This window comes from Streptomyces sp. NPDC043867, from assembly GCF_056435845.1.
In genome coordinates this window covers 200,471-248,407 of sequence record NZ_JBWKDS010000008.1, presented here as the reverse complement: position 1 = coordinate 248,407, position 47,937 = coordinate 200,471, and the positions used below count along the sequence as shown (strand labels likewise).

Sequence of the window (47,937 nt, the reverse complement as noted above, 5' to 3'; positions counted from 1 at the left end):
GTGGATCGGCGGGAGGTAGACGACGTCGAAGCCCATCTCCGCGATCGCGGGCAGCCGTTCGGCCGCGGTGCGGAAGGTCCCGCTCACCGGCGGCCTGCCTTCACGGACCACGGCGCCCTCGGAGCGCGGGAAGAACTCGTACCAGGCGCCGTACAGCGCCCGTTCGCGCTCCACGAGCAGCGGCAGCGGAGCCGTACGGGAGAGGCGGTCGCGCAGGGGGTGTGCGGCCAGAACGGCGTCGACGTCGGGGTCCAGCGCCGCCGCGAGCCGGACGTGCGGCGGGCGGGAGTCGTCGCGCAGCGTCCTGGCGGCGGCCTTGACCGTCCTGCGTCCGGCACCTCGCGGCACGGCGGCGGCGGCCCGCTCGTACAGCTCGGCGCCTTCCTCCAGAACCAGCGGGACGTCGACACCGGCGGGGATCTTCATCCCGGCGGCACGGCGCCACGCGCCCACCGGATCGCTCCACGCCTCCACGAAGTACGTCCACGACCCGGCCGTCCCGGGCGTGATCTCGGCGCCCCAGCGGTCGGAGCCGGGGGCCAGTTCGCGCATCGGGGTCCACGGGCCCGGGCGGCCGTCCGGGTCGCACAGCACGACGTTGGCCCCCACCGTGTCGTGTCCCTCGCCGAAGAGGGTGGCGGTGACCTGGAAGGTCTCGCCCACGACGGCCTTCGCCGGCCGGGTGCCGCGGTCGACGACCGGCCGCACATCCACGATCGGGATGCGGCCGGTGGCCGGGTTGCCGTCCAGGTCCATGGGTGTCGCCTCCGCCGTCCTCGAGCACAGCCTGCGGTTGAGAGCTGCATCGGAAAGGCCCGGCCGTGCAGCGGGGTTCGTTGTCGTTATCTGCCGAGTGCCGGGCTCGCGCCGCGGCTCGGTGTGCTCGCGCCGCCGTGGGGCCGGCCGCTCATGTGCTGGAGGGCCTTGGCCGCCGTGCGGGGGCGCAGATAGCGTTCGGCGGCGTCGGCGGCCTCACGGGCGCAGCGCTCGCCCATCAGCACGCACAGGGTGTACGCCGTGTTCTCGAACTTCCCCCGCACCGTGTGGTCGGCGGGGGCGGCGAGCAGCAGGCGTTCCCACGCCCGGTATCGCTCCAGATGCCGGGCGACTTCAGCCTTCGCGGGTAGCAACATCTCGCTGGTCACCTTCCCACTCTGTGGAGTGTGCGCGGCTCGCCCGGGGTTTGCCCGGAGGCCGCGCACGGAGAGGTACCGGTCGGTTACGGCACCGGACCCTCCCCCATGGTGCACGGGAGGTCCGCTAGCGTCTTGTTGGCCGTTCAACGAAAAGCCCGGGGGTGTCTTTCGAGTTGCACGAACGGACTAGTGCTCCCACCCTGGGAGTGACTCAGGAGCGATCACTGCTCACGCTTCGTGTTCGGGGCTCGGCCCGTCAGGGCGGTGGGAGAAGCGAGAGCTTCGCCGGTGAGGAGCCAACGACGATGAACGCTGTAGTGCCCTGCTACTACCACCTCGACGTGGAGGTCAGCCCGGAAAAGGTCGGGCAGGTCAGGCGTATCCTGGCCGCCCATCTCCGGTACTGGAACCTGGAGATTCTCGCCGAGTCCGTCTGTCAGTGCGCGGAAGCGCTGCTGCACACGATCGACCGCCACGCGACGGACAAGAACACCTCCATCGAGATGTGGTGGAACGGTCAGCACCTGATCACCGCCATCTCGGACAACAACCAGGACATCCGGCCGCACTACGCGCCGCAGGGATGCCTGGCCCGGATCGCCGCACTCAGTGACGGCTGGGGCTGCTGCGCCACCGGCGTCGGCGGCAAGATCATCTGGTTCGCCCGCCGCGTCCAGTCGTCCGAACGCGCCCCGCTGGTGCCGGCGGTACCCTCGCCCGCACTGCTGGAGGCGCTCCAGGCGCCGCGCGAAGTCCCGGTGCCGGCCCTGGCCGGACCCGCGGCCGACGCCCCGGTCGAGGCCGAGACCGAGCGCGCCCGAGCCCGGACGCCGGACGAGACCACGCCCCGGCCGACGACCCGTCCGCGGGTTCCCGTGTGACGCGCCGCCGTGTGACGCACGGCCTCCCCGCCCTACGGGGCGCTCCACCGGGCCGCGGCCTGCTTCGGCAGCCGCGGCCGGGTGACGTTCCGCCGGTCTCCCGGTCCCCGGACATGCCGCCCGCGCGGCGGCCGGGTCAACTTCCCTACGCAGCAACCGACATCGCCGGACACACGCGGATCGCCTCCGTCAAGTCGGCTGTGCACAGGGGGACTTGACTTCAAGTGCACTTCAAGATCCAGACTCCCCACCGGGCCCGCGACCGCCGGGCCCGCAGGGGAGGCGCACACCATGAAGTACCGCACGATCGGCACCGATCCGGCGACCCGCCGCGAGGTGAGCGTGCTGGCGCTCGGCGCGATGCTGTTCGGTTCGGTGACCGACGAGAAGACCTCCTTCGCCGTCCTGGACCGCTATGTCGAAGCCGGCGGAAACTTCATCGACACCTCCGACAACTACGCCTTCTGGACCGACGGCGGCCAGGGCGGGCAGAGCGAGAACCTGCTCGGGCGGTGGCGGCGCAGCCGCGGCGTCGGCGACGAGATCGTCGTCGCGACCAAGCTCGGCGCACGACCGCTGGCCCCCGGAACCAGCTATCTGGACAACCCGGAGGGACTGTCGGCGAAGGTGATCCGGGAGGCGGCCGAACAGAGCAGGGAACGGCTGGGCATGGACCGGCTCGACCTGCTGTACGCGCACATCGAGGACCGGACGGTCCCGCTGCGCGAGACCGTCGAGGGGTTCGCCGAACTGGTGGCCGAGGGGACCGTCGGACTGCTCGGGGTGAGCAACCACGCCTCCTGGCGCGTCGAGCGGGCCCGCGCGCTGGCCGCCGCCGCGGGACTGCCCGGCTATGAGGTGCTGCAGTACCAGCACAGCCACCTGCGGCCGCGCACCGACGTGCCCGACGCGCTCTTCGAGGACGGCAGCCTCGGCGGAGCCACCCCGGACCTCCTCGGCTACCTTAGGGTCGAGCCCGGGCTGACGCTCGTCGCCTACTCCCCGCTGCTGGGCGGCGCCTACGTACGGGACGACAAACCCCTGCCGCCCGACTACGACCACCCCGGCACACCCGCCCGCCTCACGGTGCTGCGGGACGTGGCCAGGGAGACGGGGGCGACGCTCAACCAGGTGGTGCTCGCCTGGCAGATCGGCGGCGCGCTGCCCGTGATCCCGCTCGCCGGGGCGTCCTCGGTGGCCCAGCTGGAGGAGAACCTGGCCGCCGTCGACCTGGAACTGACGGCGCAGCAGCGCGCCCGGCTGGACGCGGCGCACTGACCGTCCGGTCCCGGCGCCGGAGTGGCCACGACGCATCACGGGAGAGAGCGAGCGCGGCACGGCGTCCGTCAGTGCCGCCGCACTCTCCGCTCGGACCGGCACGTGGTGAGGAGAAGCGCGATGTCGTCGGGACGCTCGGCGGCGCGCCGGGCCTCCTCGGTGAGCCGGTTGGCCGTCCCCGCCAGCGAGGGGCCCCCGGGCCGGGTGTGCGGGGCACCGGCCTGGGACAGGGCCGTGCGCAGGTTCGCGATGCCCTCGTCGATGTCCCGGCCCGGCCTCTCGACCAGCCCGTCGGTGTACAGGGCCAGTACGGCGTCGGGTTCCAGGAGCAGGTCCGTCACCGGATAGACGGCGCCCGGGTCCACTCCCAGCACCACCCCGCCCGGCAGGTCCAGCACCTCCGTACGGCCGTCGGGGTGACGCAGCAGGGGCTGCGGGTGGCCGGCGCGGGCGGCCCTGGCCCGTCCTGTGCCCGGATCGAGCCGGATGTAGCAGCAGCTGGCGAACTGTCCCGGATCGAGGTCGATGAGCAGCCGGTTCGTGCCGCTCATCACCTCGTCCGGGGGCCGGTCGCCGAGCGCGAACGCCCGTACCGCGCTGCGCAGCTGGCCCATGGTGGCCGCCGCCTGGACACCGTGCCCCTGCACGTCGCCGATGACCAGCGCGAGTCCGTCGCCCGCCTCCACGACGTCGTACCAGTCGCCCCCCACATCCATCCCCTGGGTGCCCGGCAGATACCGGCCCGCCGTCTCCACCAGCGGATGCGCGGGCAGGCGGTGCGGCAGCAGCGCCTCCTGGAGCCCCCGGGCGAGGGCGGCCTCGGTGTCGTAGCGCCGAGCGCGCTCCAGGGCCTGGGCGATCAGTCCGGCCAGGGCGGTCAGCACCGTGCGTTCCTCGGCGCTGAAGGCGCGCGGCCGGTCGAAGCCCAGGATGCAGGAGCCGACCGGCCGGCCGGAGGCGATCAGCGGCAGGAACGCCCGGGCGCCCTCCATGGCGTCCAGCGGGATGCCCGGGTACGCGGCCGCCAGCTGCGACATCGACTCGAAGAAGAGGGGACGGCCGCTGGTGAGCGTATCGACCCCCGGCAGACGGGTGTCGAGGCCGACACCGTCGAACGGCGCGAGGAACCCCGTCGGGAAGCCCGTCTCCCACGCCAGGTACAGATGCCGCTCCTGCAACAGGTAGATGGCCAGCCGACGGCCGCCGAAGGCGGGCAGCAGCTCGCGCATCACCACCTCGGACACCTGGCGTGCCGTCACCGCCTCGGTCAGCGCGATGGCGAGGACGATGGGACGGTACTGCGCCGGGGCCGAGGTGATCCCGTCCGCGGATCCGTCTCCCGCGACCTCGTCGGCGGTGAGCTGCTTCGCGTCCATCGGGGCGGACTGCGCCGCGGAGGCCGCTCTGCCCACCGGCACCACCTTGCAGGCCAGACTGTCCGGGCCCGGATGGACGGACAGCGCGAGCCACTCGTCCTCGTCCGGCGCCGACCGCCCGCGGCCGGGGTCGCCGGACGGACGTCTGACCTGGAAGTGCACCGACCCCGGCGACAGCAGGGCACCGCGCAGATGATCCTCGTACCGGGGACGGTCCAGCCACGGCACGGCCTCCCACAGCGACCGCCCGAGCAGCTCCGGCAGGGGCCGGCCCAGCAGTTCGGCGGCGCGCGGGTTGGCGTAGGTGACCGTCCCCAGCCGGTCGAGCGCGAAGACGCCCTCCGTGAGCAGGTCGGCCGCCTCGGCGGCGGCCGATCCCGGGCCGGGATCGATCACGAGACCGTTCACCCGGCGGGAGCGCGGCGCCAGACCCGCGGCGCCGGCGGCGGTCCAGAGCTCCAGCAGCCGCCGCCCGCCCGCCACCCCACGCACCGACAGCGGCACGGACGGGGGACGGCCGGTGGCCGTCTCGCGCAGGGCGGCAAGCAGCCGCCCCGAGTCGTCGGGGGTCACCGCCGCGGCCAGCGCCTCCGGCGTTCCCGCGAAGTCCTCGGGGCCGGTGCCCAGCAGGTCCCACAGCGCGTCGTCCCCGGTCACCATGGCGTTCGCCGGATCCCAGGTGAAGCGTCCGAAGCGGGCCGGGCAGGTGCCGAGCGCCGGCGGCCGCACGCACAGCGGCTCATGGTCCCAGGTCACCCCGGAGTCGTCCTCCAGCGACAGCAGGGCGGTCCCCAGCCCCTCCGCGACCGCCGTCATGCGGTCCCGGTCCAGCACCGCCTCGGGCGGGTCCGGGACCGACGGATGCAGCACCGTCAGGACCCCGAAACAGGTCGACGCGCCCACCACGGGGACGTACGCGGAGCCGAACTGGAACGGCAGGCCCGCGGCGAGCTGCGGATAGCGCCGCATCGTCTCGGTGGCGTCGGCGAGCAGCACGTCCGTGCCGAGCCGGTGGGCGTCGGCGACCGGGAAGGGGCGGTCCACGTGAATACGCCACCAGGGGCGGAACAGCGGTCCCGGCAGTCCCGCGAGCACCGCCAGCTTGAGCAGCCCGGGCGTGCGCGAGCGCAGGTACACGCCGCCCGCGTAACCGCCGACCGCCCGGATCGAGTCGGCCACGGCGCCGTGGAGCAGCGCGGTCAGCCGTTCCTGCGCCTGCTCCGTACGGTCGGCGCTCCCAGTCATCGGTCTGTCCTCGTCCGCGCAGCACCTGGTCGGTAACACAGCAAGAATGCGCTTCTGTGCCCCGACCGCGCACCTCGGCGCCCTCGGCCGTGACCTTCCTAGGGTCGCCGGTAGAGGGTGATGGAGTGACCGACGTCGTCCACGGGCCTGCTGCCGGCGAGCAGCTCGGCGAGCCGGCCCTCCGCCTTGGCGGTGGCGGAGTCGGACACGACGAGCAGCCCGTGCACGGACGCCGGGGGCACCTTGCGCGGATCGGAGGCCCGGATCCCGTAGAAGGCGGGCACGCCGCTGCCCTTGTAGACCAGCCAGACCCGCTCGCCGGGATACCGCGTGTGGAGCCGGTCGGCGAGCCGCCCCAGATCCTGGCCCCAGTCGACGTTCGAGTCGTGCAGCCGCAGCCGGGTCCTGGCGGGCCCGCCGAACGCCTCGTTCGAGTACGGCAGGTAGTACGGGTACGTCAGCAGGGAGCTGACGGCGACGAACGCGACCAGTGCCGCCGTCACCGGCTGCGCCCACCGCCGGCGCCACACGGTCACCGAGGCCGCCGCGACGGCGAGGAAGACCGGCAGGAAGATCGCGTAGCGGACGCCCAGGTCACGGGAGCCGAGCATGGCCGCGCCCAGCAGGACGGCCGGACAGACCAGCACGTACGGGGCCGCGGCGCGCAGCCGCGGGACGGCCACGAGCGAGGCCGCACCGGCGAACCACAGTGCGAGCATGCCCAGCGGCGACTTGATCAGCAGCGCCACGGGCAGGTAGTACCAGAGGGATCCGCGGTAGTGCCGGCCGAGCAGGAACCCCTCCCACGTGGCGTACTCGAAGCCGAACTGGATCCGCATGCCGTCCCGGTACGGCCGCGGGAACGGCAGCCGGCCGGCGATCAGCCCGCGCGTCCCGTGGACGTCCGGCACACCGGCCGGCGCCGTCCACCGCAGGCGCGGATCGACAGCGAGGTAGGCCGCCCACACCACGGCCACCGCGACCAGCGCCACCCCGGCCGCCGACGCGACGGCCACCCCCAGGCGCCGGGCCCGCCCGCGGGCACCGGACGCGCGGTCACCCCGCGCCGACCACACCGACCCGACGACCAGGCACAACACCACCGGCATCGCCGCGAGCACGCTCATCCTGGTCGCCAGAGCCGCGCCCAGCGCCACCGCGGCCGGGGGCAGGCAGAGCCCGGGCCGGCGCCGCGCCCGCCACACCAGCCACACCGAGGTGAGCAGGAAGCCGGCCGCCGGAACGTCGAGCGTGGCCAGCGATCCGTGGGCGATGAGGTCGGGCGAGAACGCGTACAGCGCCAGCGCGACAAGACCGCCCCGGGGACCGGCCAGATCACGGGCGAAGGCGAAGACCACCAGCCCGCACAGCAGCGTCAGCACGATCACGGGCAGCCGCGCCCACAGCAGCAGCCGCCCGGGGTCGTTGCCGGACTCGTACAGCAGATGGCGTCCCAGCGCCGTCTGTCCGCCGGTGAAACCGGGGTCGAGGTGCGGGTGGGCGAGCGCCAGACCCGATCCGATGAGCAGTTTGCCCAGCGGGGGATGCTCCGGGTTGTAGCGCAGGCTGTGCTGCTGCACGTAGACCACCGCCGTGCCCGCGTACACCGGTTCGTCGATCGTCGGCGTCTGCCGCACGGCCGTCGAGACCATCGCGAACGCCATCTCCGCGAGCAGGGCGAGCACGGCCAGCGGCAGCAGCCACCGCCGGTGGCGCCGCGGCCGACTCACGGTCCCGGCCGCGGGGGAGTCCGGTACGGGGGCGGGTGTCGTCCGCGCGCCGTCGCCGGGACCGAGCACGGTGGGTCCCGGGTTCATCGCCCGCGCACCCCGGTGAGCGTTCCGGCCACGTCGCCCCTTCCTCCGCCCGCCAGGGGTGACGACCTCACGGCGTCATCTGCCCGCCCTTGGTACGCGGTTGCGCCCGGAACGGTTCAACCTGCCTGGCGGCACGAGGAGATGCGGCCGACGCATCCCCCGCGGGAGCGGTCGCGCCCGCACGCGGATCACCGGAACACGTTGTCCGACTCCTCCCAGATCGAGGGATCGCCCCGCATGTACTCCCGCGAAGTCCTCGAGGACGTCTGGTACATCGCGTCGATCTCGGCGGCGAAGCGGTGCACGATCGCGTCCCTGCGCAGCTTCATCGACGGCGTGAGCAGGCCGTTGGCCAGATCGAAGGGCTCGGGAAGGACGCGGAAGACGCGGATGGACTCCGAGCGGGACACCGTGCTGTTGGCCGCGGCGACGGCCCGTCTGACCTCCTCCCGCAGTTCGTTCTCCTCCCGCACCTCCCGGCCCGGCGTCTCCCCCTGGAGCGTGCGGGCCGTGCGCCAGTGCGCGAGGAAGGCGGGGTCCAGCGTGATCAGGGCACCCACGCAGGGCCGGTTGTCACCCACGACCACGGCCTGATGGATCAACGGGTGGATGCGCAGCCGTTCTTCGAGCAGTGCGGGCGCCACGCTCTTGCCGCCGCTCGTGATGACGATGTCCTTCTTGCGGCCCGTGATGGTCAGATACCCCTCGGCGTCGAGGCGGCCGATGTCCCCGGTCGCCAGCCAGTCGTCGAGGAACGAGGCGGCCGTGGCCCCGGGGTCGTTGACGTATCCCCGGAACACCGACGGTCCCCGGACGAAGATCTCCCCGTCGTCGGCGACATGGATGTCGGTGCCCGGCAGCGGGCGGCCCACGGTGCCGAGCTTCTCCCGGCCCACGGGCTGTGCCGTGACCCCGCCGCTGGTCTCCGTGAGGCCGTACCCGTCGTGGACGATGATCCCGATTCCCGCGTAGAACAGGGCGAGTTCACGGTTGAGGGGCGAGCCGCCCGAGACGGCGCCGCACACCCGGCCGCCGAGCGCGGCGCGCAGCTTGCGGTACACCGTCTTCTCGTAGAAGGCGTGCTGCAGCCGCAGATCGAAGCCCGGCGCGGGACCGGTGCCGAGCCGGTGCCGCTCGGTGACCGTCGCGAAGTCCGCCGCCGTACGGGCCGCCCGCTCGAACAGCGCGCCGTGGCCTGCCTGTTGCGCGGTCCGCAGGAAGTTCTTGTAGATCTTCTCGAAGACGAACGGGACGGCGTACAGGTACGTGGGCCGGAAGGAGCGCAGTGCTGCGGAGAGCGCGTCCTCGCTCAGGTCGGGTTCATGGCCCAGCAGCAGCCCGCCGCGGATGCAGAGACCCTGGATCATGAGGCCGTACACGTGGGAGAAGGGCAGGAAGGCGAGGACGGCCGGCTGTTCCCCGGCAGGCGCCGCGGTGTGGCCCCAGCCCGCCAGCAGGGTGTCGCAGGGGCTCGCAAGGCCCCGGTGGGACAGCGCGCATCCCTTCGGCTGCCCCGTGGTGCCGGAGGTGTAGGCGATGACCGCGGTGGAGTCGGGCGGCACGATCCGCCGCAGCGAGTCCACCGCCATCGGGGGAATGGCACGTCCCCGTTCGACCAGGTCCGCCACCGCCCCGCCGTCCAACTGCCATACGTGGCGCAGCCGGGGCAGTGCGGCGCAGGCCGAGCCGACCGTCATGACGCCGCTCTCGTCCTCGACGACCACGGCGACGCACTGTGCGTCCTTGAGGATCCACGCGACCTGGTCGTGCGAGGAGGTGGGGTAGATCGGCACGATCTCGGCGCCCAGACACCACAGGGCGTGGCTGAACACGGTCCACTCGTACCGCGTGCGCGCCATGATGGCCACGCGGTTGCCGGGGGAGATGCCGGAGGCGATGAGTCCCCTGGCCAGGTCGACGACCTCGTCCCGCAGCCGCGCCGCGGTCACCGGCGTCCAGGACGCGGCGGAACCGTCCGTGCGACGCGCGACCTGACGGAGACCGGGGGTACGGAGCGCCGTGTCGAAAAGACTGTCGGCCAGTCCTCCCTGCACGGGGGCCGTGACCACGGGAGGAAGATCGAACTGGTGCATGCGCCGCTCCGCAATTCTCCGCGACGTGACCTCACCGAGAGGCGCTGGGTCGAGGATCTCGAATGTAGCCCACAGCGACGACCACTGCGCAGGTAATCACCGACCGGTCCGCGATCCGGATCCGGCCACCTTCCGTCAGCCTGCCCCGCCGTTCAGGGCGTTGCGCAGGGAGGCCTTCAGATTCGCCACGAACGTGTCCCGGGTCCGGTCGTCGAGAAGGTCCAGGGAGAGGTACGGGTTGAGGTCCTCCAGCTCGACCAGGAGGAGTTCGCCCCCCGGGGCACGGCAGGCGTCGACGCGCTGGATGCCGTGGCCGACGGTGTTCCACGCGATGAAGAGGCGGGCGAACTCCAGGTCGGCGGGGGAGGGTTCGTACCGTTCCAGGGCCCAACGCCGGTCGGGGCGGGGCGCGTACAGGGCGTACTGGAAGTCGTCGTCGATGAAGTAGAAGGACACCTCGTACCGGAAGGGGATGCGCGGCTGGACGAGGACGCCGTCGGCGGCGAGGTCCGCCAGCCGGTCGCGGGGCACGAAGCGCAGGCCGATGGAGTCCGCGCCGGCTTTCGGCTTGACGACGTACTCGTCGGCCTCGGGAAGCCGGTCCAGGTCCTGGAGACGGTCGACGGTGGGGATGACGGGAAGGCCCTGTGCGCTCAGGTCCAGCAGGTACTGCTTGCCGGCCATGTCGGCCCGGCCCGTCAGCTGGCTGTACACGAGCGTGCCGCGCTCGACGGCCGCGGCGCGGAAGGCCTCGTACGCCGCCCGGTAGTGCAGCACCGGCCCGCTGTTGCGGACGACGACCACGTCGAAGTCGTCCATCAGCGCGGCCGCGTCGAGAGGGTGGCACAGGGCGACGGTGAAGTCCTCACGCAGCCGGGAGCCGAGGAAGATGTCCTCGTCGCAGTACCGCCGCCCGCTCGCCCGGTAGGCGAGGTCGGTGACGTACAGGACACGGGGCGGGTCGGTCGGCATGTCTCTCCTGACGAACAAGGGTGCCCCCGCACGCTATCCCGGTCCCCGCCCGCGGCGGGAGACGGGTCGCCGGTGCCGTGGAGGACCGTCTCCCGTTCGGCCGGTACTGGTCCCTCTGATTCCGCTTTTGGGGGGAACGGATCCCGATTCCGTGGCCCCCGGGTTTGGAGCAGCATTCCGTGGTCAGCCGTAGTGACAGATCGCATTGTCGAGCAACAAGGATGTGAGCTGAAGTGTCGGAGAACCAGAAGGCCGAAGCCAAGACCGAGCAGGCCAAGGGCAAGGCCAAGGAAGCCGTCGGACGCACGGTCGGCAACGAGCGTCTGGTCGCCGAGGGCAAGGCGGACCAGACCAAGGGCGACGCCCGCGAGGCCAAGGAAAAGGCCAAGGACGCCTTCCGGCACTGAGGATCGGTGAATCCGCCGGGCCCGCCGCACGTTTTTGTGGCGGGCCCGCCTTTTTCGGGGGACGGGCGGCCCGGAACCGCTGCCCGGCGAATTCCGCACGTGAGCGTTCGCACGCGGCCTGATCACGTGAATGAGTCACCCGGGCGAGATCGCATGAACAAGATCATAAACGGGATCGCATAAGCCAAGATCACGCCGCTAAGTCAGGCGAGACCACGCAGGCGAGAGCCCGCAGGCACGGTCATCAGAAGTTCAGCACGACGAGGCAAGAGATCCACACGACGAGGCTTGAGGAGCGAAGGATGTGCGGGGAACACAGGACGCACACCACCGACACGGCGATCGCGGCGGACCGGCCGCGCTCGGCCGGGCCGAACAGTCCGGCCGAGGCGCGCCAGGCGGTCAGAGACGCTCTCGAAGGACGATTCCGGGGCCGTGACCCACGCGGCGACGACGACGCGGTCGGCGACGCACTGCTCGTGGCCTCGGAACTCACCACCAACGCGATCCTGCACGGCGGAGGTGTCACCGACTTCGAGGTCACGCTGGTGGACCACGCGGTACGGCTCTCGGTGAGCGACCGCAGCGACGAGGTGCCCCGCGCCAGGCGCCGGGTCGACGACCGCGGGCGCATGCGGGTCGGCGGCCACGGATGGCCGATCATCTGCCGCCTCGCGCGCGACGTCGTGGTCTCGAATCTGCATCCCGTCGGCAAGCGCATCACCGCAGTGGTGCCGCTCGCGTTCGCCTGATGGGCATTTTCTCGCCCTGGCCCGAACCGGCCTGACATATCCGCCGCCGTGCGGCGGCCGCGCAACTCCGCCGGGCACGGCTGCGATTCGGCAGTCGTGCCCGCAGTGACGAGGAAATCCGAACCTGTTTCGGTCGGCACGCGATACCGATACGCGATACGCGTGACAGCGAGGCGAGCCCCGTCGGTCACGCCCGAGAGGGTGTGCACGGCGCGGCCGGGGTTGCGCGGCGCGGCAGCCCGTGAACCACGAACCGGCACCCGCCGGAAGTCGCCCCGCGCACGTTCCTTTCGCGTCGGTTCCCGGCTCGGGAGACCACTTCGCTGAAGGTGCGAACACGCTTGTTTGATCGCAGGATGGCAGGGCAACCGAATTTCGTGCTTCGGACCGGAGGCGCGCCAGCGGGAGTGGTCTGCCGCCTCGGCCGTCCCTCGGGGACCGGCGGCGCCGACTCCCGCGGTCATCACCAGACAGCACCGTGGAGGAGCGATACCGCATGCTCACCGATGTATCCACCTGCCGATCCGCCGGCGCCCCCGGCAAGTCTGCCGCCAAGCGGCCGCATGACGATGCCCCGGACACCGCGTCGGCATTCGCCCGGCTGGCCGAGTCGAGCGACGGACACGAGCGCGACACCATCCGCGACGAACTGGTCGAGGCGTGGCTGCCGATGGCACACCGCATCGCGGGACGCTTCCGCGACCGGGGCGAGTCCATCGAGGACCTGCGGCAGGTCGCGGCCCTGGGCCTGGTCAAGGCCGTCGACCGCTTCGACCCCTCCCGGGGCGCCTTCGAGAGCTACGCCGTCCCCACCATCACCGGTGAGATCAAGCGTCACTTCCGCGACCGCATGTGGGCCCTGCGGGTGCCGCGCCGGGTCCAGGAACTGCGGAACAAGGTGCGGGTCGCCCGCCGCGAACTCACCCAGACCCCCGGCTCCCCGGAGCCGTCGACAGCGGAGATCGCGGCGCACAGCGGCCTGACGGAGGAAGAGGCCGCCGACGGCATGGAAGCGCTGGAGAGCTTCAGCACGCTCTCCCTCGACGCCGAGCTGCCCTCCGGCGACGACGGTTACAGCCTGGTTGACACGCTCGGCGCCGCCGACTCCTCCTTCGACACGGTGGTGGACCGCGAGGCCGCGAAGAAGGGGCTGAGCCGCCTGCCCGAGCGGGAACGCGCCATCCTGTACATGCGCTTCTTCGAGGACATGACCCAGAACCGCATCGCCGACCGGCTCGGAATCTCGCAGATGCACGTCTCCCGGCTCATCAGCAGCAGTTGCGCCCGTGTACGCGCCGAGGCGCTCGCGGACGAGACGCACCGCCCCGGTACCGCGGCACCGGGCAGCACCGCCTGACCTGCACCGCCCCGCTATTGCGGCGCCGGTCGGCACCGCCTGACCCGCGCCGCCCCTCCGCACGTGCGCTCCCGCTCCCGCTCCCGCTCCAGCCACCCGGCCCGGCGCTGATGCCCCATCCCGAGACGCTGCGCAGGCTCGTGGAGGAGTACGAGGCGCTCGCCGTCCAGGCGCCGGACACCACGGGGAACCAGCGCGCCCAGGACCTGGCCTACACCTTCTGCGTGTCGACCGGCACCCGTGATGTGCGCCTGGCGCTCGCCGCGGCCCGTCGGCAGCCGGCCGCCGCGGCGCCGGTGCCGCCCCACCCGCAGGGCACCCTCGGCCCGGCGACGGTCGGTCGCCGGGTCATCACGAACGGCAGCCTCGGCATCGGTGCCCCGGACGTCGAAACCCCGGTCCTGAGCGACTGATCCGCAGCGGCGAGCGCACGGACGACAGGCCGGCCGCACCCTCGGGGTGCGGCCGGCCAGTCGTCTCTCGTCCGTGGCGTCCGTGCGCCCCGACGGCGAGGCCGCCGGGGCGCGCTGGTCAGCTCTTGACGATGCTGCGGACGTTCTCGACGGAGCCGCAGTCCGCCTTCAGGTGGCGCTCGCGCTCCTCCAGGAAGGCCGCGCCGAGTTCCTCCCGGCGTTCCATGGCGACGTTCTCACGCGCGCCGTTGAGGATGGTCCGCTCCTCCTCGTCGGCGTGGTGCGTGATGGCCTCGACGAGTTCCTCCAGCTTCTCGTCCCACTCGTCGGAGCCGACCTCGTCGACCTCCAGAAGGGCGAGCAGCGCCTCGTTGCCCTCCTCGTGCTCCGACTCGCCGTGTTCGACTTCGTCGTCGTCGATGTTCTTGTAGCGCTTGAGGGCGGGATAGACCTTGCTCTCCTCGGCCTGGGCGTGGGCGATCAGCAGGCCGGAGAATTCCCTGAGTGCGGCCGCCCGGTCGGCCTCGACGCTGCGCATGGCACGGAAGAGATCCTCCATCTTCCGGTGATCCTGGAGAATGAGTTCGACGACGTCCTGTGTAGCAGCCACGGCGTGACACGCCTTTCCTCGAAGAGATCGGTCCTTCCACGCGCATACCCAGGTCCGCCCCGACCATCACGGCGAATATGCGGCGTGTGGATGAAATGCCGATCCGCGGGGTGACCGGCTCGCAGCAGGAAAGGAACGTGGCGAGTGCGGATCCGGCCGAGTCGCGCGTTCAACGCCGTCGACGGGGCACTGGACCACGAGCGCCCGCTTTCGACGGGCGCGGCGACCGGCCCCATCCGGCCGGCCGACCGGAGTATCGAGAGGAGTACAGGGTGAACGACTCCCTGTGGAACTACGGGCCCAGCAGCGGCCACACGCCCGACGACGATCTGACGGGCTACGGGGTCGAGGCGGAGGACGGGTACATCGGCAAGGTCGACAAGCACTCGAACGACGTCGTCGAGCAGTACATCGTGGTCGACACCGGCGTGTGGATCTTCGGCAAGCAGGTGATGCTGCCCGCCGGCACCGTCAAGGACATCGACCACGAGGCCAGGAAGATCTTCGTGGCCCGGACCAAGGACGAGATCAAGGCGTCTCCCGAGTTCGACAAGGAGAAGCACCTGGGGGACCCGGCCTACCGGGACCAGCTGGGCGGCCACTACGGCTCAGGTCACTGAGAACGTCGCCGAGGGCCCGCCGTCCCGCGTCTCGCAACCGGCGGGCGGCCGGCCCCGTGCCCTCGGCGGTCAGGCGGTGAGGGCATGCTGCGGAGCACCCGTCACGGACGGCGTGCTCCGCCCCGCAACCCGCACCGGGTACGTGGCCCTCGGCTCCGGGACCCGCACCGGGTGGGCGGTCCTCGACTCGGCGACCCGCACCGGGTACGTGGTCTTCGACGGGTCCACCACGGGCTCCCCGAGCACCAGCCGGCCCGCCGCGTGCAGCGCGTCGCACTCGTCCGTGGGCAGCGCCACGTAACAGCCCCCGCGCCGGGCCGCCGAGGAGACGGGCTGCCAGTACCCGTACCGGCGGCGGCCGTTGGCGTGCACGGTGAGACAGACGGAGATGCGCTGTTCCGTGATCAGACGCAGCACCTCGGCACCGCCCGCACTGATGGGCGTGTGAGGGCGGGGAACGGCCCGGAGCATCCTCACCCGCCCCTGGTCACGGCCCGCGGACCCGGCAGCACGGTGGAGAGGGAGCGTCATGTGCAGGCAGCCTTTCGACGGACGTGGTTCGATCCCGTACCGCCGAAGCGGTGCGTTCTCGCTGCCCGGCATTGTTGCGGAGGCCACTGACAACGCGGGCAGGGCAGGGCTGCGGAAACTCTGCCTGTCAGCCGGATGCTCACTTTCGCGGCTTCCACACCTGGTCGTGCCGACCTGGACACGACATCCGTGCGGCCGGTTCCCTCACCAGGGCAGGAAGGCGTGCACGTCCTTGCCTTCGGCGCGCACCACCACGCTGACCTGGTCGGAGAGCGCGTGGACGAGGTGCCAGCCGATGCCTCCGCCACCGCGCTTGGGGTGGAAGGGCCGGGGCGCGGGCACCGTGGTGCTGCTGTCCCGCACGGTGACGTGCACCCCGTCGAACGTGCGCCGCAACTGGAGTTCGAAGGGACCGGGCGCGTACTGGATCGAATTGGCCGCCAGCTCCGTCACGACGAGGAGGATGTCGTCCCAGTGCTCCGGGGCGCGGGGCGGTGCCACTCGCGCGAGCACGCTCAGGAAGCCCTCCGCCGTCAGGCGCGCATCGGTCACATCGCGCAGCCGGCCGTCGAAGGAGCTGGTGAGCGTGTCGATCTGCTCGCGTGACAGGTTCTTGTCCCCACTCGGATTGCTTGCCATGTCGCCTTCCCGGACATCGCCCCCGGGATGCCTGCTTTCCCGCCGCGGCCTGCGGGCCGCCCTACCGGACCGGCGGCCGCGGGTCGCGCGCCGGGTGACCGGTGGGCCGTGAGGCGGGCGTCCCGCCCTGTGCCGGGTGCCGTCGGTACGGCGGCACCGTCGCGCGGCTACCGTGTCAGGCCGCTTCCTGCCGGGCCCGGCGGACTGCCCTCCGGCGCCTCAGCGCACGGCGTTCGTCCTCACTCGTGCCGCCCCAGACGCCCTGCGTCTGCCCGGCCTCCAGCGCCCACTCCAGGCAGTCCTCCCGCACGGGGCAGCCCTGGCAGACGGCCTTCGCCTCGTGGATCTGCAGCAGCGCAGGTCCTGTGTTGCCGATGGGGAAGAACAGATCGGGGTCGGCGGTACGGCATGCTGCGGACTCGCGCCAGTTGTCCATGAGGGCCTCCAGCCATCGCGGTCGTACGGGGCTCGGTCGGGGCGGTGAGCTTCGGTTGCCGTCCGGGTCACCCGTGATCGCCCATGTGAAACGGCCCGAGGGCTGCGGGTTCGGCATCCTCGGGCCTCACAGCGGCCCGGACACTGCTCGCCGACGACCCCCGGGACGCCGCCCCAGCGACGCCGCGCGGCGGCACGGACCGGTGCGGGAGGGCCGGCTACGGCACGGCGCGGGGCAGCCCCGATGGTGGCAAGATGGAACCGCCAGGTGAGCACCGGCCGGTTGCGGTTCAGCGAGTAGGCAGGTGGACATGTCGCAGGAGTCCGGCGAGGTCTGGGAGCGGTTCGCCGTCGGTCTGGCGGACATGGCGCGCGACCTGCTGGCCCAGGACTCGGTCCAGGACACGCTGGACCGGGTGGTCGAGCACGCCACCGTGCTGATCCGGGGCTGCGACGAGGCCGGTATCCTCACCGTGCGCCGCGGCGAGGTCCACGCGCTGGCCGCGACCGACGACGTGGTGCGCCTCGCCGACCGCATCCAGGAGGAGCTGCGGGAGGGCCCCTGCTTCGACGCCGTCGCCGACCGTCAGCAGGTGTACGCCATCGAGGACCTGCGCCAGCCGCACGAGCGCTGGTCGCGCTTCGCCCCCCAGCTCAGGAAGCTGGGCATGGGCAGCATGATGGGCTTCCTGCTCTTCACCGAGGACGACTCGCTCGGCGCGCTCAACGTGTACTCGCGGCAGCCGCACACCTTCGACGAGACGGCGCAGCGCGCCGGCTGGATCCTCGCCTCCCACGCGGCGGTGGCGTTCTCGGCGTCCCGTACGCACGCGCAGCTCAGCCACGCCCTGGAGACGCGGCACGAGATCGGGGAGGCCATGGGCATCCTCATGGGCCGCTACGGTCTGAGCGAGGACACGGCGTTCAAGGTCCTGAAAAAGGCCTCGCAGGATCGCAACATCAAACTCCGCGAGGTCGCCCGGCAGATCTGCGAGACCGGTGACCGGCCTGACAACCCGTTGGAATAGGGCGGCATTCGGCGGGCATCCGAACGGTCGGGAAACGAAGGAGCGCCCGAATTCGGAGGGCGTTCTCGCCAACTGCACCGACAGTGGGAGAATCTGATGACGAGTTATGGCAGTTCCTCTGCCGCGTCCTCCGGATCGCGCACCAACGGTCTGGCCATCGCGAGCCTTGTCTGCGGAATCGTGGGAATCTTCTTCCTCAACGTGGTTCTCGGTCCCCTCGCCATCGTTTTCGGTGTAATCGGAATGCGTCAGGCCGGGGTCAAGGGCGGCGGCGGAATGGCGAAGGCCGGCGTCGTGCTGGGAATCGTGGACCTGGTCATCTTCGCCGTTCTGCTGGCGCTCGCCGCGTCCAACGGCGGTTTCAGCTGGTACGTCGGCAGCTGAACCGGCGTACCGCGCAGTCGTCGAGGGGCCCCACCGGACCGACCCGGTGGGGCCCCTTTCGTCCGCGCGCTCCTGCTCTGTCACGTCAACGCCCGACGACCCGCACGGTCTCCTGCCGTGCGAGGACCGTGGACATGGCCGGGCCGATCGTGGCCGGCACGCGCCCGTCACCGAACGAGCCGGGGACCGCTCCCACGGGTGACGGGGTCCGCCTGCTCCCGGCCGTGCCAGTCCAGACACACCACGAGGGCGTCGTCCTGCGGCTTCGGTTCGCCCCGGTGGCCGGACAGCTCCCTGAGGACCGCGCGGGGCACCTCGGCGGCGGGCAGCAGCCTGGTGGACGTGATGGCCCTCTCCAGGGCCTTCTCGCCGTACCTCTCGCCCCCCGGTGCGGCGACGGCGTGCACCCCGTCGCTGACGAACAGCATCCGGTCGCCGGGTTCGCACTGGAACTCCTGCACGACGTAGTCGGTCTCCTCGAACATGCCCAGCGGAAGCTGCGCGTCGAACTCGACACGCTTCACGCTCCTGTCCCGCAGCCGCAGCATCTGGGGCGAGCCCGCGTCCACGACCCGCATGCGGCCGGTGGACAGCTCGATGTCCACCATGAGCACGGACAGGAACGAGGAGCCGCGGTACTGCGCGTAGATCGCCTGGTCGGCGAGGGCCGCCTGGTCCTCGATGGAGATGCCCGCCCGGCGCGCGTTGCGCAGGGCGTTGATGCCCAGATTGGTCAGCAGCGAGGCCTCGATGCCCTCGCCCATGCCGTTGGTGATGTACAGCACCAGCCGGTCGGCGCTGGCCGACCAGTCGAAGTTGTCGCCGAAGATCGCGTAGGCGGGTTCCAGCTGGGCGCCGAGCTCGTACTCGGGCCGGGAGCACGAGCGGCCGGGGAGCAGCTGCCACTGCATCTCCGCGGCCAGCGTCAGCCGGTCCTTGCGACGGGCCTGGAGGTACAGGTCGGTGTCGCGCTCGGCGACGAGCACCTCGTGGCCGAGCACCTGCGCGATGTCGGCGAGCTCGCCGAGGGTCTCCGCGGTGAGGCGGTCGGCCGGCAGGGTGACGATCAGTACGCCGAGCCGGTCGCCGCGCACGGTCACCGGCAGATGCGTACGCCGCAGCCCCCCGGCGCCCTCCTCCACGAAGGGCTCCTGGGAGCCGAAGGCCCGGCCCGCGGGAGTGCTGTGCACGGGCACGGGGTCCTCGGTGTGCGGGAGGGCGGAGACTGGCTGCAGGACGGTGAGCCCGTAGTCGGCCATGAAGAGCTCGACGGACTCTGCCGCGTAGCACTCGCGCAGGACGTCTCGGACGGCGTCCAGCAACTGATGGGGAGCCGCGGTGCGCAGGGCACGCTCGGCAGCCACGAAACTGTTCACCATGTCGGATACGCCGTTCTTCGACTAGTACGATTCCGGGTCCACGCTTCGGAGAGGTCGCCCGTCCGTCCGCGGCCACCGGTGTCTATTGTTCTGTGACTGACGTCGTCCTGGCGGGCTGACACCGCCCGAGAAGACTGGGAGAGTGAGACGGTGACTTCGTCCGGCCCGCGTCCGCAGCCAGGTGAGGTGGCTCGCGTGACCTCGGAGGCGGCTGAGCTGCTGGAAATCCTCTGGGGACGAGCCTCCACGGCTCCGGTCTCCGCCTCCCAGCTGCGTGTGCTCTTCATCCTGGAGTACAACGAGGGCATCAACCTGCGCACGCTCGCCGACGCGCTCGGCTCCACGCCGCCGTCCACGAGCAGGCTCTGCGACCGGCTCCAGGCCGTCGGATACGTCGAGCGGGCGCCCAGCGCCACCAGCCGCCGGGAGCTGCGCCTCTTCCTCAGCCGCCAGGGCAGGTCGTTCCTGCGGGAGCTGCGTGCGCGCCGGGAGCATGCCCTGGAGTCGGTGCTGGCCCAGATGCCGGCCACGAAGCGCACGGCGCTCCTGCAGGGGCTGGAGGCCTTCTGCGCCACCGCGGCCGCGCAGCTGCAGGACGACACGCAGATGGATGTACGGACGGCCTGACCGCCACCCGGGCCGCCGACCGGCGCCGGGACGACCGCGGTCCGGAACCGGAGGGGGCCGGCAGTCGGCTTCACATGGAGCACCATCCCTGATCCCTTCTCCGCGTCCGACACGTCGTCACTTTGCTGCCCCCGTCGGCATGGTTGCCAAAGGGCAACTACTGTTCGCGTCTCGCCACCCGCGTCCGCCGGAACTCGCCTGCCCGCAGGGGCGCTAACGCCGACCGGTGACTTCGCCCACCCGGGCAAGGGCGTCGTCCACGCTGTCCGAGGACGGCACGGCCATGTTGACCCCCGTGAGGTCCAGGATCCGCTGGACCGTCGGTGTGGGAGAGATGAGACGCACGCTTCCGCCGACGGCGCGGGCCTCCGCGCGCGCCTGCAGGATGGCGTTTATCCCGGACGAGTCCATGAACGAGACCGCGGCCAGATCCAGCAGCAGATGGCGGCTGCCGCGGCTCACCCGGCCGGACAGGTGGCGGCGCAGCTCGGGAACCGTGTCGACGTCCAGAAAGCCCTCGACGGTGAACAGGGCGACGTCGTCCCCGGGAAGGGTCACGTCGACGGACACGGGGGCTCGCTCGGCCGGCACACTTACCTCCTACAACACCGCAGTCAGGCTTCCCGATGCGGAACGGGGCTCGATGCGCCTGGTGCCGGCCTGTCAGGGTGACCAGGCCGTCGACGACGATCCGTCCGGTGCCGGACGCGGGGAGCAAGTCCACGACTACCCCTCGGATCGGCCCGCACACCCGAAGGTTCCGGGCCCCGCGGGACCGAAGGTTCCGGGCCCCGCACACCCGAAGGTTCCGGGCCCCGCGGGCCGGACAGCGAGCTCCCGGGGATCAGGCCACGCGGATCCCGACGATGCAGGTGTCGTCGTCGGTGTCGGACCTGCTGTAGGTCAGCAGCCGGTCCAGCTGGTGGTCCAGCGAGGGAGCGGTCGCGCGCGCCGAGGTCAGCAGCTGGGTCAGCGACTCCTCCACCGACCGGTCCCGCCGCTCGATCAGACCGTCCGTGTACATCAGCAGGGTGTCGTCCACGGCGAGCTGCACCTCGGCCTCCTCGAAGGTGGCCTCCGGCACGGCGCCGAGCAGAATCCCCTTCAGGAGGGGCAGCGGGTTGGCGTCCGTGTCGCGGATCAGCACCGGCGGCAGATGACCGGCCCTGGCCCACCGCAGCCTGCGGCTGGCCGGGTCGTAGAGCCCGCAGACCGCCGTCGCCGTGACCGCGCCCGTCAGATGGTGCGCCACGATGTTCAGCCACGACAGCAGCTGGCCGGGACCCGCGCCCGTCACGGCGAGGCCGCGCAGCGCGTTGCGCAGGACCACCATGCTGGTCGCCGCCTCTATGCCGTGCCCCGCCACGTCGCCGACACACAGGAGGACGAGCCCGGAGGGCAGCACCACGGCGTCGTACCAGTCGCCGCCCACCAGCTGCTCCGTCTCCGCCGGGCGGTAGCGGACCGCCGCCTGGATCCCCGGCACCGCCAGGGGAGCCTGGGTCGGGGGCATGATCGCGTGCTGCAACTGCAGGGTCAGCCGGGCGCGCTCGTGGGCCTGCTGCTCGCTGTGCGCCAGCTGGTCGCGCGTGGCCGCCAGGGCGACCTCCGTCCAGTGCTGCGCCGAGATGTCCTGGTAGGCACCGCGGAGGACGAGGGGACGGTCGTCGACGCCGAGCACCGGTTCCGCCACCACCCGGATGTGCCGGGTCACGCCGCCGGGACGCTGCAGCCGGAACGCCGCCGTGGCGGGCCTGCCGTGATGCAGCAGGGTCCGCAGGAAACGGCCGATGGCGACGGCGTCGTCCGGGTGGGCGTGCGCCGGCAGCTCCTCCAGCGGCACCGGAGTGCTGGTCGTCGGGCGGCCGTACAGGTCGAAGAGCGTGCCGTTCCAGGTGATCTCACCGGTGAGGAGGTTCTCCTCGAACCCGCCGATCCGGCCGAGCCGCTGAGCGTGCTGGAGCAGACTCGCGAGGCGGGCCGTCTCGTCCTCGATCCGCCAGATGAGCAGCACGCTGCCACCGTGCCGGCTGACGCTGATGTCGGCGACCGCCGCCAGCGGCAGCTGGTCGACCAGAGCCGTGAGATCCATCCGGCGGGCGCGGAACGGCTCACCCGTGGCGTAGACCCGCTCGATCTGCCGGAAGAGCTCGCTCTCCCCGGCGGACATCGGATACGCCTCCAGCAGCAGAGCACCGTTGATGACGCCGCGCGGACGGCCCGCGGGGTCCAGGAAGCGGCTGTTCACATGGCGGATGCGGAAGTCCGAGAGCTGTCCGTCGTCGCCGAGGTGGGGCACGAGGACGAGCGCCGGGTCGTGCAGCCCGTCGACCAGGTCCACCAGTTCCGAGACGTCCGGCGTGAGGCGCGGGACACGGGGCTCCCGCCCCTCCGCCAGGTCCGGGTGGGTCTCCAGGGTGTGGGCGCACAGCTCCGCAAGCGCCTCGACCTGGCGGACGACCTGGGGGGACTGCGGCTCCAGGGGGGAGGGCCAGGCGATCTCCAGGACTCCGTGGATGCGCCCGCCCGCCCCGGCGGGGGCGGCGACCCGCCCGCCGCCCGGGAAGTGGGCGTGCCCGATGGTCGGCAGGCCTTCCTCGGCCAGCGACCCGGTCCACTGCGTCGTACGGTGCGACAGGGCACGACGCGCCACCGTCGCCACGGCCGGCGGCACATAGCGCCAGCGGGCGGCCTCCGCCGTGGGGAAACCGGCGCTGCCCGCCAGCGTCAGCGATCCGTCGGCACCGGCCGCCCAGATGGCGACGGCCGCCGCTCCGAGCGGCGCGAGGGCGTGCTGGAACAGGGAGTCGGCGACCGCCTGGGTGTCGTCGGCGGCCAGCGCGCCGCTCTCGGCCGTCCTCAGCCGTACGGCCGAGGAGACGTCCTGCGCGCCGTCGGGGTCCGCCGCCGTGGCCAGGAACGTGTTGGTCACCTCGGACAGCCGGTCGCGTGCCGCCTGGTTGATGACGTCGACGGCCAGTTCGAGCATCGGGACCTTGGCCTGCTCGGTCAGCTCGGCGAGCTGGTGGGCGGCCTGCGCGGGCCCGCAGCCCAGGCGTTCCACCAGGATGCCCTTGGCGAGCTCGATCAGGGCACGCCCGTCGGCCTCGGCCTGGGCGGCCTGCACCTCGCGACGCAGCCGGTCCACGGTGGCCGCCAGTCGCCCCACCTGGGACGTGGGCGGCGAGCTCGGCACGGCCTGCGCGGGGGCGGTGTCCGATTCGGCGACGGCGTCCTCGGCGGGCGGAGCGGGAACGCCCGACGGTACGGCGGGAGCGTCGGATCCGACGGGCTGTTCGCCGGGGCCGGACTGGCCGGACTCCTCAGGAATGCTCACTGTGCGGTTGCTCCTCGGTGGGACGCCGGCAGGCGCGGGGGAGAGGGGGTGCGGAGCGGCGCCCGGCCGGCTCGTCGAACCGGCCGGGGCCCTCCTCGTGTCACACGCTCAGCCAGCGCCGGACGCAGGCGATGAGGTCATCGGTGTCGACCGGCTTGGTCACGTAGTCGCTGGCGCCCGACAGGAGACTCTTCTCCCGGTCGCCGGGCATCGCCTTGGCCGTGACCGCCACGATGGGCAGGTCGGCGTACTGGGGCATTTTACGGATCTCGGCAGTGGCCGTGTATCCGTCCATCTCCGGCATCATCACGTCCATCAGGATCAGTGCGATGTCGGGGTGGTTGACCAGCGTCTCGATGCCCTTTCTGCCATTCTCCGCGTGCAGCACCTGGAAACCGTGCAGTTCCAGGATCCCACTGAGCGCGAAGAGGTTGCGGGCGTCGTCGTCGACCACGAGCACCGTGGCGCCGTGGAACGCCTCGCCGGCCAGTTCCGGGGCCTCCTGCTGCGGTTCCTCGGCACCGCGGACGAGCGGCAGCACGTCCCCCGGTTCCTCCGCGGAGAGGTGCAGCGCGATCCGCTCGCGCAGCTCGTCCAGGCTGGAGAGGAATTCCAGCGGCCGGTCCCCGCACAGGGACCGCAGGGCCCGCTCCTGGGCCAGGTCCAGCCGGTTCCCGTTGTGGATGAGCACCGGCACGCTGGCCAGCGCCGAGTCGCCCTCGACCGCCTGCAGGAAGTGGGCCGCCTCGCCCTCCGGCATGCCGAGTTCGAGGACGACGCAGTGGCACGGCTCGGCGGCCAGCGCGCTCGCCGCCTCCTGCGCGCCCACGACGGTGATCACGTCGACCGACTCGCGCCCCTCCACCTCGTCACGGCTGCGGGTGACGTCGCCGACCGCGCTCTCGGCGACGAGGGTCAGCAGCCCGCGGGGGCGCTCCTCGACGACCAGCAGCCTGCGCCGGTTCTGCCGCGCCGCTCCTGACATGCCGGGCGCCGGACGCCGTGCGGGCACGACCTCGGCGGCCGGCTCGGCCGGCCCGGACTCCAGCTGCCGGGTGCCGCTCAGCAGGTCCTCGAAGTCCGGCCGTGCGACGGGCAGGAACAGCGTGAAGGTACTGCCCTGGCCGGGCGTACTGTCCACGGTGACCGCGCCGCCGAGCAGGTGGGCGATCTCCCGCGTGATCGACAGACCGAGACCCGTGCCGCCGTACTTGCGGCTCGTGGTGCCGTCCGCCTGCTGGAAGGCCCCGAAGATCGTCTCGAGCTGCTGCTCCGGGATGCCGATGCCCGTGTCCTTCACGCGGAAGGCGACCACCGTGCCTTCGCGCAGCACGCCCTTGGGGACCTCTTCGCCGGACGCCGGTTCGATCCGCAGCTCGACGCTGCCCTGCTCGGTGAACTTGACCGCGTTCGACAGCAGGTTCCGCAGCACCTGCCGCAGCCGGGAGTCGTCGGTGAGCAGGTCGGCGGGCGCGCCGGCCGCCGTGCTGATCGTGAAGTCCAGGCTCTTCTGCGAGGTCATCGGCCGGAAGGTGGCCTCGACGTACTCCAGGAGCTGACGCAGGGGGACCCGCTCGGGGGTGACGTCCATCTTGCCCGCCTCGACCTTCGACAGGTCGAGGATGTCGTTGATCAGCTGCAGCAGGTCGGAGCCTGCGGAGTGGATGATCCCCGCGTACTCGACCTGCTTCGGCGTGAGGTTGCGCGAGGGGTTCTGCGCCAGCAGCTGGGCGAGGATGAGCAGGCTGTTGAGCGGCGTGCGCAGCTCGTGGCTCATGTTCGCCAGGAACTCCGACTTGTACTTCGAAGCCAGCGAAAGCTGCTGCGCGCGGGCCTCGAGTTCCTGCCGTGCCTGCTCGATCTGGAGGTTCTTGGCCTCGATGTCGCGGTTCTGCGTGGCCAGCAGCGAGGCCTTGTCCTCCAGCTCCGCGTTCGAGCGCTGCAGCTCGTCCTGCTGGACCTGCAGCTCCTCCGAGCGGGCCTGCAGCTCCGCGGTCAGCCGCTGGGACTCACCCAGCAGCTCGTCGGTGCGCGCGTTGGCCACGATGGTGCTGACGTTGACGCCGATGGTCTCCATCAGCTGTTCGAGGAAGGTCTGGTGGACCGGCGTGAAGCGGGCCACCGAGGCCAGCTCGATGACGCCGAGCACCTGCTCCTCGACCACGATGGGGAGGACGACCAGCGCCGTCGGCACCGTCTGGCCGAGTCCCGACGAGATGGTCACGTACCCCGGCGGCAGCTGGTCCACCGTGATGGCGCGGCGGCTGCGGGCGGCCTGACCGACCAGCGAGCGCCCCATGGGGATGCGGGCGGGCCGTTCCTCGTCGTCCGGGTACCCGTACGAGCCGACGAGCCGCAGCTCCGTGCCGCGCGGGGTCTCCTCGGCGAGGTAGAAGGCGCCGTACTGCGCCGACACCAGGGGAGTGAGCTCGTCCATGATCAGCTCGGCGACCACGTCCAGGTCCCGGTAGCCCTGCATCAGGCCCGAGATACGGGCCAGGTTGGTCTTCAGCCAGTCCTGCTCCTGGTTCGCCCGCGTGGTCTCCCGCAGGGACTCGACCATGGAGTTGATGTTGTCCTTCAGCTCGGCGACCTCGCCCGACGCCTCGACGGTGATCGAGCGGGTCAGGTCCCCCTCGGCCACGGCGCTCGCCACCTCGGCGATGGCCCGCACCTGACGGGTCAGGTTGCCCGCGAGCTCGTTGACGTTCTCCGTCAGGCGCTTCCACGTGCCCGAGACGCCCTCGACCTCGGCCTGTCCACCCAGCCGGCCCTCACTGCCCACCTCGCGGGCCACGCGGGTGACCTCGGCGGCGAACGCGGACAGCTGGTCGACCATCGTGTTGATGGTCGTCTTCAGTTCCAGGATCTCGCCGCGGGCGTCGACGTCGATCTTCTTGGACAGGTCGCCCTTGGCCACGGCGGTGGTCACCAGCGCGATGTTGCGCACCTGGCCGGTGAGGTTGTTGGCCATCGAGTTGACGTTGTCGGTGAGGTCCTTCCACGTGCCCGCCACGTTCGGCACGTGCGCCTGTCCGCCCAGGCGGCCCTCGGTGCCCACCTCGCGGGCCACGCGGGTGACCTCGTCGGCGAACGCGGACAGCGTGTCGACCATCGTGTTGATCACGTCCGCCAGCGCCGCGACCTCGCCCTTGGCCTCCACCGTGATCTTCTGGGAGAGGTCGCCGCGGGCCACGGCGGTGGCGACCTGTGCGATGGAGCGCACCTGACCGGTCAGGTTCGACGCCATCACGTTGACGTTGTCGGTGAGGTCCTTCCAGGTGCCGGACACACCGCGCACGGTGGCCTGCCCGCCCAGATTGCCTGCGGTGCCGACCTCGCGGGCGACGCGGGTGACCTCGTCGGCGAAGGCGGAGAGCTGGTCGACCATCGTGTTGATGGTGTCCTTCAGCTCCAGGATCTCGCCGCGGGCGTCCACGGTGATCTTCTGGGAGAGGTCTCCCTTGGCCACGGCCGTCGCCACCTGGGCGATGGAACGGACCTGCGAGGTCAGGTTGCCCGCCATGAAGTTCACGGAGTCGGTGAGGTCGCGCCAGGTGCCCTTGACACCCTTGACATCGGCCTGGCCGCCGAGGCGCCCCTCGGTGCCGACCTCGCGGGCGACGCGGGTGACCTCGTCGGCGAAGGCGGAGAGCTGGTCGACCATGGTGTTGATGGTCGACTTCAGCTCCAGGATCTCGCCGCGGGCGTCCACGGTGATCTTCTGGGACAGGTCTCCCTTGGCCACGGCGGTGGTCACCTGGGCCACGTTGCGGACCTGCGCGGTCAGATTCCCGGCCATCAGGTTCACGGAGTCGGTGAGATCGCGCCAGACGCCGCCGACGCCCGGCACCTGCGCCTGGCCCCCGAGACGCCCTTCGCTGCCGACCTCGCGCGCGACGCGGGTGACCTCGTCGGCGAACGCGGACAGCTGGTCGACCATCGTGTTGACGGTCTCCTTCAGCTGGAGGATCTCGCCGCGGGCGGGAACGTCGATCTTCTGGGAGAGGTCTCCCTTTGCCACGGCGGTGGCGACCTGGGCGATGTCGCGGACCTGGGTCGTGAGGTTTCCGGCCATGGCGTTGACGGAGTCGGTCAGATCCGCCCAGGTGCCGGAGACTCCGGGGACTTCCGCCTGGCCGCCCAGGGTGCCCTCGGTGCCCACCTCGCGGGCCACGCGGGTCACCTCGGAGGTGAACACCGACAGCTGGTCCACCATGCCGTTGAAGACGGTGGCGATGTCGCCGAGAAGGCCTCCGGCCTCGTCCGGCAGACGCGTGCCGAAGTCGCCGTCGCGCACGGCGGTCAGTCCGGCCAGCAGCTGGCGCAGCTCCTGCTCGCCCGGCGTCCGGCTCGAAGGCCCGGTCGTTGTGACGGTCATGCGTACCCCTCGTTCCGCTCCCCAAGAGTCCCCGGGAGAAGGACTCGGAACCACGCCGCACCCGCGGACGGTCTCACACGCCGTACACGGTATTCCTGCAGATCACGGATCTGCCGATGAGAAAATACGCCGCAGGCTAACCCACAAGGCACGTGCTGAACAAAGCGGCGGAGCGTGACTTTCGGTACGCCGGAGAATGTGGCCGGGGGGAGGCATGACCTCGCGAAGCGTGGATACACGAATCCCTTTGGTCTGTCCCCCTCCCGGACGCCCCGAAACCCACCGTCCTCGAACAGGTCATCGCCGCCGATGGGCGCGGCGACGGGAGTCCGGGCCGGCACACGAAAAGATCCCGCCGTCCTGGCTCACCGGGTGGAGGGTGATGACCGGGGCGGCGGGATCTCATGTCCTCGCGGGGCCGGGTGTCAGGCGACGGCCGGGTCCAGCAGTCCCGTGCGGAGCCGCTTCAGGATGCGGGTGATCAGCCGGGAGACGTGCATCTGGGAGATGCCGAGTTCCTCACCGATCTGGGCCTGGGTGCGCTCCTCGACGAAACGCAGGTGGACGATCAGCCGCTCCCGGTCGTCGAGCCCGGCGATCAGCGGCGCCAGGGAGTTGAAGTCCTCCACCAGCTGAAGGGACGGGTCGTCCGCGCCGATGAAGTCGGCCAGGACGCTCTCGCCGTCCGCTCCGCCGCTGTTGACGAGCGCCGCGTCGAGGGACGTGGGGCTGTACGCGTTGGCGGCCTTGCGGGCCTCGATGACGTCTTCCTCGGGAAGGGACATCAGCTCGGACAGCTCGCGCGTGGTGGGAGTGCGGCCCAGCCGGGTCTGCAGCTCCTCGTTGGCCTTGGCGAGCTCGACGCGGGCCTCCTGGAGGCGGCGGGGCACGTGGACCGCCCAGCTGGTGTCCCGGAAGAAGCGCTTGATCTCACCGACGATGTAGGGGACGGCGAAGGAGGTGAACTCGACTTCGCGCGTGAGCTCGAACCGGTCGATGGCCTTGATCAGGCCGATCGTGCCGACCTGGACGATGTCCTCCATGGAGTCGCCGCGGCTGCGGAAGCGCGAAGCCGCGTAGCGGACCAGGGAGAGGTTCATCTCGATCAGCGTGTTGCGGACGTACTGATAGTCGCGGGTGCCCTCTTCCAGCACGGCGAGCCGGTCGAAGAACTGGCGCGAGAGGTCGCGGGCGTCCTTCGGCTTGACCTGCGAGGGGTCCTCGATGAAGGGAAGGTCCGCCTCGACCGCCTCGCCCGCCGTGCCCGTCGCCTGCACCGCCGTCACGGCTGCCATGCCGTCCACCCCAATCGTCGAAGTACTGATGACAGACCCCGCCTGCCCAGGTTCAGGCGAATCACTCCACCCGATTTGACGGAACATGCATATCAGAGGGACCGGTGCGGGCAACCGCCCCCCGGTGGCCCGTCGGCCGGTCCGGGAATCCCCCGACGGCCCGTGCGGACCCGGCGCCGGGCAGGGGGTCGTCCGGCTGTCGGAGCGGCCGAGTACGCTGGCCTCTCCAGGTGAGGCGGTGGACATGGCGTTCGGCGGTGACGACTCGGGTGCGGCACCCGACTCGCGGCAGCTCGGCGGGGCGATCCTCCATTCGTACGCACTCGCGGAGCGCCCGGGCATACGGATGGTCGGCGAGATCAGTCCGCCCACCCGTCCCGTCTGGCGAGAAGCGCTGGGACAGCTCGCGAGTCAGTCCGACCACGTCTGCTTCCTGGAGCTGTCGGCGATCACGTTCGTCGACGTCGCCGGTGCCGCCGAGCTGGCGCGCACGGCACAAAGCCTGCAGGGGAAGCGGCGTCTGGTGCTGGAACAACCACCGCCCGAGCTCGAGCGGATATTGCAGATGTTCTGGCCAGACCTTCTGAAGATCGAGGTGGCAGCGTGATGAGTACGGCCACCCGACCCGAGCCCTTCGTCCACCCGGCGCTCTTCTACCGCGGCGACCAGGAGTACGTGGAGGGGACAGTACCGTTCCTGCTGGACGGCCTGAAGGCCGAGGAGCCCGTCGCGGTGGCTGCCCCGGCCCGGCAGCTGGACCTGATCCGGACCGGGCTCGGATCGAGCGCCGCCGACGTGCACTTCGTCGACATGACGAAGGCCGGACGGAATCCCGGCCGCATCATCCCGTCCGTCCTGCGCGCGTTCGCCGACGCCCGCAGCGGCGGTCACGTCCGCATTATCGGAGAGCCGATCTGGGCCGGACGGACCGCGGTGGAGTACCCGGCCTGCGTCCAGCACGAAGCGCTGATCAACATGGCGTTCCGCGGCCGGGACGTGACGATCCTGTGTCCCTACGACGCCGAGGCCCTGCCCGCCGACGTGATCGACGACGCCCGCGCCACGCACCCCGTGGTCATCGACAAGGGCCAGGAGCAGATCAGCACCGACTACGCGGTCGAGAGCGTGCTCGCCCGCTTCAACGAAGCTCTCGACCACCCGCCGGGAGCGGCGACGGCCCGCTTCGACGCGGAGGCCCTGCCGGTCACCCGTGACTTCGCGCTCGCCGCGGCGCGGGAGCGCGGGATGAGCGAGTTGCGGCTGCAGGATCTGGCGCTCGTCGTGGCCGAACTGACGACCAACAGTGTCGTCCACGGGGGCGGTGCGGGCACGGTGCGGGTCTGGGCCGAGGGCGAGCAGATCGTGTGCGAGGTGCAGGACGAGGGGCAGCTCACCGACCTGCTGGCCGGCCGGCGCCCGGCCCCTCCGCAGCAGCTCGGCGGCCGGGGCCTGCTGCTCGTCCACTACCTGTCCGACCTCGTCCGCGTGCACACCGGCTCGGTCGGGACGACGGTCCGCAGCTACCTCTCCCGCGGCTGACCCCCGCCCCGCCCCGTCCACACCTCGGCGGGCCCGCTCGCGCCGGCTGACGACCCCAGCGGACCGCGCCGGGACCCACGACCACGAAAAAGGCCCGGACCCTCGCGGGTCCGGGCCTTTCCAGCTGCCGTGGCTGCTAACGCGAGCCGCTCTGCTCGGCGTCGTACGCCGCCTGGCGCTCCGTCTTCGAGTCGGCCGTGGAGAGCGTTCCGCCGGAGCTCTCGAGGTGGGCGCGTACGAACCACTGGAACTGTTCCAGTGCGCGCAGGTGCTCGATGAGAAGGTCCTCCGTGACCGGATCGGTCTTGGCGACCTCGGCCAGCGTGGAGCGGTGGCCCTCGATGATGCCGGTGTAGACGAGGTCGAGGGCGCCGAGGTGGGCGATGGCGTCGGCGCGGCCGACGTCGTAGTCGTCCCAGGTGCGCTCGGCGACCAGGGCGCCCGGGGTCCCGTGCGGCACTCCGCCGAGGGCCGAGATGCGCTCGGCCGTGTCGTCGGCCATTTCACGTACGCGGTCCACCTGCGGGTCGAGCATTTCGTGGACGGCGATGAAATGAGGGCCGACGACATTCCAGTGGACGTGCTTCAACGTGAGGGAAAGGTCGTTCAGGGCGTGCAGCCGCATACGCAGCTGGTCGATGACCTTTCCGCCGTCCTGTGTGCTGAGTCCGGGGACCGTGTACTTCGGGGTCGACGTCGACATCATTTCTCTCCCTTCGTGGACGGGTTGACGGTGCGGTGCGCCGCGTCTTCTACCAGCGGTACCAGCGGTACCAGCGTCCGCGCCGGCCGCCGGACGCCCCGAAAACGATCAGGGCGAGCAGCAGAACCAGAAAAAGCGGGACCATTGTTGTCAACCTCCAGACCTCACGTGCCCCGGTTCTTTCGGGCTACACGTAGATAAGGCAGGGGCGGAAGTGAAAGCGCCTCGCATTCACATTCCCGGCGCTGCCCGCACGAACGCGAAGGAGCGCGGGCTCAGGGGCGCACGTACTCCTTGCGGACGGCCGCCGCCAGTTCCGTCATCGCTTCCTCGACGCCCGCGCGGTCGGCCCGGTCGAGGAGGGCGAGCGCGTCGGCCGCCGCCTTCCTGACGGACTCCGGGACCTCGTCCACCGCGGCCATCCGGTAGGCGAGCGTGCGTCGCGCCGCACGCTCCTCCGGGGTGACGCCCCAGGGACCCGAGCGCGGGAACACCGCGGCTTCGTAGGCGGCGACCTGGACGAGGACACCGTGCGCGAGGCCCTCGGCGTAACCGCGGGCACCGGCCTGCCGCTGCGCCGCGCGGAAGCTCGCCATGACGCGCCGCCGGACGAGGAGGGAACCGGCCGCGCCGGCCGCGGCCGAGCCGAGTCCCGCGGCGAGGCCGGCACCCGGACCGCCGAGGAGGGCGCCGATGAGACCGCCCGCGGCCGTCAGGAGGCAGGTCAGTCCGCCGGTGAGAAGGACGAGCGCGCGGGCGGGCGTGAGCGGTGCCATGGCGAGCAGTGTGCCAGGGACCGGCGAGGGCCCGGCCGCCGGGTGGAGGCAGACGGCCCGCCGCCACGCGCGTGCGGGGCAGCCGAGGCGCCCGGGGGAGGGCGGGACCGGCGCACCGGCGTGATCAGCGGCGGGCCGGGCCCGGCCTCGACGCCGGTGGCTGCCACGCGCATGCAGGCTACCGAGGGGGGGAGGGACGGACCGGTGCACCGGCGTGATCAGCCGCGGACCGGGGCCGGCGTCGACGCCGGTGGTTTCGCCGATGGCCGGTCGGCGCGGGCGGACGAGGCTGCGTTCTCGACCCGTCCGACACGGTCCGTTGGAGGCAACGCATGCACAGTCCCGACCGGTTACACCGACGGTGGGCCACCGTCACGACGCTGGGAGCGGTGCTCGTCGCCACGCTCCTCGGCCCGTCGCCCGCCCAGGCGGCATCCACGCCCGCACCCGCGCGCGCCCAGGCCGCGAACCCCGTCGTCACCGTCCCGCCCGCCGGCAGCCACGGCTTCCCGTTCCTCGCCGCGGCGGAGGACCTCGGCTCGTACGGCTACACCGAGAGCGAGTACTTCACCGCGGGCACCGCCACGTCGTACACGAAGTCCGGGACATGGGGCTCGGACGGCCGGTGGAACGTACGCGAGGCCGGCCGTGCCGCGTACAAGAGCCGGCTCCTCGTGCGCCGGCCCGTCGACGCGGCGAAGTTCAACGGCACCGTGGTCGTGGAATGGCTCAACGTCAGCGGTCAGATCGAACTCTCACCGGACTACTGGTTCGCGCGGGAGGAACTGCTGCGCAAGGGCTACGCCTGGGTGGGCGTCTCGGCCCAGGCGGTCGGCGTCAACGGCGGTTCCGGCGCGATCCACGGACTCAGGGGCTGGGACCCCGACCGCTACGGCACTCTGGTCCACCCCGGAGACGCGTTCGCCTACGACATCTTCTCCCAGGCGGGGCAGGCGCTGCGCACCCCGGACGGCCCCGATCCGCTCGGCGGGCTCAAGATCAGGACGCTGCTCGCGGACGGCGAGTCGCAGTCGGCCGGTTTCATGACGACGTACGCCAACGCGGTCCAGCCGGTCGCGGGTGTGTACGACGGGCTCATGGTGCACAGCAACAGCGCCATCGCCGCGCCGATCAGCGGCGACCGGGGCGACGTGCTGCAGATGCCGTACCCGTCCCGCATCCGGACCGACCTGCCGGTCCCGACGTTCGTCGTACTCACGGAGACCGACGTGCCGGGTGCCTCGGCGGCACGGCAGCCGGACACGGACCGAGTCGTGCACTGGGAGGTGGCCGGCACCGCCCACGGCGACCAGTGGGCCTACGACCTCGGACAGCCGACGGTGATCAGGTCGGCGGGTTCCGCCGCGCCGTCGCCCGGCTGCGCCGCAGGATCGGCCCCGTTCAACGACGGCCCCGGCCACTACGCGATGAACGCGGCGCTGCGCGGGCTCGCCGACTGGGCGCGGGGTGGTCCCCGGCCGGCGAGTGCGGCACAGCTGAACACCGATCTGCGGGACCCGGCGACCGGACTCGCCGTCGGCGGCGTCAGGCTGCCCGACGTGGCGGTGCCGACCCGCACGCTCACCGGCATGCGGGACACCAGCGGCAGCGGTCTCTTCTGCGGTCTGTACGGTGCCAGGGACCCGTGGAACGGTGATGCAGACCCGTGGGACCGGCACGACGGGGGCGACCCGTCCGACCCGTCCTTCCCGCCCCGCGCGGAACCGGTGCTCAGCCGGCTCTATCCGACGCACGAGGGATACGTGAGCAAGGTGCGGGCGGCCGCGCAGACGTCCGTACGGGCCGGGCACCTGCTGCCGGAGGACGCGACCACGATCGTCTCCGCCGCGCAGGACTCTCCCGTCGGGGGCTGACCCCACCGGGGCAGGCGACCGAGGACGGCCCGGGAGCGGGCGGTCCTCGGGTCGCCTGCCGCGCCTGCCCACCGCCGGCTCCCGGAGACCGTGTTCGTGGGACCCGCCCGGTCCGAACCGGAGGCGCCGCTATCCCGTGTGTACGCGGTCGGGTAGCCCCGCGTGACCGGGCCGGGCGCCGGGCGGACAATGCAGGCATGAGCCGACCCGTGAGCGATGTCAGTGGTCCCGCCCGACTCGCCGGGCCGGAGGAGGGCATCAGCCACGAGGAACTGGCCCTCGCCGCCCGGAACCACGGGCTGCCGCTGGAGGCGCTGCGCTACGACGTCACTCCGCCGGGCCTGCACTACGTGCTGACCCACTACGACATCCCGTACGCGGAGGAAGGCACGTGGGAGCTGACGCTCGGCGGCCTGGTCCGCCGCCCGCTCCGGCTCACGACGGCGGACCTGCGGTCGTTTCCCGCGGTCACCGAGCGGGTCACCATGGAGTGCGCGGGCAACGGCCGGGCCCTGCTGACCCCGCGGCCCGTGAGCCAGCCGTGGCTGGTCGAGGCGGCGGGCACCGCGGAGTGGACCGGCGTGCCGCTGCGCCTCCTGCTCGCCGAGGCGGGCGTCGACCCCGCCGGGGTGGACGCGGTCTTCACCGGCGCCGACCACGGGATCGAGCGCGGAGTGGAGCAGGACTACCAGCGTGGTCTGCCCCTGGACGTGGCCACTGGACGTGACCCGGAGGTCCTCGTCGCGTACGAGATGAACGGCGCCGCGCTGCCGCCCCAGCACGGGTATCCGGTGCGGCTGGTGGTGCCGGGCTGGTACGGCATGGCGCATGTGAAGTGGCTGCGGGAGATCACGGTCGCCGACACCCCCTTCACGGGGTTCCAGCAGTCGGTGGCCTACCGGCTCAGGCAGGAGGCGCACGACGTGGGGGAGCCGGTCACCCGTATCGCCCCCCGCGCCCTGCTCGTGCCGCCGGGGTTCCCGGACTTCATGTCGCGGTCGCGGGTGGTCCGGCCCGGAGGCGTGCCGCTGGAGGGACGCGCCTGGTCAGGTCGCGCTCCGGTGACCTCCGTGGAGGTGAGCGCCGACGAGGGCCGCTCCTGGTACGCGGCCGAGCTGGACCCGGACACCGGTCACCGCTGGGCCTGGCGCCGTTGGCGCTTCGAGTGGACCGCCGTTCCGGGCAGGCACGTGCTGAGCGCCCGCGCCACCGACGCCGAGGGCCGCACCCAGCCCGTGCGACAGCCGTGGAACCGCGGCGGGTTCGCGAACAACATCGTCCAGCGGGTCACCGTCCTCTGCGTCGAGGGCATCGGCTGACGACGATCAACACGCTGCCCTCACCTGGCATCCGGCCGGGCTTGACTCGCTTGGCTATGGACATTAGCTTCTAGCTAGTCAGATTAGCTTATAGCTATTGCACTTAACGAGCAGGGGGATCCCATGGCTGAGTTCGTCTCCGTCCCGGGCGGCACCATCGCCTACGAGGACGCCGGAGAAGGCCCGCTGGTCGTCCTGGCCCACGGCATGGGGGACAGCCGCGCGGCGTACAGGTTCGTCCTGCCGCGTCTGGTGGCGGCGGGGTATCGAGTGGCCGCGGTCGACCTGCGGGGCTGTGGCGAGTCGAGCGCGCAATGGCCTTCCTACTCGCGCACCGACATCGCGGGCGATCTGCTCGCGGTGATCCGCCACATCGACAGCGGCCCGGCCGTCCTGGTCGGCCACTCGATCTCCGGCGGCGCCGCCACCATCGCGGCCGCCCAGGATTCCGGCCTGGTCAGGGGCATCATCGAACTGGGCCCCTTCACGCGCGCGCAGTCGATCAGACTCGGCGACTTCCGCTCGAAGAGCTACCGCAAGGGTGCCTTCCGGCTGCTCGGCTCCAGCCTGTTCGGCAGCGTGGGACTGTGGGCCCGCTATCTCGACCACGCCTACCCGGGCCGCAAACCGGCCGACTGGACCGACCGGCTGGCCCGCATCGAGGCGATGCTGGGAGAGCCCGGCCGGATGCGGGCGATGCAGAAGATGGGGCAGTCGGCGCCGACCGACGCCGGCGCCCAGTTGGGCAACGTACGGTGCCCTGCCCTGATCGTGCAGGGCTCGCTCGACCCCGACTGGGTCGATCCGCGCGCCGAGGGCGAGGCGATCGTGGCCGCGATGCCGGCCGGTGTCGGAGAGCTCGCGGTGATCGAGGGAGCCGGCCACTACCCGCACGACCAGTACCCGGAGGAGACGGTGTCCTTGATGCTGGCCTTCCTGGGTGCACACGCCCGTGCCTAGGGCGGGCCTCGATACGAGCGCCGTCGTCGCGGCGGGAGCGGCGCTCGCCGACGAGGTGGGTTTGGCGGGCCTGACCATGGGTCTGCTGGCCGACAGGCTCGGCGTACGGCCGCCGTCCCTGTACAAGCACGTCGGCTCCCTGAACGAACTGCGGCACGGCATCTCCGTCCAGGCCAAGCGTGAATTCGCCCATCAGCTGGCCCGGGAGTCGGTCGGCCGTTCCGGCCCGGACGCGGTCCGGGCGTTCGCCGACAGCTACCGCCGCTGGGCCCTTGAGCATCCCGGCCGTTACGCCGCCACCGTCCCCGCTCCGGCGGCCGGTGACGAGGAGGACCGCCGCGTCAGCGAAGCGGCGTTGCAGGTTCTGCTCGACGTCCTCGCCGGTTTCGGCCTGCCCGACGCGCGCGTGGTCGACTCCGCACGGGCCATGCGGTCAGCACTTCACGGGTTCGTCACCCTTGAGGGCGCCGGCGGCTTCGAGATGCCCCGCGAGGTCACGCGGAGTTTCCACTTCCTCATCGACACCCTGATCGCCGGCTTCCAGGCCGACCCTCCTGATCACGCCTCCGAAGGATGACATGGCCGCCAGCGATCCCTCCCTGTCCATCCCAGAGCAACCTGTGAACGGGAAGACTCCGGCCGAGCCGTTGTCCGAGGCGCCCTGTGCCGATCGAGGTCAGGAGGCCGCCGTAAGCACCGTGAGGACCAAGACGCAGGGGCCGGGGCACGACTACGTCCGAGGTGGCATGCGCTTCGCCGGCGAGGTGACCGCCTGGGTGTGCACCCCCTGGGCCCTGTGGCCGCACTCCGTCCTGCTGGCGATCGGCGCCGTCCTGCTGCTGATCGGGCTGCCTGCCGTCTTCGGCACCCCGGGCGACCGGCCCGGCGGAGACGCGCCCGTTGCGGTGCCGGGCATCGTCACCATCTTGCTGGTCGTGCTCCACCTGGTGGCGGCGGCAGCGTCTGCGTGGGCGCTGTGGGGGACGTGGGTCGCCGCAACGGTGACTGTCCTGTGCCTGGTCGTGCCGTTCACCGAGCTACCGCGCTGGCGAGCCCTGTTGAGTGCGACCCACAAGATCAGCACGCACCCGGACACCCCGCCCACGAACATCACCGGGCGCAGGACCTACAACTCAACTCATTTGGAATCGATCGGTTAACCATCTCGGCCGTACGCGGGCCTAGGAACCTTCGGGTCCTCTCGCTACCCTCCGCCGCATGATTCCCACGGTGGTATGGGGCACCGGCAATGTCGGCCGCGCGGCCATCCGCGCCGTCGAGGCGCACCCGGCGCTGGAACTCGCGGCAGTCCTCGTGCACGACCCCGCCAAGGCCGGGCGCGACGCGGGCGAGCTGGCCGGCACGGGCCGGCTTCTGGGGGTGGCGGCGACCGGCGACATCGCTGCCGTGCTGGCCGCCGGGCCGCGGGCGGTGGTGTACGCGGCCTCCGGCGACCTCCGGCCCGACGGCGCCCTCGCCGACGTCAGCCGGGCGATCAGAGCCGGGGCAGTGGTCGTCACCCCCTCGCTGTATCCGCTCTACGACCAGCGCGGTGCGCCGCCCGAATTCCGGGAACCGGTGCTGGCCGCCGTCGCCGAGGGCGGCGGATCACTGTTCGCCTCGGGCGTCGACCCCGGGTGGGGCAACGATGTCCTGCCCCTGCTGGTCAGCGGACTCGGTACCGTCGTCGACGCCGTCCGCTGCCAGGAGATCTTCGACTACTCCACGTACGAGCAGCAGGAGTCCGTCCGGTATCTGGTGGGGATGGGCCAGCCGATGGACTACGAGCCGCTGATGCTCGCGCCCTCCGTACCCACCATGGTGTGGGGCGGCCAGATCCGGCTGATGGCCAGAGCGCTCGGTGCCGAACTGGACGACATCCACGAGACGTTGGACCGCCGCGCCCTCGACAGCACGGTCGTCACCCGCACGATGGGTGTCTTCGAGGCCGGCACGCAGGGCGCGGTGCGGTTCGAGGTGCGGGGCATCGTCGGCGGCGAGCCGCGCATCGTCATCGAGCACGTCACCCGTATCCACGCGTCGTGTGCCCCCGACTGGCCGTCGCCGCCCGGCGGCGGCGACGGCGCACACCGCGTGATCATCGAGGGCCGCCCCCGGATCGAGGTCACCGTCGAGGCCACCGACGAGGACGAGAACCGCTCCGCCGGCGGGAACGCCACCGCGGTGGGTCGTCTCGTGGGCGCCATCGACTGGCTCGCGCACGCGGATCCGGGGCTCTACGACGCGCTCGACGTCCCGCTGCGTCCCGCAGTCGGCCGACTCGGAAGGACATGACCATGCGGATCGACATCCCCGAGGGCCAGGAACCGATCGGATACGTGTGGGGCGAGATGGTCCCCGGTATCGGCATGGCCGCCGCGGACTTCTCCCTGTCGGTGTACGAGCACACGACGCTGGGACTGCGGGAGTTCGAGGCGGCGCGGCTGCGCATCGCGCAGATCAACGGATGCCTGTTCTGCCAGGACTGGCGCACGGAACGCGAGGGCCGGAAGGTCGAGGAGGGGTTCGCCGACGCGGTCACCCGGTGGCGTACCACCGACGCCTTCGACGACCGCACCCGGCTGGCCGCGGAGTACGCCGAGCGGTACGCCCTGGATCACCACGGTCTCGACGACGAGTTCTGGACCAGGATGACCGCGCACTACAGCCAGCGCGAGATCGTGGAGCTGAGCATGAGCATCGGCTCCTGGCTGGCGTTCGGCCGGCTCAACCGTGTGCTGGGCCTCGACTCCGTGTGCGTGCTGCCCGCCCCCTGAGCCGGACCGGGCGCGGGCCCGCCGCTACAGATCGGTGGCGATGATCTTCTCGATGTTCCGTTCGGCGAGGGCCGTGATGGTGACGAACGGATTGACGCTGGTGTTGCCGGGGATCAGCGCGCCGTCGATGACGTAGAGGCCCGGATGCCCGTGCAGGCGGCCGTAGTTGTCGGTGGCCCGGTTGAGCACCGCGCCGCCGAGCGGGTGGTACGTGAGGTGGTCGCCCCAGATCTTGTAGGTGCCGAAGAGGTCGGTCCGGTAGATCGTGCCCTCCTTGGCATTGATCTTGTCGAAGATGGTCCTGGCCATGTCGATGGACGGCTGCTTCCAGGCGGTCTGCCAGTTCAGCTCGACCCTGCCCGCCGTGGCGTTCCACGAGAACCGGGCCCGGTTGGGGTTCTTGGTGATCGACAGATAGAACGAGGCGTAGGTCTCGATCCCGGTGGGCAGCGGCGCGACCTCGGCGAACGCCCCGCCGGCGGCCCAGTTGTCGATGCCGGCGCACGGGATGCTCGACTGGAGGCTGCCGGTGGGGTCCCACATGTGGTTGGCGCGGCCGCACATGACGTTGCCGTTGTCGCCCCACCCCTTGCCGATCTCGTCGTCGAGGCGGGGCAGCGCGCCGGTGGCCTTCAGCCTGACCAGCAGCTTGCTGGTGCCCACGCTGCCGGCCGCGAAGAACACCCGGTCCGCGGTCACCGTCTTGGTGGCCGTGGTGCCGCCGCCGGTGTCGAGCTGGTCGATGACGACCGTGTAGCCGCCGCCGGCCGCGGGGGAGACCGAAGTGACCTTGTGCAGAGCCGAGATGTGGACCTTCCCGGTCGCCCCGGCCCGCGCGAGGTACGTCTTCTGCAGTGACTTCTTGCCGTAGTTGTTGCCGTAGAGGATCTCGCCGGCCAGCGCCGACCTGGGGACGGTGCCGGCCGCCTCCTGCTCCATGTACGCCCAGTCGTACACGTCCGGCACGAAGACGAACGGGAAGCCGGAACGCTGGGCGTGCTTGCGGCCGACCCGTGCGTACTGGTAGCACTCGGCGGTCTCGAACCAGGCCGGGTCCACGGTCGCGACCCCGAGGCCCGCGTTGGCGCGGGGGTAGTAGGTGCCGTACATCTCGTCGGCGTCGACCGACGGGAGGACGGCGCCGAAGTTCTCACGCCGGGGTGTGACCGCCATGCCGCCGTTGACCAGCGAGCCACCGCCCACGCCGCGGCCCTGGTAGACGATGATGCCGCCCATCTCCTCGGCGTCCAGGATCCCGGTGTAGCGGGGGATGTCCTTGTCGATCGGGAAGCCCAGGAAGTTGCTGAGGGGCTGCTTGGTCCTGGTGCGCAGCCAGTAGGAGCGGTGGTCGGGACTGGTGGTGTTGGCGAAGATCCTGCCGTCCGGGCCGGGGGTGTCCCAGGCCATGCCCATCTCGATCATGTGGACGTCGACGCCTGCCTGGGCGAGCCGCAGGGCGGCGACGGAACCGCCGTACCCGGTGCCGATCACCAGCGCGGGGACATGGGCCCCCGGCGTGATGGGACGGGCCGCGACGGCGGTGGGTGCCGGGCCCGCAGCGGCGGGTCCCGCCAGCGCCACGGCACCAAAAACAGAACCTGTTCCAGCAATGAATCCCCGGCGCGAGATGCCCCTGAGATCGTTGCCCTGCAAGGGATTTTGGTTCATTTGAGGTTCCTCACTCTCTGATGAGTGAGAACAGGTTCTACTGTTAGTTGCGTATTAAGTCACTACATACCTTCAGGTAACTTGCGCCCGGTGCCGACGGTGCCGACGGTGCCGACGGTGCCACGCGTGGCCGGGATGCGACGCGCCGTCCGGACTTCGATGCTGGAAGGGCGGGGGTCCCGATCGGCGGAGGACGGCCATGGCAAAGGACAAGAAGCTTTCCGAGGGCGACGAGGTCTCGTGGCGCAGCCACGGGCAGACCGTGCCGGGAAAGGTCACCAAGAAGATCACCCGGCGTACCGGGGCGGCCGGACGCACCGTCGACGCCTCACCGGAGGACCCTCAGTACGAGGTGGAGAGCGACAAGTCCGGGCGGTCGGCCGTGCACAAGCCCGAGTCCCTGCGCAAGAGGGGCAAGCGCGCATGAGCGGACAGGGTGACGGCGACCGCGAGGAGACACTCGCCGCGTTCGACGAGGTCGTGAACATGACGCCCGGCGAGCTGGAGAAGTGGCTGGAGACCGACGAGTCCCGGAGTGTCGGGCAGAAGGACGGCGGCGAGAGCGTCGGGCACGCCTCGGGACGCCGCATCGTCCGGCTGCTCCGGGCGCGGAAGGGTGATCTCACCGCAGACGACCTCGCCCACATGCGCAAGGTGGTCGGCTATGTCCACCGGCACCGCGCGCAGCGGCCGCAGGGGGACGTAACGGACACGCCGTGGCGGCACTCCCTCATGAACTGGGGCCACGATCCCGAGAAGTGAGTGAGGGCCGGTCCGACGCCGGCCAGAGATACGGCAGGTCGTCGGGGACTCCGGGGAAACGGGCGGCGTAGAACTCCGGGGCCTTGCGCACCAGGGCCGACTGGTGGCTGCGGTGGAACGCGGGATCGCCCAGCCAGGGCGGCAGTTCCCCGGCGTCGGCGAGTGCGTCCTGAGAGCGCACGGGGAGGCCGGGACGGTGCGCGGACAGGTCGCCGACCAGCGAGGCGGCGCACGTGTCGCCGCGGCCGAGGGCCGTCCACACCCCGCAGACCTCCAGGCCGTAGCGCACCAGCGCCTCCTCGTAGCCGTGCCACATGCGCACCGCGGGATGGTGGCGCCAGCCGTAACCGGGCACGGTCAGTCCGCGCAGCACCTGGAGCGCCTCGACGCGCTGCTTGCCCAGACGGCGCAGGTCCAGGACCGCGGCGGACTCGGTGAAGTCGGGGTGGGGGAGAAAGGTCTGCACGTCTCATCCGTACCGTGCGCGTGCCGTGTCCAGACGGCCGATTCGGGTGGACGCGGGCCGCCCTGGCCAGGAGATGCCGTCAGGACGTCAGCTGGCTGCGGGCGGCCGCCAGGATCTCGTCGGAGAGCGGGTCGCCCTTGACGGCGCGCGCGAGCATCAGGGCGCCGACCAGGGTGCTGAGTCTCGCGAGGCCGTCGTCGTCCGCGGTCGCGAGCCACGCGGCGAAGCGGCGCACCCCTTCCGTGTAGGTCTCGTGCGCGGTGCCCTCGTGCGGGCTGCGGGACATGTCCGCGGCGAGCGCGACCGTCGGGCAGCCGCCGGCCGGATCGTCGCGGTGCTCGGGGGAGAGGTAGTAGTCGACCAGGTCGCCGCGGGCGGCCGCGGGGTCGCCGCCGTGGGCCCCGAGGGCGTCACCCAGCCGCTCCTCCAGGGTGGTGAAGGCGTGCGCGGTGGCCTCGTCGACCAGGGCCTCCTTGGAGGCGAACTGCTTGTAGAAGCCTCCGTGCGTCAGGCCGGCCGCCTTCATCAGGTCCGCGACGCTGACTCCGTCGGTGCCCTGCTCCCGGAAGAGGCGCGAGGCGCTGGCGACGACACGCTGCCGGTTCTCGCGCGCCTGGTCCTTCGATACGCGGCCCATGAGCCACCTCCCACTGATGGATGCCGAGTGACATCTATCTTACGGCCTCCCCTTCCCAGGGCGGGCAAGGCGGCGGCCTGGTCCCTGACGGACTCGGTCCGCGAGGAGCTCGCCCCGCGCGGCATCCAGGTCACCGCGCTGCACGTCGGCTACATGGACACGGACATGGCCGCCCACGTCGACCCGGCGCAGAAGTCCGACCCCGCGACCGTCGCCGCCCAGGCCCTGGACGGCCTCGAGAAGGGCCGCGGAGGTGCTGGCGGACGAGCTGACCCGCCAGGTCAGGCAGGGGCTGGGGGTGCTGACCGGCTGACCTCGCGATGCAGGGCCCAGTCGGCGGGCATCCGCCAGGCGAGTTCGGCGGCCCGTACGGTGGCGTGGGTGGTGAAGACCTGATCGAGGCCGATCACACGGAAGGTCCTGCCGACGCGATCGGGCACCGCTGTCAGGGCCATGTCCGCCCGCGCCTCCAGCGCGCGGTTGCGGGCGGCGATCAGCGTGGTGATGCCGCTCGAGTCGCAGAAGGTGATGCCGGTCAGATCGATGACCAGCTGCTGGCCCGCCCGCAGCACGAGACCCGGCAGGAGCGCCCGGACGTCGGGAGCGCTGCGGTGGTCGAAGGCGCCGACCAGTTCGATGACCGGGCCGGCCGGTGTGTTCCGCGTCTGGACCTTCAGTCGGCTCACTCTTGCTCTTCACTGGGCTGTCGGGGCACGTTGATCGCCAGCACGGCGGTGTCGTCGTCCACGCCCGGGCCGAACGTGTCGAGCAGGTCACGAATCGCGGCGACGGCGTTCGTGGCCGTGGTCGGGGCCAGGGCGTGCGCGAACTCCAGGAGGGCCTCGTCGCCGTAGCGGCCGCCCGCGGTGGCGGTGTGCGCCTCGGTGAGACCGTCGGTGTACAGCAGCAGGGTGTCTCCGGGGTCCAGACGCAGCGAGGTGGTGCTGATGTGCGCGTCGGGCAGCACACCGATCAGCTGCCCCCCGGGTGTGGGCAGGTAGTCCGTACTGCCGTCGGCGCGCATCAGCAGGGCCGGCGGATGCCCGCCGCTCGCCAGCGTGATGCGGAAACCGCCCTGGTCGCCGTCCGGGGTCAGCAATCCGAGGATGACCGTGCAGAAGCGGGGGTCGGGTCCCTGGTACTCGTGGTTGAGGACGGTGTTCAGGTTGCCGAGCACCGCGGCCGGATCGGGGTCGTACACCGCCGCGGCACGCAGGGTGTAGCGGGCCAGCGAGGTCACGGCCGCGGCGGCGGCGCCCTTTCCGCAGACGTCGCCGAGGAAGAGCCCCCACGTGCCGGAACCGAGCGGGAACAGGTCGTAGAAGTCGCCGCCGACCTCGTCCGTGGACGCGATGTGGTAGTACGCGGCCACGTCCAGGCCGGGCACGTCCGCCAGGGTGGGCGGCAGCAGCGTCCGCTGCAGGGTGTCGTTCAGGCGCGTGAGGCGTTCCCGCTCCCGCTCGGACTCCTGACGGGCACGCAGCAGCTCGGTCTCGTAGGCGCGGCGGTCACGGGCGTCGAAGAGGGTGGTGCGGATCAGCACCGGGTGCCCGTCGCCGCCCGTCTTCACCGTCGACGTCACCAGCACCGGGAGCCGGCTGCCGTCCGCTGCCTTCAGCTCCAGTGCGATGCCGCTGACCTCGCCCTGCATCCGCAGCAGGGGGGCGTAATGGGTCTCGTGGTAGAGACGGCCGCCCATGGTGAGCAGGTCGGAGAACCGCTTGTGTCCCACCAGCTCGTCCCGGTCGTAGCCCAGCCAGTTCAGCAGGGTGCCGTTGACCTTGGCGATCTGGCCGTCCAGCAGGGTGGAGACGTAGCCGCACGGCGCGTTCTCGTACAGGTCCTCGGCGCTGTCCTCGAGAAGCGCCGAGAACAGCGCCGCCTCGTCCGGTGCGCCGCCCTGGTCCGAGTCCCGGCCGTCCTCCTCGCACATCATCGAAGAGCGCCGGCGCGGGCACCGGTGACGGTCCCGTGCGGGGTGCCCGACCGGGGGCAGCGGGGCGTCACGTCGGGCCCGAGCGGTCGGGGTGCGGGGGCCGGACCTCCCCGGTGGACGGACGGACCACGGACGAGCCTGGGGACCGCGGCGGCCGGGCACTCGCCGATCGCTCGCCCCGGTTCTCCGCTGCGTACGTCCATGCGCCCCATCCTCGCAGACGCCCGACCGGTTCACCTGCCTCGTGCTCCCTCCGAGGCACCCCGCACCGCGGCACCGAGCACCTGAGGCCGGGGTGCCCCTCCGCCGGCCGGCGCCCGGCCCGAACATTGCCGCGGACCGGTGATCCACCGGCGTCGCCCCCCGGCTCCCGCCCGACCGCCCTTCCTGGCGCCATCTCTGCACTGAAGCCCCTGATGGGGGTAGACGCAACGAAACGGGGTCTCGAGCACATGCGAAAGGATGACCATGAGCGGATCGTCGATGAAGGCTGTGGGCTGGGCTCGTTCCATGCCCCTCTCCCGCGGTGTCAACGAGGCGCGGCAGTGGGCCCGCGAGCACTTGGACGCGCTCGGATGGACCACGACCGCGCCCGAGACCACGGACGCGGTCCTGCTGACGGTCTCGGAGCTGGTGACCAACGCGCATGTGCACGCGCACAGCAGCGCGCAGTTGCTGCTCACCTGGGACACCGACTGCCTGCACGTGAGCGTGCACGACTCCTCGCCCAAACTGCCCGAACCCCGCCCGGCGGACACGGAGGCGCTCGGCGGACGGGGCATGTTCCTGGTCGACGCGCTGGCCGACACCTGGCAGGCCCGGCGCTGCCCCAACGGAAAGACCGTGACGGCCTGCTTCCGCCTCCCCGAGGAAGGCGAGACCGCCGAGAAGACATGACGCCGGTACGAGTCCACCGCGTCGGCCGGCCTGCTGCTTCCTGCGGGACCTGCGGGAGGCGTACCTCAAGGGGTCGGACCGGGGTGGGGTGTGGCCGGTGCCCCGCCGGGACGCGCCGGAGGGCTCGCCCGGCACGGACGGCACACCGTGCGGTCCGTGCCCCGCTCGTCCCCCCGCCCGCCGGGTCAGTGCGACAGGGCGAAGGAGACGAGGAAGCCCCCGACCGTGATCAGACCGATGGCGAGATGAGCTTCGTCGAACGCCTCGGGAATCATCGTGTCGGCGATCATCGCGAGGATGGCGCCGGCGGCCACGGCCGTAACCCCCGCGACGACGGAGGTGGAGAGCTGGCCCACGACGGTGTAGCCGAGTACCGCAGCGATCGTGCTCGCGGCGGCGATCGCCGACCACACCCCGAAGACGTAGCCCTTTCCGCGCCCCGCCTTCTTCATCCCGGCGGAACTGGAGAGTCCCTCGGGGACGTTGCTGATGAACACCGCGGCGACCGTGACCATGCTCACCGCGCCGCCGTCCAGCAGGCTGACACCGATCACCGCGGACTCCGGCACACCGTCCAGCAGGGCGCCCAGCGCCAGCGCCGTTCCGGAACCGGCCTGATCCGCCTCGGTGGGCTGTGCCTTCTGCGCGGCGTTGCCCGAGCGCTTGCGGTGCCGGGCGCCGCGCCGGGCGAGCCACATGTTCCCGCCCGTGTAGGCGAGCGCCCCGCCCAAAGACCCGATCGCGGCAGGCGCGAGACCCGCCTGGTCGTAGGCCTCGCCCATCAACTCGTAGGCCACCGCCGAGAGCAGGACTCCGGAGCCGAAGGCCATCACCGAGGCGATCACCTTCGGCGGCACCCGCAGCCCGTATCCCAGCGCGGCGCCCAGAAGGAGCGCCGACCCGGCCACCAGACCCCACAAACCCGCCTGCATCACATCTGCCACGCCGCACCGCCTACCCTGGTCGAACCCCGTTCATGGCTGAGACGTACCCGACGGTTCGAGCATGGCGTACCGCAGCGGAATCCGGTCCTCGACGAGGCCGTCCCGGGGGTTCTGGTGATCCGGCGCACCGCAGGAGCGTTCATACCGCGGCCGACGGCCGGACCGAGGCATGTGCAGCCGGCCCCCGGGGTCCGGTGGGGGCCGGCTGCCGGGACGCTCAGGCCGTGTGGAGCGTGAGGCCGTAGCGGTTCAGGATCTCGTTGACCGGCTGGTACCAGGTCTCGCCGCCGCTGCCGCAGTTGCCCCAGCCGCCCGAGGTGACGCCCTGCGCCTGGTCGCCGCTGATGAAGGACCCGCCCGAGTCCCCGGGTTCGGCGCAGACACTCGTCTTCGTCATCTGCCGCACGGCGCCCTGGCTGTAGTTGACCGTCTCGTTCTTGGCGAGGACGGTGCCGCAGTGCCAGTGCGACGTCGATCCCGACCGGCAGATGGAGGCGCCGACGGGAGCCTCACCCGAGCCGCGGACGAGCTGGTCGGAGACGGTGCCCCAGCCCAGCACGACGGGCACGGTCCACCAGCCGCTGCCGACGTTGACCCAGGCGTAGTCGTTCTCGGGGAAGGAGGAGCCCTGGAAGTTGCCGATGTAGCTGCGGTCCCAGCCGCTGACTCCGGCGCCGGCCTGGCCGCAGTGTCCGGCGGTGACGAAGCCCCCGTACACGGAGAAGCCTATGGAGCAGCGGACGTTGCCCGTGTAGTACGGGTCGCCGCCCACCGTCCCGGCTGCGAAGGTGCGGGGCGCCTGCCGCGTCTCGCGGACGGTCACCGGACCCGCCTTGCGGGCCTTGTCCAGGAAGGATTGGACATCGTTGTCATTCATCTGCGACATGACCACACCGACGACGACGGAGTTGCTCCGGGGGTCGACGTGCCAGCTGCTGACCCCGGCGGGGGCGTCGAGCGCGTCGAGTCGTGTCAGGGCGGCGTCCAGCTGCCGAAGGCTGTGCTTGACGAGGGTCACCCCGGCGCCGGTGGCCCGTACGGCGTCCCGGCGCGCGTCGTCCGTGACGGCGACCGTGAGTCTGCCGGTCTTCGCCTCGAACCAGGAGCCCCCGTACGAGGTGCCCGCGGCGCGGCGGGCGGCGCGGTCCACGCTCCGCGCCGTCGTCTCGGCCTTGAGCCGCGCGGTGGCCTCGGTCCTGGACAGGCCGAGGTCCCGCTGCATGGCGGTGATCAGGGATGCCGAGGCCGGTGCCTCGGTGTGGGAGGCGGCGGGGGTGCCGGCCGCCGACGCCTGGGTGGTGAGGCCGGCCGCCACGGTGCTCAGCAGCAGGGCCGCGGACAGGCAGGCGCGCAGAACTGTCGTGCGTCTCAAGGGAGTTGCCTTTCGTCGTTCCGGACGTGGGGGAGTGGAGCGGAAGGGCGGTGAGAGCGCTCTCAGATCGTGCGCCCACGAGCGTAGCGGTCGATCATGGGCAGGTCCATGCCAATGAGGGGACTTCATTCACTGCCGTACCTGCGCCAGGAGAAAGCTCGTTCCGTACGGCGCGCACAGGCGCGCACAGGCGGCAGCGGGCGGCGGGCAGCCGACCGCGCACGCGCGAACGCGGGGGGGGGGGGGGGGGGGGGGGGGGGGGGGGGGGGGGGGGGGGGGGGGGGGGGGGGGGGGGGGGGGGTGGTTTTTTGGGT

General features: G+C 71.6%; 46 protein-coding genes and 1 pseudogene. 23 read left to right on the top strand and 24 right to left on the bottom strand.

Annotated elements, in window-relative coordinates; genetic code table 11:
- On the bottom strand, nucleotides 1-756 hold a 756-nt coding region (locus AC069T_RS11185; protein WP_478782470.1), incomplete at its 3' end, for a maltotransferase domain-containing protein.
- An 86-nt stretch (nucleotides 757-842) separates the two neighbouring features.
- Nucleotides 843-1,133 carry a DUF5133 domain-containing protein gene (locus AC069T_RS11180; protein WP_478782482.1) on the bottom strand — a complete coding sequence of 97 codons (291 nt, stop codon included), beginning with the start codon at nucleotides 1,131-1,133 and terminating at the stop codon, nucleotides 843-845.
- 308 nt (nucleotides 1,134-1,441) lie between these two features.
- Between AC069T_RS11180 and AC069T_RS11175 the strand changes: the two genes are divergently transcribed.
- Both AC069T_RS11175 and AC069T_RS11170 read left to right on the top strand, forming a co-directional pair.
- Complete coding sequence (locus AC069T_RS11175; RefSeq protein ID WP_478782469.1) at nucleotides 1,442-2,017, top strand: pep a2; 576 nt, start codon at nucleotides 1,442-1,444, stop codon at nucleotides 2,015-2,017.
- A gap of 291 nt (nucleotides 2,018-2,308) precedes the next feature.
- Nucleotides 2,309-3,295 (top strand): aldo/keto reductase, encoded by a 987-nt coding sequence (locus AC069T_RS11170; RefSeq protein WP_478782468.1) that lies wholly within the window; start codon nucleotides 2,309-2,311, stop codon nucleotides 3,293-3,295.
- 68 nt (nucleotides 3,296-3,363) lie between these two features.
- On the opposite strand, the gene AC069T_RS11165 is transcribed toward AC069T_RS11170, so the two are convergent.
- The 4 genes from AC069T_RS11165 to AC069T_RS11150 form a co-directional block, all read right to left on the bottom strand.
- Nucleotides 3,364-5,916: a SpoIIE family protein phosphatase gene (locus tag AC069T_RS11165; protein WP_478782467.1), complete on the bottom strand. Its 2,553-nt coding sequence runs from the start codon at nucleotides 5,914-5,916 to the stop codon at nucleotides 3,364-3,366.
- Nucleotides 5,917-6,014: 98 nt separating this feature from the next.
- Nucleotides 6,015-7,733, bottom strand: coding sequence for an ArnT family glycosyltransferase (locus AC069T_RS11160; RefSeq protein ID WP_478782466.1), 1,719 nt, complete (start codon nucleotides 7,731-7,733; stop codon nucleotides 6,015-6,017).
- A gap of 188 nt (nucleotides 7,734-7,921) precedes the next feature.
- The gene (locus AC069T_RS11155; RefSeq protein ID WP_478782465.1) at nucleotides 7,922-9,826 is read right to left on the bottom strand and encodes an AMP-dependent synthetase/ligase; all 1,905 of its coding nucleotides are present in this window, start codon (nucleotides 9,824-9,826) and stop codon (nucleotides 7,922-7,924) included.
- A gap of 135 nt (nucleotides 9,827-9,961) precedes the next feature.
- On the bottom strand, nucleotides 9,962-10,798 hold the full coding sequence (locus AC069T_RS11150; RefSeq protein WP_478782464.1) for a hypothetical protein: 837 nt from the start codon (nucleotides 10,796-10,798) through the stop codon (nucleotides 9,962-9,964).
- A gap of 233 nt (nucleotides 10,799-11,031) precedes the next feature.
- Here AC069T_RS11150 and AC069T_RS11145 point away from each other — a divergent pair, with 233 nt between their 5' ends.
- From AC069T_RS11145 to AC069T_RS11130, 4 genes are all read left to right on the top strand, one after another.
- Entirely contained in the window at nucleotides 11,032-11,205 is a 174-nt protein-coding gene (locus AC069T_RS11145; protein ID WP_358853292.1) for a CsbD family protein, read from the top strand.
- Nucleotides 11,206-11,507: 302 nt separating this feature from the next.
- Nucleotides 11,508-11,957 (top strand): ATP-binding protein, encoded by a 450-nt coding sequence (locus tag AC069T_RS11140; RefSeq protein WP_478782463.1) that lies wholly within the window; start codon nucleotides 11,508-11,510, stop codon nucleotides 11,955-11,957.
- A gap of 496 nt (nucleotides 11,958-12,453) precedes the next feature.
- On the top strand, nucleotides 12,454-13,314 hold the full coding sequence (locus tag AC069T_RS11135) for an RNA polymerase sigma factor SigF (RefSeq protein ID WP_478782462.1): 861 nt from the start codon (nucleotides 12,454-12,456) through the stop codon (nucleotides 13,312-13,314).
- A gap of 110 nt (nucleotides 13,315-13,424) precedes the next feature.
- A complete protein-coding gene (locus tag AC069T_RS11130) occupies nucleotides 13,425-13,727 on the top strand; it encodes a DUF5133 domain-containing protein (protein ID WP_478782461.1) in 303 nt (100 codons plus the stop codon).
- A 118-nt stretch (nucleotides 13,728-13,845) separates the two neighbouring features.
- On the opposite strand, the gene AC069T_RS11125 is transcribed toward AC069T_RS11130, so the two are convergent.
- Complete coding sequence (locus tag AC069T_RS11125; RefSeq protein ID WP_478782460.1) at nucleotides 13,846-14,337, bottom strand: hemerythrin domain-containing protein; 492 nt, start codon at nucleotides 14,335-14,337, stop codon at nucleotides 13,846-13,848.
- Between the two features lie 272 nt (nucleotides 14,338-14,609).
- Between AC069T_RS11125 and AC069T_RS11120 the strand changes: the two genes are divergently transcribed.
- The gene (locus AC069T_RS11120) at nucleotides 14,610-14,957 is read left to right on the top strand and encodes a PRC-barrel domain containing protein (RefSeq protein ID WP_478782459.1); all 348 of its coding nucleotides are present in this window, start codon (nucleotides 14,610-14,612) and stop codon (nucleotides 14,955-14,957) included.
- A 69-nt stretch (nucleotides 14,958-15,026) separates the two neighbouring features.
- Here the strand turns inward: AC069T_RS11120 and AC069T_RS11115 are convergent, their stop codons facing one another.
- From AC069T_RS11115 to AC069T_RS11105, 3 genes are all read right to left on the bottom strand, one after another.
- Nucleotides 15,027-15,374, bottom strand: a complete 348-nt coding sequence (locus AC069T_RS11115) for a hypothetical protein (RefSeq protein ID WP_478782458.1) — start codon at nucleotides 15,372-15,374, stop codon at nucleotides 15,027-15,029.
- A gap of 318 nt (nucleotides 15,375-15,692) precedes the next feature.
- Entirely contained in the window at nucleotides 15,693-16,127 is a 435-nt protein-coding gene (locus AC069T_RS11110) for an ATP-binding protein (protein WP_478782457.1), read from the bottom strand.
- A gap of 175 nt (nucleotides 16,128-16,302) precedes the next feature.
- On the bottom strand, nucleotides 16,303-16,563 hold the full coding sequence (locus AC069T_RS11105; RefSeq protein WP_478782456.1) for a WhiB family transcriptional regulator: 261 nt from the start codon (nucleotides 16,561-16,563) through the stop codon (nucleotides 16,303-16,305).
- A 310-nt stretch (nucleotides 16,564-16,873) separates the two neighbouring features.
- Here AC069T_RS11105 and AC069T_RS11100 point away from each other — a divergent pair, with 310 nt between their 5' ends.
- Both AC069T_RS11100 and AC069T_RS11095 read left to right on the top strand, forming a co-directional pair.
- Entirely contained in the window at nucleotides 16,874-17,590 is a 717-nt protein-coding gene (locus AC069T_RS11100) for a GAF and ANTAR domain-containing protein (protein ID WP_478782455.1), read from the top strand.
- A 96-nt stretch (nucleotides 17,591-17,686) separates the two neighbouring features.
- Nucleotides 17,687-17,974, top strand: a complete 288-nt coding sequence (locus tag AC069T_RS11095) for a DUF4190 domain-containing protein (protein WP_478782454.1) — start codon at nucleotides 17,687-17,689, stop codon at nucleotides 17,972-17,974.
- Between the two features lie 167 nt (nucleotides 17,975-18,141).
- Here the strand turns inward: AC069T_RS11095 and AC069T_RS11090 are convergent, their stop codons facing one another.
- Nucleotides 18,142-19,350 (bottom strand): PP2C family protein-serine/threonine phosphatase, encoded by a 1,209-nt coding sequence (locus AC069T_RS11090; protein WP_478782481.1) that lies wholly within the window; start codon nucleotides 19,348-19,350, stop codon nucleotides 18,142-18,144.
- 198 nt (nucleotides 19,351-19,548) lie between these two features.
- Between AC069T_RS11090 and AC069T_RS11085 the strand changes: the two genes are divergently transcribed.
- The gene (locus tag AC069T_RS11085; RefSeq protein ID WP_478782453.1) at nucleotides 19,549-19,980 is read left to right on the top strand and encodes a MarR family winged helix-turn-helix transcriptional regulator; all 432 of its coding nucleotides are present in this window, start codon (nucleotides 19,549-19,551) and stop codon (nucleotides 19,978-19,980) included.
- A 213-nt stretch (nucleotides 19,981-20,193) separates the two neighbouring features.
- On the opposite strand, the gene AC069T_RS11080 is transcribed toward AC069T_RS11085, so the two are convergent.
- The 4 genes from AC069T_RS11080 to AC069T_RS11065 all read right to left on the bottom strand — a co-directional run bounded on the left by AC069T_RS11080 (nucleotide 20,194) and on the right by AC069T_RS11065 (nucleotide 28,993).
- Nucleotides 20,194-20,571, bottom strand: coding sequence for an STAS domain-containing protein (locus AC069T_RS11080; protein WP_478782452.1), 378 nt, complete (start codon nucleotides 20,569-20,571; stop codon nucleotides 20,194-20,196).
- Nucleotides 20,572-20,824: 253 nt separating this feature from the next.
- Nucleotides 20,825-23,311, bottom strand: coding sequence for a SpoIIE family protein phosphatase (locus tag AC069T_RS11075; RefSeq protein WP_478782480.1), 2,487 nt, complete (start codon nucleotides 23,309-23,311; stop codon nucleotides 20,825-20,827).
- 106 nt (nucleotides 23,312-23,417) lie between these two features.
- Nucleotides 23,418-27,698: a HAMP domain-containing protein gene (locus tag AC069T_RS11070; protein WP_478782451.1), complete on the bottom strand. Its 4,281-nt coding sequence runs from the start codon at nucleotides 27,696-27,698 to the stop codon at nucleotides 23,418-23,420.
- Nucleotides 27,699-28,123: 425 nt separating this feature from the next.
- Entirely contained in the window at nucleotides 28,124-28,993 is an 870-nt protein-coding gene (locus AC069T_RS11065; protein WP_478782450.1) for an RNA polymerase sigma factor SigF, read from the bottom strand.
- Between the two features lie 244 nt (nucleotides 28,994-29,237).
- Here AC069T_RS11065 and AC069T_RS11060 point away from each other — a divergent pair, with 244 nt between their 5' ends.
- Entirely contained in the window at nucleotides 29,238-29,600 is a 363-nt protein-coding gene (locus AC069T_RS11060) for an STAS domain-containing protein (RefSeq protein ID WP_478782479.1), read from the top strand.
- The gene (locus AC069T_RS11055; RefSeq protein WP_478782449.1) at nucleotides 29,600-30,532 is read left to right on the top strand and encodes an anti-sigma factor RsbA family regulatory protein; all 933 of its coding nucleotides are present in this window, start codon (nucleotides 29,600-29,602) and stop codon (nucleotides 30,530-30,532) included. The genes AC069T_RS11060 and AC069T_RS11055 overlap by 1 nt, the downstream gene beginning before the upstream one ends.
- 136 nt (nucleotides 30,533-30,668) lie before the next feature.
- Here AC069T_RS11055 and AC069T_RS11050 read toward each other — a convergent pair whose 3' ends face one another.
- Both AC069T_RS11050 and AC069T_RS11045 read right to left on the bottom strand, forming a co-directional pair.
- Nucleotides 30,669-31,238, bottom strand: a complete 570-nt coding sequence (locus AC069T_RS11050) for a Dps family protein (RefSeq protein WP_478782448.1) — start codon at nucleotides 31,236-31,238, stop codon at nucleotides 30,669-30,671.
- 272 nt (nucleotides 31,239-31,510) lie between these two features.
- Nucleotides 31,511-32,011, bottom strand: coding sequence for a hypothetical protein (locus AC069T_RS11045; RefSeq protein ID WP_478782447.1), 501 nt, complete (start codon nucleotides 32,009-32,011; stop codon nucleotides 31,511-31,513).
- Between the two features lie 332 nt (nucleotides 32,012-32,343).
- Here AC069T_RS11045 and AC069T_RS11040 point away from each other — a divergent pair, with 332 nt between their 5' ends.
- From AC069T_RS11040 to AC069T_RS11010, 7 genes are all read left to right on the top strand, one after another.
- Nucleotides 32,344-33,885 (top strand): alpha/beta hydrolase domain-containing protein, encoded by a 1,542-nt coding sequence (locus AC069T_RS11040; RefSeq protein WP_478782446.1) that lies wholly within the window; start codon nucleotides 32,344-32,346, stop codon nucleotides 33,883-33,885.
- Between the two features lie 197 nt (nucleotides 33,886-34,082).
- Nucleotides 34,083-35,204: a sulfite oxidase gene (locus AC069T_RS11035; RefSeq protein WP_478782445.1), complete on the top strand. Its 1,122-nt coding sequence runs from the start codon at nucleotides 34,083-34,085 to the stop codon at nucleotides 35,202-35,204.
- Between the two features lie 123 nt (nucleotides 35,205-35,327).
- Nucleotides 35,328-36,164, top strand: coding sequence for an alpha/beta fold hydrolase (locus AC069T_RS11030; protein WP_478782444.1), 837 nt, complete (start codon nucleotides 35,328-35,330; stop codon nucleotides 36,162-36,164).
- The gene (locus tag AC069T_RS11025) at nucleotides 36,145-36,741 is read left to right on the top strand and encodes a TetR/AcrR family transcriptional regulator (protein WP_478782443.1); all 597 of its coding nucleotides are present in this window, start codon (nucleotides 36,145-36,147) and stop codon (nucleotides 36,739-36,741) included. Before AC069T_RS11030 ends, AC069T_RS11025 begins: the two co-directional genes overlap by 20 nt.
- 121 nt (nucleotides 36,742-36,862) lie before the next feature.
- Nucleotides 36,863-37,324: a hypothetical protein gene (locus AC069T_RS11020; RefSeq protein WP_478782442.1), complete on the top strand. Its 462-nt coding sequence runs from the start codon at nucleotides 36,863-36,865 to the stop codon at nucleotides 37,322-37,324.
- Nucleotides 37,325-37,382: 58 nt separating this feature from the next.
- Entirely contained in the window at nucleotides 37,383-38,459 is a 1,077-nt protein-coding gene (locus AC069T_RS11015) for an NAD(P)H-dependent amine dehydrogenase family protein (RefSeq protein WP_478782441.1), read from the top strand.
- A gap of 2 nt (nucleotides 38,460-38,461) precedes the next feature.
- On the top strand, nucleotides 38,462-38,941 hold the full coding sequence (locus tag AC069T_RS11010; protein ID WP_478782440.1) for a carboxymuconolactone decarboxylase family protein: 480 nt from the start codon (nucleotides 38,462-38,464) through the stop codon (nucleotides 38,939-38,941).
- A 24-nt stretch (nucleotides 38,942-38,965) separates the two neighbouring features.
- Here the strand turns inward: AC069T_RS11010 and AC069T_RS11005 are convergent, their stop codons facing one another.
- Nucleotides 38,966-40,609: a GMC oxidoreductase gene (locus tag AC069T_RS11005; RefSeq protein ID WP_478782439.1), complete on the bottom strand. Its 1,644-nt coding sequence runs from the start codon at nucleotides 40,607-40,609 to the stop codon at nucleotides 38,966-38,968.
- Nucleotides 40,610-40,808: 199 nt separating this feature from the next.
- On the opposite strand from AC069T_RS11005, the gene AC069T_RS11000 reads away from it, so the two are divergent.
- Both AC069T_RS11000 and AC069T_RS10995 read left to right on the top strand, forming a co-directional pair.
- Nucleotides 40,809-41,036 carry a hypervirulence associated TUDOR domain-containing protein gene (locus tag AC069T_RS11000; RefSeq protein ID WP_476753196.1) on the top strand — a complete coding sequence of 76 codons (228 nt, stop codon included), beginning with the start codon at nucleotides 40,809-40,811 and terminating at the stop codon, nucleotides 41,034-41,036.
- Nucleotides 41,033-41,371 carry a DUF3140 domain-containing protein gene (locus AC069T_RS10995; protein WP_478782438.1) on the top strand — a complete coding sequence of 113 codons (339 nt, stop codon included), beginning with the start codon at nucleotides 41,033-41,035 and terminating at the stop codon, nucleotides 41,369-41,371. Before AC069T_RS11000 ends, AC069T_RS10995 begins: the two co-directional genes overlap by 4 nt.
- Here the strand turns inward: AC069T_RS10995 and AC069T_RS10990 are convergent.
- Both AC069T_RS10990 and AC069T_RS10985 read right to left on the bottom strand, forming a co-directional pair.
- On the bottom strand, nucleotides 41,340-41,837 hold the full coding sequence (locus AC069T_RS10990) for an MSMEG_6728 family protein (RefSeq protein ID WP_478782437.1): 498 nt from the start codon (nucleotides 41,835-41,837) through the stop codon (nucleotides 41,340-41,342). The two genes, AC069T_RS10995 and AC069T_RS10990, sit on opposite strands and share 32 nt — an antisense overlap.
- A 79-nt stretch (nucleotides 41,838-41,916) precedes the next feature.
- Entirely contained in the window at nucleotides 41,917-42,474 is a 558-nt protein-coding gene (locus tag AC069T_RS10985; RefSeq protein ID WP_478782436.1) for a TetR/AcrR family transcriptional regulator, read from the bottom strand.
- 60 nt (nucleotides 42,475-42,534) lie between these two features.
- Between AC069T_RS10985 and AC069T_RS10980 the strand changes: the two are divergent.
- Nucleotides 42,535-42,787 (top strand): annotated as a pseudogene (locus AC069T_RS10980) (SDR family NAD(P)-dependent oxidoreductase); the annotation flags it as partial.
- Here the strand turns inward: AC069T_RS10980 and AC069T_RS10975 are convergent.
- Together AC069T_RS10975 and AC069T_RS10970 are read right to left on the bottom strand one after the other, a co-directional pair.
- Complete coding sequence (locus AC069T_RS10975; protein WP_478782435.1) at nucleotides 42,756-43,160, bottom strand: STAS domain-containing protein; 405 nt, start codon at nucleotides 43,158-43,160, stop codon at nucleotides 42,756-42,758. The pseudogene AC069T_RS10980 and the gene AC069T_RS10975 sit on opposite strands and share 32 nt — an antisense overlap.
- A complete protein-coding gene (locus tag AC069T_RS10970) occupies nucleotides 43,157-44,407 on the bottom strand; it encodes a SpoIIE family protein phosphatase (RefSeq protein WP_478782434.1) in 1,251 nt (416 codons plus the stop codon). The genes AC069T_RS10975 and AC069T_RS10970 overlap by 4 nt, the downstream gene beginning before the upstream one ends.
- Before the next feature lie 471 nt (nucleotides 44,408-44,878).
- Between AC069T_RS10970 and AC069T_RS10965 the strand changes: the two genes are divergently transcribed.
- Entirely contained in the window at nucleotides 44,879-45,307 is a 429-nt protein-coding gene (locus AC069T_RS10965; protein ID WP_478782433.1) for an ATP-binding protein, read from the top strand.
- Nucleotides 45,308-45,492: 185 nt separating this feature from the next.
- On the opposite strand, the gene AC069T_RS10960 is transcribed toward AC069T_RS10965, so the two are convergent.
- Nucleotides 45,493-46,251, bottom strand: coding sequence for a ZIP family metal transporter (locus AC069T_RS10960; protein WP_478782432.1), 759 nt, complete (start codon nucleotides 46,249-46,251; stop codon nucleotides 45,493-45,495).
- Between the two features lie 217 nt (nucleotides 46,252-46,468).
- Nucleotides 46,469-47,623 carry a S1 family peptidase gene (locus tag AC069T_RS10955; RefSeq protein WP_478782431.1) on the bottom strand — a complete coding sequence of 385 codons (1,155 nt, stop codon included), beginning with the start codon at nucleotides 47,621-47,623 and terminating at the stop codon, nucleotides 46,469-46,471.
- Nucleotides 47,624-47,937: the final 314 nt, after the last annotated feature.

What these genes read in the sequence shown, in the direction of transcription:
- AC069T_RS11180 (WP_478782482.1), bottom strand. Translation starts at nt 1,133, where the DNA reads ATGTTGCTACCCGCGAAGGCTGAAGTCGCCCGGCATCTGGAGCGATAC.
- AC069T_RS11175 (WP_478782469.1), top strand. Translation starts at nt 1,442, where the DNA reads ATGAACGCTGTAGTGCCCTGCTACTACCACCTCGACGTGGAGGTCAGC.
- AC069T_RS11170 (WP_478782468.1), top strand. Translation starts at nt 2,309, where the DNA reads ATGAAGTACCGCACGATCGGCACCGATCCGGCGACCCGCCGCGAGGTG.
- AC069T_RS11165 (WP_478782467.1), bottom strand. Translation starts at nt 5,916, where the DNA reads ATGACTGGGAGCGCCGACCGTACGGAGCAGGCGCAGGAACGGCTGACC.
- AC069T_RS11160 (WP_478782466.1), bottom strand. Translation starts at nt 7,733, where the DNA reads ATGAACCCGGGACCCACCGTGCTCGGTCCCGGCGACGGCGCGCGGACG.
- AC069T_RS11155 (WP_478782465.1), bottom strand. Translation starts at nt 9,826, where the DNA reads ATGCACCAGTTCGATCTTCCTCCCGTGGTCACGGCCCCCGTGCAGGGA.
- AC069T_RS11150 (WP_478782464.1), bottom strand. Translation starts at nt 10,798, where the DNA reads ATGCCGACCGACCCGCCCCGTGTCCTGTACGTCACCGACCTCGCCTAC.
- AC069T_RS11140 (WP_478782463.1), top strand. Translation starts at nt 11,508, where the DNA reads ATGTGCGGGGAACACAGGACGCACACCACCGACACGGCGATCGCGGCG.
- AC069T_RS11135 (WP_478782462.1), top strand. Translation starts at nt 12,454, where the DNA reads ATGCTCACCGATGTATCCACCTGCCGATCCGCCGGCGCCCCCGGCAAG.
- AC069T_RS11130 (WP_478782461.1), top strand. Translation starts at nt 13,425, where the DNA reads ATGCCCCATCCCGAGACGCTGCGCAGGCTCGTGGAGGAGTACGAGGCG.
- AC069T_RS11110 (WP_478782457.1), bottom strand. Translation starts at nt 16,127, where the DNA reads ATGGCAAGCAATCCGAGTGGGGACAAGAACCTGTCACGCGAGCAGATC.
- AC069T_RS11105 (WP_478782456.1), bottom strand. Translation starts at nt 16,563, where the DNA reads ATGGACAACTGGCGCGAGTCCGCAGCATGCCGTACCGCCGACCCCGAT.
- AC069T_RS11100 (WP_478782455.1), top strand. Translation starts at nt 16,874, where the DNA reads ATGTCGCAGGAGTCCGGCGAGGTCTGGGAGCGGTTCGCCGTCGGTCTG.
- AC069T_RS11095 (WP_478782454.1), top strand. Translation starts at nt 17,687, where the DNA reads ATGACGAGTTATGGCAGTTCCTCTGCCGCGTCCTCCGGATCGCGCACC.
- AC069T_RS11070 (WP_478782451.1), bottom strand. Translation starts at nt 27,698, where the DNA reads ATGACCGTCACAACGACCGGGCCTTCGAGCCGGACGCCGGGCGAGCAG.
- AC069T_RS11065 (WP_478782450.1), bottom strand. Translation starts at nt 28,993, where the DNA reads ATGGCAGCCGTGACGGCGGTGCAGGCGACGGGCACGGCGGGCGAGGCG.
- AC069T_RS11060 (WP_478782479.1), top strand. Translation starts at nt 29,238, where the DNA reads ATGGCGTTCGGCGGTGACGACTCGGGTGCGGCACCCGACTCGCGGCAG.
- AC069T_RS11055 (WP_478782449.1), top strand. Translation starts at nt 29,600, where the DNA reads ATGAGTACGGCCACCCGACCCGAGCCCTTCGTCCACCCGGCGCTCTTC.
- AC069T_RS11050 (WP_478782448.1), bottom strand. Translation starts at nt 31,238, where the DNA reads ATGATGTCGACGTCGACCCCGAAGTACACGGTCCCCGGACTCAGCACA.
- AC069T_RS11045 (WP_478782447.1), bottom strand. Translation starts at nt 32,011, where the DNA reads ATGGCACCGCTCACGCCCGCCCGCGCGCTCGTCCTTCTCACCGGCGGA.
- AC069T_RS11040 (WP_478782446.1), top strand. Translation starts at nt 32,344, where the DNA reads ATGCACAGTCCCGACCGGTTACACCGACGGTGGGCCACCGTCACGACG.
- AC069T_RS11035 (WP_478782445.1), top strand. Translation starts at nt 34,083, where the DNA reads ATGAGCCGACCCGTGAGCGATGTCAGTGGTCCCGCCCGACTCGCCGGG.
- AC069T_RS11030 (WP_478782444.1), top strand. Translation starts at nt 35,328, where the DNA reads ATGGCTGAGTTCGTCTCCGTCCCGGGCGGCACCATCGCCTACGAGGAC.
- AC069T_RS11015 (WP_478782441.1), top strand. Translation starts at nt 37,383, where the DNA reads ATGATTCCCACGGTGGTATGGGGCACCGGCAATGTCGGCCGCGCGGCC.
- AC069T_RS11010 (WP_478782440.1), top strand. Translation starts at nt 38,462, where the DNA reads ATGCGGATCGACATCCCCGAGGGCCAGGAACCGATCGGATACGTGTGG.
- AC069T_RS11005 (WP_478782439.1), bottom strand. Translation starts at nt 40,609, where the DNA reads ATGAACCAAAATCCCTTGCAGGGCAACGATCTCAGGGGCATCTCGCGC.
- AC069T_RS11000 (WP_476753196.1), top strand. Translation starts at nt 40,809, where the DNA reads ATGGCAAAGGACAAGAAGCTTTCCGAGGGCGACGAGGTCTCGTGGCGC.
- AC069T_RS10995 (WP_478782438.1), top strand. Translation starts at nt 41,033, where the DNA reads ATGAGCGGACAGGGTGACGGCGACCGCGAGGAGACACTCGCCGCGTTC.
- AC069T_RS10985 (WP_478782436.1), bottom strand. Translation starts at nt 42,474, where the DNA reads ATGGGCCGCGTATCGAAGGACCAGGCGCGCGAGAACCGGCAGCGTGTC.
- AC069T_RS10970 (WP_478782434.1), bottom strand. Translation starts at nt 44,407, where the DNA reads ATGTGCGAGGAGGACGGCCGGGACTCGGACCAGGGCGGCGCACCGGAC.
- AC069T_RS10965 (WP_478782433.1), top strand. Translation starts at nt 44,879, where the DNA reads ATGAGCGGATCGTCGATGAAGGCTGTGGGCTGGGCTCGTTCCATGCCC.